Annotated in this window: 50 protein-coding genes and 1 pseudogene (1 of these 51 running past the window's edge); 23 read left to right on the top strand and 28 right to left on the bottom strand. The window is 62.8% G+C overall.

What is annotated here, in order from left to right; genetic code table 11:
* From GNZ12_RS07515 to GNZ12_RS07475, 9 genes are all read right to left on the bottom strand, one after another.
* Positions 1-669, bottom strand: partial view of a helix-turn-helix domain-containing protein gene (locus GNZ12_RS07515; RefSeq protein WP_172309748.1) — the 5' portion only. 150 nt of this gene lie to the left of the window's left edge; 669 of the gene's 819 nt are visible here — the first part of the coding sequence; it begins with the start codon at positions 667-669; its stop codon lies beyond the left edge, outside the window.
* Positions 656-1,618, bottom strand: a complete 963-nt coding sequence (locus GNZ12_RS07510) for an AraC family transcriptional regulator (protein WP_172309747.1) — start codon at positions 1,616-1,618, stop codon at positions 656-658. The genes GNZ12_RS07515 and GNZ12_RS07510 overlap by 14 nt, the downstream gene beginning before the upstream one ends.
* Positions 1,619-1,685: 67 nt before the next feature.
* Positions 1,686-2,759 (bottom strand): porin, encoded by a 1,074-nt coding sequence (locus tag GNZ12_RS07505; RefSeq protein WP_172309746.1) that lies wholly within the window; start codon positions 2,757-2,759, stop codon positions 1,686-1,688.
* A gap of 155 nt (positions 2,760-2,914) precedes the next feature.
* Positions 2,915-3,241: a c-type cytochrome gene (locus GNZ12_RS07500; RefSeq protein WP_172309745.1), complete on the bottom strand. Its 327-nt coding sequence runs from the start codon at positions 3,239-3,241 to the stop codon at positions 2,915-2,917.
* Between the two features lie 59 nt (positions 3,242-3,300).
* A complete protein-coding gene (locus GNZ12_RS07495) occupies positions 3,301-5,550 on the bottom strand; it encodes a xanthine dehydrogenase family protein molybdopterin-binding subunit (protein ID WP_172309744.1) in 2,250 nt (749 codons plus the stop codon).
* The gene (locus GNZ12_RS07490) at positions 5,531-5,974 is read right to left on the bottom strand and encodes a (2Fe-2S)-binding protein (RefSeq protein WP_172309743.1); all 444 of its coding nucleotides are present in this window, start codon (positions 5,972-5,974) and stop codon (positions 5,531-5,533) included. Before GNZ12_RS07490 ends, GNZ12_RS07495 begins: the two co-directional genes overlap by 20 nt.
* Positions 5,975-6,301: 327 nt before the next feature.
* Positions 6,302-7,009 carry a glutathione S-transferase N-terminal domain-containing protein gene (locus tag GNZ12_RS07485; protein ID WP_172309785.1) on the bottom strand — a complete coding sequence of 236 codons (708 nt, stop codon included), beginning with the start codon at positions 7,007-7,009 and terminating at the stop codon, positions 6,302-6,304.
* A gap of 207 nt (positions 7,010-7,216) precedes the next feature.
* Entirely contained in the window at positions 7,217-7,438 is a 222-nt protein-coding gene (locus GNZ12_RS07480) for a hypothetical protein (protein WP_172309742.1), read from the bottom strand.
* A gap of 229 nt (positions 7,439-7,667) precedes the next feature.
* Positions 7,668-7,859 (bottom strand): CsbD family protein, encoded by a 192-nt coding sequence (locus tag GNZ12_RS07475; protein WP_172309741.1) that lies wholly within the window; start codon positions 7,857-7,859, stop codon positions 7,668-7,670.
* Between the two features lie 177 nt (positions 7,860-8,036).
* Here GNZ12_RS07475 and GNZ12_RS07470 point away from each other — a divergent pair, with 177 nt between their 5' ends.
* The 5 genes from GNZ12_RS07470 to GNZ12_RS07455 all read left to right on the top strand — a co-directional run bounded on the left by GNZ12_RS07470 (position 8,037) and on the right by GNZ12_RS07455 (position 12,676).
* Positions 8,037-8,363 carry a hypothetical protein gene (locus GNZ12_RS07470; protein ID WP_172309740.1) on the top strand — a complete coding sequence of 109 codons (327 nt, stop codon included), beginning with the start codon at positions 8,037-8,039 and terminating at the stop codon, positions 8,361-8,363.
* Positions 8,364-8,634: 271 nt separating this feature from the next.
* Positions 8,635-9,918: a DNA (cytosine-5-)-methyltransferase gene (dcm, locus tag GNZ12_RS43890; protein ID WP_328805963.1), complete on the top strand. Its 1,284-nt coding sequence runs from the start codon at positions 8,635-8,637 to the stop codon at positions 9,916-9,918.
* Positions 9,919-9,948: 30 nt separating this feature from the next.
* Positions 9,949-10,395, top strand: coding sequence for a very short patch repair endonuclease (locus tag GNZ12_RS43885; RefSeq protein WP_074285034.1), 447 nt, complete (start codon positions 9,949-9,951; stop codon positions 10,393-10,395).
* Between the two features lie 196 nt (positions 10,396-10,591).
* Complete coding sequence (locus GNZ12_RS07460; RefSeq protein ID WP_172309739.1) at positions 10,592-11,095, top strand: YbhB/YbcL family Raf kinase inhibitor-like protein; 504 nt, start codon at positions 10,592-10,594, stop codon at positions 11,093-11,095.
* A 171-nt stretch (positions 11,096-11,266) separates the two neighbouring features.
* Entirely contained in the window at positions 11,267-12,676 is a 1,410-nt protein-coding gene (locus GNZ12_RS07455; protein ID WP_407947685.1) for an MFS transporter, read from the top strand.
* A gap of 219 nt (positions 12,677-12,895) precedes the next feature.
* Here GNZ12_RS07455 and otsA read toward each other — a convergent pair whose 3' ends face one another.
* The 6 genes and pseudogenes from otsA to GNZ12_RS07430 all read right to left on the bottom strand — a co-directional run.
* On the bottom strand, positions 12,896-14,326 hold the full coding sequence (otsA, locus tag GNZ12_RS07450; RefSeq protein WP_172309737.1) for an alpha,alpha-trehalose-phosphate synthase (UDP-forming): 1,431 nt from the start codon (positions 14,324-14,326) through the stop codon (positions 12,896-12,898).
* Between the two features lie 211 nt (positions 14,327-14,537).
* On the bottom strand, positions 14,538-14,750 hold the full coding sequence (locus GNZ12_RS07445) for a hypothetical protein (RefSeq protein WP_172309736.1): 213 nt from the start codon (positions 14,748-14,750) through the stop codon (positions 14,538-14,540).
* A gap of 153 nt (positions 14,751-14,903) precedes the next feature.
* Complete coding sequence (locus GNZ12_RS44195) at positions 14,904-15,140, bottom strand: hypothetical protein (protein WP_235993636.1); 237 nt, start codon at positions 15,138-15,140, stop codon at positions 14,904-14,906.
* Positions 15,141-16,152: 1,012 nt separating this feature from the next.
* The gene (locus tag GNZ12_RS07440) at positions 16,153-17,550 is read right to left on the bottom strand and encodes a sigma-54-dependent transcriptional regulator (RefSeq protein ID WP_172309735.1); all 1,398 of its coding nucleotides are present in this window, start codon (positions 17,548-17,550) and stop codon (positions 16,153-16,155) included.
* A 316-nt stretch (positions 17,551-17,866) separates the two neighbouring features.
* Positions 17,867-18,136, bottom strand: a complete 270-nt coding sequence (locus GNZ12_RS07435; protein WP_172309734.1) for a hypothetical protein — start codon at positions 18,134-18,136, stop codon at positions 17,867-17,869.
* Positions 18,137-18,184: 48 nt separating this feature from the next.
* Positions 18,185-18,310 (bottom strand): annotated as a pseudogene (locus GNZ12_RS07430) (glycine zipper domain-containing protein); the annotation flags it as partial.
* A 275-nt stretch (positions 18,311-18,585) separates the two neighbouring features.
* Here GNZ12_RS07430 and GNZ12_RS07425 point away from each other — a divergent pair.
* The 3 genes from GNZ12_RS07425 (at position 18,586) to GNZ12_RS07415 (ending at position 21,148) form a co-directional block, all read left to right on the top strand.
* A complete protein-coding gene (locus GNZ12_RS07425) occupies positions 18,586-19,647 on the top strand; it encodes a sigma-54 interaction domain-containing protein (protein WP_172309732.1) in 1,062 nt (353 codons plus the stop codon).
* A gap of 380 nt (positions 19,648-20,027) precedes the next feature.
* Positions 20,028-20,624, top strand: a complete 597-nt coding sequence (locus tag GNZ12_RS07420; protein WP_235993635.1) for a hypothetical protein — start codon at positions 20,028-20,030, stop codon at positions 20,622-20,624.
* Positions 20,621-21,148, top strand: coding sequence for a hypothetical protein (locus GNZ12_RS07415; protein ID WP_172309731.1), 528 nt, complete (start codon positions 20,621-20,623; stop codon positions 21,146-21,148). The genes GNZ12_RS07420 and GNZ12_RS07415 overlap by 4 nt, the downstream gene beginning before the upstream one ends.
* Positions 21,149-21,212: 64 nt before the next feature.
* Here the strand turns inward: GNZ12_RS07415 and GNZ12_RS07410 are convergent, their stop codons facing one another.
* Positions 21,213-22,559 (bottom strand): ABC transporter ATP-binding protein, encoded by a 1,347-nt coding sequence (locus GNZ12_RS07410; RefSeq protein WP_172309730.1) that lies wholly within the window; start codon positions 22,557-22,559, stop codon positions 21,213-21,215.
* 23 nt (positions 22,560-22,582) lie between these two features.
* The gene (locus GNZ12_RS07405; protein ID WP_172309729.1) at positions 22,583-24,334 is read right to left on the bottom strand and encodes an ABC transporter permease; all 1,752 of its coding nucleotides are present in this window, start codon (positions 24,332-24,334) and stop codon (positions 22,583-22,585) included.
* Between the two features lie 725 nt (positions 24,335-25,059).
* Between GNZ12_RS07405 and GNZ12_RS07400 the strand changes: the two genes are divergently transcribed.
* Both GNZ12_RS07400 and GNZ12_RS07395 read left to right on the top strand, forming a co-directional pair.
* Positions 25,060-26,751: a sensor domain-containing diguanylate cyclase gene (locus GNZ12_RS07400; RefSeq protein WP_172309728.1), complete on the top strand. Its 1,692-nt coding sequence runs from the start codon at positions 25,060-25,062 to the stop codon at positions 26,749-26,751.
* A gap of 176 nt (positions 26,752-26,927) precedes the next feature.
* Complete coding sequence (locus GNZ12_RS07395; RefSeq protein WP_172309727.1) at positions 26,928-27,194, top strand: double-stranded DNA-specific endonuclease; 267 nt, start codon at positions 26,928-26,930, stop codon at positions 27,192-27,194.
* 141 nt (positions 27,195-27,335) lie between these two features.
* Here GNZ12_RS07395 and GNZ12_RS07390 read toward each other — a convergent pair whose 3' ends face one another.
* The gene (locus tag GNZ12_RS07390) at positions 27,336-28,652 is read right to left on the bottom strand and encodes an ATP-binding protein (protein ID WP_172309726.1); all 1,317 of its coding nucleotides are present in this window, start codon (positions 28,650-28,652) and stop codon (positions 27,336-27,338) included.
* The gene (locus tag GNZ12_RS07385) at positions 28,636-29,361 is read right to left on the bottom strand and encodes a response regulator (RefSeq protein WP_054035058.1); all 726 of its coding nucleotides are present in this window, start codon (positions 29,359-29,361) and stop codon (positions 28,636-28,638) included. The genes GNZ12_RS07390 and GNZ12_RS07385 overlap by 17 nt, the downstream gene beginning before the upstream one ends.
* Positions 29,362-29,581: 220 nt before the next feature.
* Here GNZ12_RS07385 and GNZ12_RS07380 point away from each other — a divergent pair, with 220 nt between their 5' ends.
* The gene (locus GNZ12_RS07380) at positions 29,582-30,109 is read left to right on the top strand and encodes a periplasmic heavy metal sensor (RefSeq protein ID WP_172309725.1); all 528 of its coding nucleotides are present in this window, start codon (positions 29,582-29,584) and stop codon (positions 30,107-30,109) included.
* 206 nt (positions 30,110-30,315) lie between these two features.
* Here the strand turns inward: GNZ12_RS07380 and GNZ12_RS07375 are convergent, their stop codons facing one another.
* Positions 30,316-31,026: a pirin family protein gene (locus GNZ12_RS07375; protein WP_172309724.1), complete on the bottom strand. Its 711-nt coding sequence runs from the start codon at positions 31,024-31,026 to the stop codon at positions 30,316-30,318.
* A gap of 590 nt (positions 31,027-31,616) precedes the next feature.
* On the opposite strand from GNZ12_RS07375, the gene GNZ12_RS07370 reads away from it, so the two are divergent.
* From GNZ12_RS07370 to GNZ12_RS07350, 5 genes are all read left to right on the top strand, one after another.
* On the top strand, positions 31,617-32,393 hold the full coding sequence (locus GNZ12_RS07370; RefSeq protein ID WP_172309723.1) for an ABC transporter substrate-binding protein: 777 nt from the start codon (positions 31,617-31,619) through the stop codon (positions 32,391-32,393).
* A 357-nt stretch (positions 32,394-32,750) separates the two neighbouring features.
* On the top strand, positions 32,751-33,440 hold the full coding sequence (locus GNZ12_RS07365; protein WP_172309722.1) for an ABC transporter permease: 690 nt from the start codon (positions 32,751-32,753) through the stop codon (positions 33,438-33,440).
* Positions 33,437-34,150, top strand: coding sequence for an ABC transporter permease (locus GNZ12_RS07360; RefSeq protein ID WP_172309721.1), 714 nt, complete (start codon positions 33,437-33,439; stop codon positions 34,148-34,150). Before GNZ12_RS07365 ends, GNZ12_RS07360 begins: the two co-directional genes overlap by 4 nt.
* A 45-nt stretch (positions 34,151-34,195) precedes the next feature.
* Positions 34,196-34,975, top strand: coding sequence for an ABC transporter ATP-binding protein (locus GNZ12_RS07355; RefSeq protein ID WP_172309720.1), 780 nt, complete (start codon positions 34,196-34,198; stop codon positions 34,973-34,975).
* A gap of 591 nt (positions 34,976-35,566) precedes the next feature.
* Positions 35,567-36,721, top strand: a complete 1,155-nt coding sequence (locus GNZ12_RS07350) for a porin (protein ID WP_172309719.1) — start codon at positions 35,567-35,569, stop codon at positions 36,719-36,721.
* Positions 36,722-36,971: 250 nt separating this feature from the next.
* Here the strand turns inward: GNZ12_RS07350 and glnK are convergent, their stop codons facing one another.
* Together glnK and GNZ12_RS07340 are read right to left on the bottom strand one after the other, a co-directional pair.
* Positions 36,972-37,310 carry a P-II family nitrogen regulator gene (gene glnK, locus GNZ12_RS07345; RefSeq protein WP_006048444.1) on the bottom strand — a complete coding sequence of 113 codons (339 nt, stop codon included), beginning with the start codon at positions 37,308-37,310 and terminating at the stop codon, positions 36,972-36,974.
* A gap of 137 nt (positions 37,311-37,447) precedes the next feature.
* On the bottom strand, positions 37,448-39,163 hold the full coding sequence (locus GNZ12_RS07340) for an NAD+ synthase (RefSeq protein WP_172309718.1): 1,716 nt from the start codon (positions 39,161-39,163) through the stop codon (positions 37,448-37,450).
* A gap of 133 nt (positions 39,164-39,296) precedes the next feature.
* Here GNZ12_RS07340 and GNZ12_RS07335 point away from each other — a divergent pair, with 133 nt between their 5' ends.
* Both GNZ12_RS07335 and GNZ12_RS07330 read left to right on the top strand, forming a co-directional pair.
* A complete protein-coding gene (locus GNZ12_RS07335; protein ID WP_172309783.1) occupies positions 39,297-40,466 on the top strand; it encodes a GNAT family N-acetyltransferase in 1,170 nt (389 codons plus the stop codon).
* A gap of 9 nt (positions 40,467-40,475) precedes the next feature.
* On the top strand, positions 40,476-40,793 hold the full coding sequence (locus GNZ12_RS07330; RefSeq protein WP_172309717.1) for a GIY-YIG nuclease family protein: 318 nt from the start codon (positions 40,476-40,478) through the stop codon (positions 40,791-40,793).
* Positions 40,794-40,804: 11 nt separating this feature from the next.
* Here the strand turns inward: GNZ12_RS07330 and GNZ12_RS07325 are convergent, their stop codons facing one another.
* Together GNZ12_RS07325 and ppa are read right to left on the bottom strand one after the other, a co-directional pair.
* Positions 40,805-42,910: an FUSC family protein gene (locus tag GNZ12_RS07325; RefSeq protein WP_172309716.1), complete on the bottom strand. Its 2,106-nt coding sequence runs from the start codon at positions 42,908-42,910 to the stop codon at positions 40,805-40,807.
* A gap of 311 nt (positions 42,911-43,221) precedes the next feature.
* The gene (gene ppa, locus GNZ12_RS07320) at positions 43,222-43,749 is read right to left on the bottom strand and encodes an inorganic diphosphatase (protein WP_172309715.1); all 528 of its coding nucleotides are present in this window, start codon (positions 43,747-43,749) and stop codon (positions 43,222-43,224) included.
* A 287-nt stretch (positions 43,750-44,036) separates the two neighbouring features.
* Between ppa and GNZ12_RS07315 the strand changes: the two genes are divergently transcribed.
* The 3 genes from GNZ12_RS07315 to GNZ12_RS07305 all read left to right on the top strand — a co-directional run bounded on the left by GNZ12_RS07315 (position 44,037) and on the right by GNZ12_RS07305 (position 47,717).
* Positions 44,037-45,476, top strand: a complete 1,440-nt coding sequence (locus GNZ12_RS07315) for an aldehyde dehydrogenase family protein (protein ID WP_172309714.1) — start codon at positions 44,037-44,039, stop codon at positions 45,474-45,476.
* A gap of 78 nt (positions 45,477-45,554) precedes the next feature.
* On the top strand, positions 45,555-46,313 hold the full coding sequence (locus tag GNZ12_RS07310) for an SDR family oxidoreductase (protein ID WP_172309713.1): 759 nt from the start codon (positions 45,555-45,557) through the stop codon (positions 46,311-46,313).
* A gap of 84 nt (positions 46,314-46,397) precedes the next feature.
* Entirely contained in the window at positions 46,398-47,717 is a 1,320-nt protein-coding gene (locus GNZ12_RS07305) for an MFS transporter (RefSeq protein WP_172309712.1), read from the top strand.
* A gap of 69 nt (positions 47,718-47,786) precedes the next feature.
* Here the strand turns inward: GNZ12_RS07305 and GNZ12_RS07300 are convergent, their stop codons facing one another.
* The 3 genes from GNZ12_RS07300 to hemC are packed head-to-tail and all read right to left on the bottom strand — an operon-like array spanning position 47,787 to position 52,002.
* Entirely contained in the window at positions 47,787-48,977 is a 1,191-nt protein-coding gene (locus GNZ12_RS07300; protein ID WP_074285063.1) for a heme biosynthesis protein HemY, read from the bottom strand.
* Positions 48,978-48,979: 2 nt separating this feature from the next.
* The gene (gene hemDX, locus GNZ12_RS07295) at positions 48,980-50,998 is read right to left on the bottom strand and encodes a fused uroporphyrinogen-III synthase HemD/membrane protein HemX (RefSeq protein ID WP_172309711.1); all 2,019 of its coding nucleotides are present in this window, start codon (positions 50,996-50,998) and stop codon (positions 48,980-48,982) included.
* Positions 50,998-52,002: a hydroxymethylbilane synthase gene (gene hemC / locus GNZ12_RS07290; RefSeq protein ID WP_172309710.1), complete on the bottom strand. Its 1,005-nt coding sequence runs from the start codon at positions 52,000-52,002 to the stop codon at positions 50,998-51,000. The genes hemDX and hemC overlap by 1 nt, the downstream gene beginning before the upstream one ends.
* A gap of 417 nt (positions 52,003-52,419) precedes the next feature.
* On the opposite strand from hemC, the gene ppc reads away from it, so the two are divergent.
* Entirely contained in the window at positions 52,420-55,629 is a 3,210-nt protein-coding gene (ppc, locus tag GNZ12_RS07285; RefSeq protein ID WP_172309709.1) for a phosphoenolpyruvate carboxylase, read from the top strand.
* Positions 55,630-55,865: 236 nt separating this feature from the next.
* Here ppc and GNZ12_RS07280 read toward each other — a convergent pair whose 3' ends face one another.
* Positions 55,866-56,618, bottom strand: a complete 753-nt coding sequence (locus GNZ12_RS07280) for a class I SAM-dependent methyltransferase (RefSeq protein ID WP_172309708.1) — start codon at positions 56,616-56,618, stop codon at positions 55,866-55,868.
* Between the two features lie 174 nt (positions 56,619-56,792).
* On the opposite strand from GNZ12_RS07280, the gene GNZ12_RS07275 reads away from it, so the two are divergent.
* The coding region (locus tag GNZ12_RS07275) for a helix-turn-helix domain-containing protein (RefSeq protein WP_172309707.1) at positions 56,793-57,131 on the top strand (339 nt) is incomplete at its 3' end.

The raw sequence follows: 57,131 nt of genomic DNA, 5'->3' as shown, positions 1-57,131 counted from the left end.
AATCCGTCCGCTACGTAGAATCGGCGTGGCCATCAGCGGAAGCGCTGCGGCATCATCCGAACGTCGGCCACCGGCAACCGTGCCGCCGGGTGTCCATTCATCATCGTCCGCAACAGCAGCGCATTGCCCACCCGCGGAGCCGCCATCCGCCAAGCCTGATAACCAAACGCGAAACCCCGTTCCGTCAATTGCAACTCGCGCTCCTACGCGTGTCACCGCCCACGTGCCGCGCACTGAGGCGGGCAACGCTTGAGCCAGCACGACAACCTCAGCGCCATCGATAGCAAGCAATTGCGCTGCGGCCAGCGTTTGATTCGCCAGTTCCTGAATAATCGCAGAAGCAATCTGCACCGCCTCCGCACCCGCCAGATAGCTCGCGCCGATACCCAGAACAGCAGGCCCCGGACCAAATCGCCCTGCGTCGTCCGCCACCAAAAAACCCAGCGCAACCAGACTCCGCACCAATCTCGCAACCGTACTGCGCGGCGCATCCACATACGCCACCAACTCGCTCATCTGCAGCTTCGGCCGGGCGGTTGAAAACGCCTGCATTAGCCGAAGCCCCCGCACCAGTGCCGGCACGAGGTTCGGAGAACCCGCTGGCCTCAACGCGTCGTCATCCCCTGAAAGACCGGAAGAAATGCCCACCCTCACGTCATCGAGCACCACGACGCTCCAGATCAAGTGGATCGGGCGCGGATTTCACATACGCTTTCGGCGGCATCCCGGCCCAGCGGCGAAAGGCGCGCGCGAATGCCTTCTCCGACGCATAACCCACGCTCTCAGCCACCTCGATCAAGCGGCTTCCGCGCATCAACTCGCCTGCCGCGAGATACATCCGGTATGCGGTCAAATGCGCGATCGGCGTTTCGCCGACCAGCTCCACAAACCGCACACTGAAGCCCGAGCGCGACATGCCCGCCGCAGCAGCCAGGGTCGCGACGGTCCACTCTTTCGCGGGCGTGCGATGAATCAGCGCCATCGCCTGGCCGATCTGTGGATCGGCCATCCCGCGCAGCCAGCCGGTGTGCCCACCCGTGCTGGCCGATAGGTGCGCCCGCAACAAATGGACGAACAGCACGTCGGCGAGGCGCGCAGCGGCCATTGCCCAGCCGGGCTGTGCCGCCATCGACTCCTGAATGAAGCTGGTCAGCGTCGTGGCAAGCCACGGCGCAATCGCGGCGTCGCCGGCGCGAATGTGAATCAGCGGCGGCAGCACGCCGAGAAACGGATTGCGCATCGGTTCGCGGAACACCACGATGCCGGTGTAGAGCTCGCTCACCGCGCCCTGCCCGCCCGCCGAAAACGCCAGCGGCGTGTCGAAGCGCGGCTGGATGCCGTGGCTCGCCATCAACTCGTCGAACGGGACTGGCACTTCGTCGAGCGCGGAGCACATCACATGCTCATGACCGTGCGGCAACAGTACGAAGTCGCCGGGTTCGACCCGCACCGGCTGCATGCCCTTGACGACGATATAGAACGGATTGCCCGAGCAGGTCCGAAACGGCGCGCCGGCGACCGCGGGCTTGTTGAAGGCCCATGGTGCGGCCAGCGAAAACCGCCCCGTGACGACCGTGTCGGCCCGCAAGTCGGATAGCACATCGCTCAGCAGATCCATGGTTCGCCCCTCCCTCGCGTGCGCAGCGTCATCCTCTTGCGAAACGCAACCGGCCATTCGCATCATGCTAGAAGCGCTGCTGGATACCGACCATCACGCCGAGCTGATCGGCGCCGGTTTGCACGGTCCCCGCCGCGGCCACCGGCGCGGCAGCCTTCTGGCTATTCAACATATATCCAACCGACGAGTACACCGAGGTGCGCTTCGACAGGAAGTAGGTGGCGCGCGCGATCAGCAGCGTCGAGTCGGATACGCTTCTGACGTTATATCGCACCATTTGTGTGTCGAGTGAAAGCGATGTCAGCGCGAAGTAGTTCACGCCCACAAAAAACAGATCGGTCTGAGAATGAACTGCCGCCGCGGTATTGCGCCGCTCCCATCCGCCGCCGAGTTTCGCGTCGCCGTATTTGACGTAAGCATCGACGATCGTCCGCGTGTCGGTGTACGCGCTGTTCGTCAATGGCGCGGACGCTCCGGTGCCGCCACGCATCACGTCATACGATGTCGCCGCGCCGAAGTGCGCCGAATCGTAGGCGACGAGCGCCGTATATTGCCGGCACGCGAGGATGTTGCCGGCGACCTGCCCCGCGCAATCAGTGGCCGACGGGCCGGCCGGTCCAGCCGCATCGCGGCCGAAGCTGTACGTGCCGCCCACCGTCAGGCCACCGAACTTGCCAAGGTAGCCGATTGCATTGTCGCTACGCGCATTCGGCAGATAAGTATCGAAGCTCGCCATCGAATGAATCGACGGGCCAATGACGTCGGCCTGCAACAGCGCGTAGTACGACATGTTGATCTGGCGGCCGAGCGTGAGCGTTCCGTACTGGCTGCTGATCCCAACATTCGCCGCGCGGCCGAACAGGCGGCCGCCGTAATTCAACGCGCCCGTATCGGTCGCAAAGCCGCTTTCCAACTGGAAGAATGCCTGCGTGCCGCCGCCGAGGTCTTCGGCGCCGCGCAAGCCAAAGCGCGACGGCACTTCGCCGGTCAGGGCGGGCATGCCTACGACCGAGCCTCCGGCCGCCGCGTGGTTGTAGTACTGCACTCCCGTATCGACGATCCCGTACAGCGTCACGCTGCTTTGTGCGTGGACTATGCCGGCGACGCCGGCGAGACACGCTGCCGCAAGATATTTTTTCATTTCCAAACCATTTTTAAATTAGTTATCCGAATCATTTAGGCTGCTTATGCAGCTCTATTGAACCCGACGGTCCGGCGATCCGGCGGCCGGCGTTCCGGTGAGCGAAAAAGCGAAGCTGGAAACGCCCGACTGCTCGCGGACGTTTCGTGGATACGTCAGTGATCCGGTGCGCCTGCGAGCACCCAATTGACAACGAGACGCGCATCGACAGCATCGATCCGGTTCGGCGGCATGGGTACGTTGCCCCACACGCCGGCGCTGCCCTGCTGCACATGTTTGACGAGCAGAGCCGCGGCGTTGCTCTGGCCGCTGTAGCGAGCGGCCACGTCGCGATAGGCGGGCCCGACGAGCTTCTTGTCCACGGCATGACAGCCCAGGCACGCATGTTCGCCGGCAATCGCCCGCGCGCGGGTGAAGTCGGTATCCGCATGTGCCTGTGCAGCAATGCACGCTAGCGCCACGATCAAAGCGGTTCGTTTCATAAGGTCTTCTTCAACAAGTGGGGAAAAGGGTTGGCGGCAGCGCACGCCGCCTCTACGCATCAAACGTCGAAGCTTTGCGGTAGCGGCATTGAACGCAGTCGTTGTCCGGTCGCACGGAAGAGCGCCGCGGCAACCGCCGGCGCAACGGGCGGCAATGCCACCTCGCCGCAGCCTTGCGGCACGCGGTCGCTCGGCACGATCACAGTTTCCACTCGGGGCATCTCGGAGAGATTGAGCAGCGGATAGTCGGCGAAATTGCTCTGCACCACAGCGCCCTTTGCAAAGGTGATTTCGCTTTTGAAGGTGTTCGTCAGCGCAAAGCCGATACCGCCTTCGATCACCTCCTGAATCAGCATCGGATTGATCGGCCGGCCGCAATCGACGGCGCACACCACCCGCTCGACCTTCACGCGCCTGCTCACGATACGCAGTTCGACGATCGTCGCGACGTATGTCGAAAACGCGCCGCCGCGGCCGGTATAAAGGCAGAAGGCGACACCACGATGCAGCCCGGGCGCGAGCTTGCCGAACCAGTTTGCTTTGGCGGCGGCGGCGTCAAGCACAGCCAGGCTCAACGGATCGTGACGCAGCAGGGTGCGTCGATAGCGCAACGGATCGATCCCCGCGGTGTCGGCCAATTCGTTGATGAAGCTTTCGAGAAAGAACACGCTCGAGGTGCTGCCGACGCTGCGCATGAAGCTAACCGGAATCGGCTGCGGCACGCTCACCGAATCGACCAGCAGATTGGGCACGCCGTAGCAAAGGTCGTAGATGCCGTCGAGCATCGTTTCGTCCCAGCCGCCCGCTTTCTCGAAGTAATCGGGTTTGATCGACTTATAGAGCGACTGCCCCACCACGCGGGCGTGCAGCGCAGTGGGCATGCCGTCCTTGCCGAGCACCGCGCGCATGCGCGCCGACGCGCACGGCCGGTAGAAACCGTGCTGAATGTCATCTTCGCGCGAACGGATCACCTTGACGGGACGATTGACCGATTTCGAGGCCACCGCCGCATGCACAACAAAGTCGGGCACATATTTGCGGCCGAAACTGCCGCCGAGAAACGTGGTATTCACGATGACCTTGTCGGCCGGCAGCTTGAACATCGCGGCCATCGTCCAGCGGACTTTGTCCTGGCCCTGAATCGGGCCCCACACTTCGATCTCGTCGTGGCGCACATGGACAGTCGCGTTGACTGGCTCCATGGTCGCGTGGACGATGTACGGCGTGTGATAGTCGGCCTGGACGATGGTTCGTGCGTTTGCTTGCGCGTCTGATTGCGCGGCGCCGAACCGCGCGTCCGGATCGCCAATGCGTGTGGCGACCACCGCGTGATCGGATTGCAGTGCGCCCTTGCGTTCGTTCAGGATCGTCGCACTATCCAACGCGCCACCGGCCGGCATGTCCCATTCGACCTCTGCTGCGTCACACGCTTTCTTCGCTTGCCAATACGTCTCGGCGACGACGATCAGTGCATCTCTTGCCAGCACCGTGTCGACCACGCCCGGCATCTTTCGGACTGCGTCTGAATTGGTTATGCGTAGAGGCTTGCCGCCGAGCGTCGGCGCCATTTTGACAGCGCCCGCCAGCATGCCGGGCACCTGCACGTCGAGCCCGTACTGCGCCGAACCGTTGACTTTGGCGGGCGCATCGAGCTTGTGCAGCGGCTGACCAATCAGCTTATGCGTCGACTCGGGCTTGAGCCGGGGATGCGCGGGCAATGGAATCTTCGCGACATCGGCCACCAGTTCGCCGTAGCCCAACGAGCGGCCACTCGGGATATGCACGACCTGCCCATTGGCCGCCGTGCATTGCGTGCTGCGCACCTTGAAACGGCGCGCACCCGCTTCGATGAAGGCGGCCCGCGCCTGCGCACCGGCAATCCGCAAGCGTTCATAGAACATCGTCACCGACATCGACGCGCCGACGAATTGCTGCGGCATCTCATTGGCTGCGTCGATGCGATAAGCGTCGCGGCCGGTCACGAAGGCGACGGAAACTTTTTTCCAGTCGGCGTCCATTTCATCGGCGAGTACTTGTGGCAAGCCGGTGTACACGCCCTGTCCCACTTCAGCTTGAGACAGACCGATCACGGTATGCCCGCTCGCGTCGATCCGAACCCAGTCGTTGATTTCGTAGCTGTGCGCGCCACCGTCGCCGGCCCGTGCGAGTTCGCTGAAGCTGAGCGGCAAGACAAAGCTGCCTGCAATCGCGAGGCCACGCTTCAAAAACCCACGGCGGCTCGACGAAGCTGCAACTGCACCGCGTTGCGCCCGATGCGCGCGCGTTGTGTCAGTGTTCCGCTGCGACATGGATAGCCTCGCGGATACGTTGATAGGTCGCACAGCGGCACAGGTTGGTGATCGACTGATCGATCTGCGCGTCGGTCGGTTTGGGATGTTGCACGAGCAACGCGGCAGCGGCCATCACCATGCCGGACTGACAGTAGCCGCATTGCGGCACGTCTTTCGCAAGCCATGCGCGTTGCACCGGATGCGCACCATCGGGCGACAAAGCCTCGATCGTGCGGATCGATTTGCCCGCCACGGCCGAGACCGGCATCACGCACGAGCGCACCGCTTCGCCTTCCAGATGCACGGTGCACGCGCCGCATGCACCGATCCCGCAGCCGTACTTCGTGCCGGTCAGCTTGGCATGCTCGCGGATCACCCATAGCAGCGGCGTGTCCGACTCTCCATCGAAGGAGAAAGATCGGCCGTTGAGTTCAAATTGCATCGCGTGTCTCCCGGAATACTGTCGTCTTGATGTGAGCGCCGCAGATGAAGCGACGTCGACGGGCAGATTCTCGATGCCGCAAAAATCAGCATCAATGACCGGGAAGCTATAAAAAGGCACTGATCGTCCAGCGCTCGAAAATAGCGCTTGCGCGAAGGGACGATATTTGCGGACGCAACCACTGATGAAACGTCAGCGGAATCAACGTGAAGTTGCTTTAAGTCCGAGGACGATGATCGGGAGAGGGAGCAGGCAGTCCACGCAGAACGCGCGAACCAAAGCAAATGACGGCCGGAGACGATCGACGCCCCCAGCCGCATCAATCAGTTACGAAGGCCGCTTCGGAATCTCCAATCCCCTCACCACCGCCGGCCGCGCAACGAACGCAGCCAGCACCCGCTTCACATTCGAAAACTCTTCAATTCCGACCAGATCCCCTGCTTCGTAGAAGCCGATCAGATTACGCACCCACGGGAAAGTCGCGATATCGGCGATCGAGTAGGCATCGCCAAGGATCCAGTCGCGCCCTTCGAGCTGCTGATCCAGCACCGCAAGCAGCCGTTTCGACTCGGCGATATAACGATCGCGCGGGCGTTTGTCTTCGTATTCCCTGCCCGCGAACTTGTGGAAGAACCCAACCTGGCCGAACATCGGGCCGATGCCGCCCATCTGGAACATCACCCACTGGATCGCTTCATAACGGCCAGCGGCATCCTGCGGCATCAATTTGCCGCTCTTGTCCGCCAGGTAAATCAGAATCGCGCCGGATTCGAACAACGGCAGCGGTTTGCCGTCAGGGCCGTTCGGATCGATGATCGCCGGAATCTTGTTGTTCGGATTCAGCGACAAAAACTCAGCGGACATCTGATCGCTGGTATCGAAGCGCACGAGATGCGGCTCATACGGCAGACCGGTCTCTTCGAGCATGATCGACACCTTCACGCCGTTGGGCGTCGGCAGCGAATACAGCTGAATCCGGTCCGGATGCTCGACAGGCCATTTCTTCGTGATCGGGAAGGCGGAGAGATCGGTCATGGTGACGGTGTAACCCTTGTGCGAGAGCTGCGGCTGGAAATCGGAACCGGGCATCAGCGATCGGCCAGAAGACCGAAAGGAAAGACCCGAACGCGCGACCGCCAAATATAAACCGACTCCGCACAACGCGTGCGAGCCCGCCTCAGTTCACCCCAACGCGAACATGGCCACTCGACGCGCTTGCCTACCGCACGAAGGCACCAAAGTTCACCACAAATCCTTGGTCGCCGAACCGGCGCGCAGGTTATACCCTTCGCGCCACAGCGCCGCGCCGACCGTCAGCAGCAACGTCTTCTGCTCGCCATCGAGTTGCTCCCACGTCGCGGCCAGCCAGGTGGCGAAACTCGCACAGGTGGTTTCAGGGTCGACGGGCACTTTGTCCTCCAGGTACTGCCGCTCGAACATCGAAAGCACTTTTTCGGGTGTCATGGGCGCCTCCTCCGGGTTGGATGAGCCAAGTCTAAAGGCGGCGCACAGCGCGCGGAGCATCCGCGGCGCGGAACCCGGGTTACTCCCAGGCGAAAACGGCGCGGCGTCCGACAGCTGATCCCTGGCGCCTGATAACTAAAGCTCAACTGAAGCCCGGCACTCAAATCCCTGTAACAACAAAAAAAGGCGCCGAAGCGCCTTTTCCCATCAAGCGACACCACAAGCCGCATTACGGCGCCTTGTGCTTTGCATTGTCTTTGGCCGCTTCCTTGGCGTCGCCGTAAGCCTTTTGCACCTTGCCAGCGGCTTGCTGAAGGTCGCCCTTGAGCTCCTTACCCGGGTTGTTGGTGGCCTTACCGACGGTTTCGTTGACCTTACCCTTGATCTGCTCGCCCACACCCTTTACCTGGTCCTTGTTCATGTTCGGCTCCGATATCTGGAATGCCAGCGCAAAATTACGCCAGTATCCCTGATCAGCAACGGGTATGCCCGCGCCCGCCGCCCCCCCGTTTCGCCCTACGAAGCCACCCGCAATAAATATTTTAAAAAAACCCTAAAGTCCCGCCACCGCTTGCCGTAAAGGTGCCATGGAGGGGCTATGGAACGCACACTCATTGCACTGAAGGGGTCATCCCAGGCGGCGCTGATCGATCAGGACATCGCGCACATCCGGCGCGTCATGCGGCCGTCTTTACTCGGCGACCTGGGTGGACCGATTCTGCCGACCACCTATTGGCGCAAGCGTCTGCATCAGTTGCTCGACACCGGCAGCCTGTCCCACGCGCAACTGTGCGCGGTGGACAGCCTCCTGCTGCAACTCGACCAGTTCGAAGCCGAACCCTCGCCGGTATGGGATGAGCTGGCCCCGGCAGCCGCCGCCCCGTTCCAGCCGCTACGCCCTCTGCGCGTCGGCCGTCATATCTGACACGCTGCAAGCCCTGATGGCCGGCCTTCCGCGCCGGCCAGCCCGACTATTCCCCGCTAAAAAGAGGCCGCGAACGATGTCGCGGCCTGAACACGTCGCAACGCGGGGAATTCGCGTCACACCACAAGCCTACACGTCCAACTGTGACACTCGCATTTAGGCCGAAACGGTCTTTGAGCAACCGGAAATTTTCTGCTCGCGGCGAGTGAAAATAGGAAAAAGGGACGACCTTAGGTCATAATGTCCGCAAAAATTCCCAGCAAGGACATCCGTGACCCTCGCCGCACCGCTCGACCTGCTCAAACAGGCGCGCGCCCGCTTCACTCAACGCGAAATCGCCGCGCACGTCGGTAAGGACATCAAGACGGTGCGCCGCTGGGAAAAAGGCGAAACACCGTGTCCGTCGATGCTCGAACCGGCACTGCGCGACCTGCTGCACAGCAGCGGCCGGGCGAAAGCCGGCGCGGCGACAGGCGACGCCCAGTTCCGCTTCGTCGATCTGTTTGCCGGCATCGGCGGCATTCGCATGGGTTTCGAGGCGCACGGCGGCGACTGCGTATTCACGAGTGAGTGGAACGATTTCTCCACCAAGACCTATCGCGAGAACTACCCTGCCGGCGGCGAGCACGCGCTGATCGGCGATATCGTCTCGTTTCCCGCCGAAGAGGTGCCGAGCCACGACGTGCTGCTCGGCGGCTTTCCGTGTCAGCCGTTCTCGATTGCCGGCGTCAGCAAGAAAAACGCGCTGGGCCGGCCTCACGGTTTCGAATGCACGACGCAGGGCACACTGTTTTTCGACGTCGCACGAATCATCGCGGCAAAGCGCCCCGCCGCGTTCCTGCTGGAGAACGTGAAGAATCTGCTCTCGCACGATAAAGGCCGCACCTTCGACGTGATCCTGCAGACCTTACGCGACGAGCTCGGCTACGAAGTGCACTACCGCGTGGTCGACGGCCAGCATTTCACGCCGCAGCACCGGGAGCGCATCATCATCGTCGGCTTTCGCGGCAAGACGTCGTTCTCCTGGGACGATCTGCGTCTGCCGGACAGCGGCCCGCGCCTGGGCTCGATCCTGCATCGCACGGATGGCAGCGAACCGGTGCTGCCGTGGGACCACGATCGCTTCTTCGACCACGCCGGCAAACGCGTGCAACCGAAGTACACGCTCACGCCCAATCTCTGGACCTATCTGCAGAACTACGCGGCGAAGCATCGCGCGGCGGGGAACGGCTTTGGCTTCGGCATGGCTTATCCCGACAGCGTCACGCGCACACTCTCCGCGCGTTATCACAAGGACGGCTCGGAGATTCTGGTCTATCAGGGCGAGCAGTTGCGGCCGCGGCGCCTCACGCCGCGCGAATGCGCCCGGCTGATGGGCTTTCCCGATACCTTCAGGATTCCGGTTAGCGACACACAGGCTTACCGGCAATTCGGCAACAGCGTCGTCATGCCGGTGATGCGGGAAGTGGCGCGCATCATGCTGCCGCATGTGCAAACCCTGCTCGCCGAGGACACGCGCCATGGTTCAAAGCAAACCCTTTCGCTCTATTCCTGAGCGGCCTGATCCGTTGCCCAGGCGCTGACGATGGTCGATATCGTCGACAGCGCAACGCGCAGCCGGATGATGTCCGGCATTCGCGGCCGCAACACGAAACCGGAAATCCTGATCCGCAGCCTGCTGCATGGCCAGGGCTTTCGTTTCCGTCTGGACGCGCGCGATCTGCCGGGCCGCCCGGACATCGTGCTGCCGCGTTACCGCGCCGTCGTGCTGGTGCACGGCTGCTTCTGGCACGGCCACGACTGCCATCTTTTCAAATGGCCGCAAACACGGCCTGAGTTCTGGCGCGACAAGATCGGCCGCAATCGCAGCAACGACGACAAGGTTCAGGCGGCATTGCTCGCCGGCGGCTGGCGCGTCGGGGTGGTGTGGGAATGTGCTTTGCGTGGCGCGAATCGCGATATCGACGGCGTGTTGCAGCGGCTCGTCGAGTGGTTGAAGAGTGATGCGCCGCGCTTCGAGGAGCGCGGCTGAAAGCTGCTTGTAGCCTGCCCGGTTCGAGCGAATGTTGACGCTGCTGGTGATACACTCGATTGGCTAACTCGGGGTATTTTTTGCGTGCCGGCGCAGCCATCATCCGCCAGCAATCCTGCAACCGTCCAATTGCAGGCCTGCAGCAAAAAGACACGCCCCCGACTATCCCAGAACCACTCAAGAAGGGAGGCACACAATGGCTGATTTCCGTCTCTGGTCCGACGATTTCCCCACCAACGGCTTTATGCCGAAAGCCCACGAATACCACGACAAGGCTTTCGGTGTGGACGGCGAGAACATCTCGCCCACGTTGCAGTGGGACGCGCCGCCGGCCAACACCCAAAGCTTCGCGCTCACCGTTCACGATCCCGACGCGCCCACCGGCAGCGGCTTCTGGCATTGGGTCGTCGTCAACATTCCGGCTGACGTCCGCTCCTTGCCGCGCAACGCCGGCAAGGCCGATGGCTCGCTGCTGCCGCAAGGCGCGCTGCAGGTGCGCAACGACTACGGCACGGTCGGCTTCGGCGGCGCCGCGCCGCCGCGTGGCGACCGGACGCATCGCTATATCTTCCGCCTGCATGCGCTGAAGGTGCCGCATCTGCCGATCAACGCGGACACCACCAATGCGGTCGCGCGCTTCATGACGCATCTGAACGAACTCGACTCGACCACGCACACCGGTCTGTACGAACTCAAATAACGCGTGAGACGCGATACCGGTGCGCTGTCGCAGCGCCGGCATCGTCGCTGCTTGCCATCCTGTCTTTTCAGGACGGTAAGCAGCGTGCGTGCCTCATCGCAAGATCGATGAGCCGCTCCGCGCCAAATCAAAAGAACGATGCACGCACAACCATCGCGCAAGGACAGTCCGATGCCGGCCGATGCCGCCCCCGTTGCCCCACTCGCCGCCGGCACACCGCTCGCGGATAGCACCGAACAAGGCTTGCCGATTCCGCAACGCTACTGGGCGATGTTGGTTATCGCCCTCGCCCTCACGCTGGCGGTGCTCGACAGTGCGATCGCCAACGTGGCGCTGCCGACCATCGCGCGGAATCTGAATGCGAGCGCAGCCGGCTCGATCTGGGTCGTCAACGCTTACCAGCTCGCCATCACCATTTCATTGCTGCCACTCGCGTCGCTCGGCGATCGCATCGGCTACCGGCGCATCTACCTGGCCGGGCTGATCCTGTTCACCGTGGCGTCGTTCGGTTGCGCGTTATCCACCTCGCTGCCGACGCTCGCGCTCGCCCGCGTGGTCCAGGGCTTCGGCGCGGCGGGCATCATGAGCGTCAACACCGCGCTCGTGCGCATGATCTATCCACCCTCGCAACTTGGGCGCGGCGTTGCCATCAACGCGATGGTGGTCGCGGTGTCGTCCGCAGTCGGGCCGACCGTCGCTTCCGGCGTGCTCGCCGTCGCCACGTGGCCGTGGCTGTTCGCGATCAATGTGCCGATCGGGATCGCAGCGATTGTCGGCGGCTTCAAGGCGCTGCCGATGAATCCCGGCCACGATTCGCCCTATGACTATCTGAGCGCGGTGATGAACGCGTTCGTGTTCGGTCTGCTGATTTTCGCCGTCGATGGTCTCGGTCACGGCGAGCGCTTCGGCTGGGTCGTTGCAGAAGCACTTGGCGCGGTTGTGATCGGCTACTTCTTCGTGCGCCGTCAGTTGACCCAAGCCGCGCCCTTACTGCCGATTGATTTGCTGCGGATTCCAGTGTTCGCCCTATCGATCGGCACCTCAGTCTGTTCGTTCTGCGCGCAGATGCTGGCCTTCGTATCGCTGCCGTTTCTGTTGCAGGATGCGCTCGGTTTCTCGCAAGTAGAGACCGGTTTGCTGATAACGCCGTGGCCGGCGGTCATCATCATCGCCGCGCCGATTGCCGGCGTACTGTCGGACAAGGTGTCGTCCGGATGGCTGGGCGGCGTCGGACTCGTTGCGATGACGGTGGGCCTGCTGTTGCTCGCCACCCTCGGCGCGCATCCTGAGCCCCTGCAGATCGCGTGGCGCATGGCGCTGTGCGGCGCGGGCTTCGGGATCTTCCAGTCGCCCAACAACCGGACCATGTTGTCCGCCGCGCCGCGTGAGCGCAGCGGCGGCGCGAGCGGCATGCTCGGCACCGCGCGCCTGACCGGACAGACGCTCGGCGCGGCGCTGGTCGCGCTGATCTTCGGCATCGCGCCGCAGCATGGTCCGACCATCGCGCTGTATGTGGCCGCGTGCTTTTCAGCGGTCGCCGCCGTGGTCAGCACGCTGCGCGTCACCGTGCAAGCAGCGTGAGCGCATTGCAGGCTTCAGCGCTCGCCGATCTGAATGCGATGCAGGCTTAGGCACATGACCGGCCTGAGCAGCTTATCCGCCTGAACCCGGATACAACAAGGGCACGAATCGCATACTGCGGTCCGCGCCCTTTTTTAATGCTTCAGTCTTGTCCAAACAGTTCGACGTGATCAGCGCGCGCGGTCCTTAAAGGAATCCACGCCGCCGTCGATGATCCGGCTACGACGACGATGCCGTCACGTCAGCGAGCTTTACCGCTTTGGCCGTCACCGAAGCGGCGGTCGTGACGTTGCGCAGATCGCCAAGGAACGTATCGCGCCAGACCGACAGATTGTTCTCGCGCATCGGCGCCATCATGTCCGCGTGACGCGCCTGACGCTCGGCGAGCGACATCGACAGCGCGCGCTCCAGCGCCTCGGCCATCTGCGACAGATCGAACGGATTGACGACCAGCGCCCCCGGCAGTTGCTCGGCCGCACCGGCGAATTGCGACAACACGAGTACACCCGGATCGGCCGGATCCTGCGATGCAACGTACTCCTTCGCGACCAAGTTCATCCCGTCGCGCAGCGGCGTCACATAGCCGACCTGTGATTGACGGAACAGCGCCATCAGCAGATTGCGCTCGTACTTGCGGTTCAGATACTGGATCGGTGTCCAGTCGAGTTGCGCGAACCGGCCGTTGATGCGACCAGCTTCGCCCTCTAGCGTCTGACGAATGCGCTGGTAGGTTGCCACGTCCGCGCGCGTCGGCGGCGCGATCTGCACCAGCGAAACGCGTCCGTGCCACCCTGGTGCATTCAGCAGCAGCCGTTCGAACGCCTGAAAGCGCTCCACCAGACCCTTCGAATAATCGAGCCGGTCGACGCTCATGATCAGCTTGCGCCCGCGCATGCCGTCACGCAGACTGCGCACCGGCTTGCGGTCGGTGAATTGCTCGGCGGCCTTGGCGATCACGTCCGGATAGATACCGATCGGGTACGCCGCCACTTTCAGGAAGCGGTTGTAGGCGTGCACCATGCCGTCTTCGCTCGAGGTGCCGTGCTGGCCGCGCTCGATAAAGTCGACGAACGACTGGCGGTCCGCTTCGGTCTGGAAACCGACCACGTCGTAGCTGCACATCGCCTTGACCAGTTCCTCGTGCGGCGGAATCGTGCGGAGTACTTCCGGAACCGGAAACGGAATATGCAGGAAGAAGCCGATCGGATTCTTCACGCCTAGCTCACGCAGGCAGCGCGCGAACGGCAGCAGATGATAGTCGTGCACCCAGATGATGTCATCGGGTTTGAGCAGTTCCTTTAGCTGCTTGGCGAGCGTCGCGTTGACGCGCTGATAGCCCGCGTATTCTTGCCTGTCGTAGCGCGACAGGTCGTTGCGATAGTGGAACGTCGGCCACAGTGTCGCGTTGGAAAAGCCGCGATAGTACTGGTCATAGTCGCGCTTGGTGAGGCCCACCGTCGCGTACGTCACATTGCCCTGCTTTTCGATCATCGGGGCCGACGGCTCGCTCACCGTCTCGCCGCTCCAGCCGAACCAGACTCCGCCGGTTTCCTTCAACGCGTCCAACACGCCGATCGCGAGGCCACCTGCCGCGGGACGGCCTTCCTGAATTGGCGCCACACGATTCGATACCACGATCAGTCTGCTCATTGGTTCTCCACCTGGTCAGTTGTTTCGTTGCATACGGATATGTGCCAAAAAGGTGCATGCAAGTCGCGTGCCGTTTTTTGAGATGCCGGAAATAAGAATGTGTGCAAATGTGACGGGCGAGCAGAAACGCGCGACATCGAAGCACCGCGAAGAATTTTTTTCTGCTTTGTATGACGAAACCGGGACCTTTCTTACCGGCCGTCGGACGGGTTCAGGCGTCCTGCTCCGAGCCGAGATCGCGCTGGTACTCCAGCCCTTCCTGACGCACGCCGCCCTGGTTGTGCTCGCCGTCTGGCGGCGCATTGGGCGCGACGCGGTTCTGCGCTGCCGGGTCTGGCGATTCCGGCGGACCGCTCGTGCTGGTGCCTGGCCGGGCATCGCGCTTCGCGTGGCGCGCGGAACGTCGCAGTGCTGGATGTCTCATGATCGGTGCCTCTAGGGGAAGCCCGCCGCCATCGAGAGCGGCATCAATACAGTCTAGGGGTCACGACGGTAAATTGCCGGTAAAAGATGCGCCGGTTTTGTAACAAGTACATAAATTCGCTGTGCCGGACTGCGGTTCAGCGCACAGAACATGTCAGAGTTGCATGCGTGGGGTTTGTGGCGGCGGGCGCCGACTGGCTTGTGGCGTTTGCGTGGGTTGTTGCGGCGGATCGCCGATTGGCGGAGCGACCGGTTCCATCGGGTCAGGAGTTGGACCTGGGTCTGGAGTCGTGTCGGGTTCGTCGGGATCCGGCGTCGGCGGCTCGATTGGCTCGGGACGGTGAGCGTGTTTTGGGAGGGAAAGCGCAGGAGCGGTGGCGTATTCCGGCATGTCGGTTGTCCTCGTTTTTGCGTTCCATTGAATCGCAGCAAGGCCTATGCCGGAGGGCGGGCCGCCGTGGGCGGTGGTTTCTTGCCTACGGCGTTTGCGCTAGCTTCTGGCTCTCTTTTAGCCTTTCCTTGTTCTCGCTTCTTTGGATTTTGCTTGATTTGTTTGCCTTCGCGGCGCTTGTTTGTCTGTACGCCTACGGCGTTGGCCTTTCCTTGATCTGGTTGCCTGCGCGACGCTTGTTCGTCTGTGTGCCGACGGCGTTGGCCTTTCCTTGTTTTCTTATTGGTCTATTAGCGTCGCCCCTGTGCGGGGCGGGCACACCTACTTTTCTTTGCCTGCCGCAAAGAAAAGTAGGCAAAAGAAAGCGGCTCACACCGCTAATTCTTAAGCGGGTCCCCTGGCTTGGAGGGGATCGTGGTGCATCTGGAATCCGTGCCCTCGCACCTTCAGCCCCGGTGACAAAGGGCTCATCAGCTCCCACTCCGCACTGCGTGCGTCGCGGACGGGTCTGCATGGGAAACCAGGGGCTTCGTTTGGGCGCGGTGGGGGCCATCGGCTTCGCCTCGGCGAGGCACTCAAGCATCTAGAAGGCGAGTTCCGCAAGCGGCTGCGGTGCCGATCAAAAATGCGGGAGCGAAACCGCAGCGATCGGTTGGTGAATTACGCGTCGGCGCGCGCAGCGCCGCCGGAAGTATGACTGCTTTGTCACTCGCGCGGAATGTGCGAGAACACAGATTCCAGATGCACCACTACCCCCTCCAAGCCAGGAGACCCGCTTATGAGCTAGCGGTTTGAGCCGCTTTCTTTTGCCTACTTTTCTTTGCAGCAGGCAAAGAAAAGTAGGTGCCTGCCCCGCACAGGGGCGACGCTAATAGACCAATAAGAAAACAAGGAAAGGCCAACGCCGCAGGCATACAGAAACATGCGCCGCAAAGGCAACCAGATCAAGCAAAGCCCACTGCCGCAGGCACACAGAAACAAAGCGCCGCGCAGGCAGAAAAACCTCTCAATCTTAAACCGCCCCCCCCAGCGCACGCGACTCATCGACTGCATCACCGTCCTCACGCGCATCATTCCCATACTCAACGAGCCGGTTATAAAGCGTCTTCAAACTAATCCCAAGAATCTCAGCAGCACGCGTCTTCACGCCACCACACTGCTCAAGCGTAGCCAGAATCAGTTGCCGATCCGCTTCGGCAAGCGAAGTACCAAACGGAATCGTGATGGCCGTGCCAGCCGCAGGCTTCGACAACGTAATCTGCAACGGCACCGTCGCCGTGCTATCCGAATCCGACCCGGACATGATATGCGCGCGCTGCACATAGTTCTTCAGCTCGCGCACATTGCCGGGCCACGGATACGACATCAACATGTCCTTCACCGAAGCCGGGAAATGCTTCTTCGTGCTATGACGCTCGTTAAGTTCATCAAGGAACGCCTGCGCGAGCAACTCAACATCCTTACCCCGCTCGCGCAACGGCGGCAGGCTGATCGGAAACACGTTCAGGCGATGGTACAAGTCGAGCCGCAACTTGCCTTCCAGCACCGCCTGCTCAGGATCCCGGTTAGTCGCCGCGATCACGCGCACGTCCGTTTCAGTTTCCTTGGTCGTGCCAACCCGCATGAACATGCCGGTCTCCAGCACGCGCAGCAGTTTCACCTGCAACTCGATCGGCATTTCAGTGATTTCGTCGAGGAACAGCGTGCCGCCGCTCGCACGTTCGAAATACCCTTTGTGCTGACGGTCCGCGCCGGTGAACGAGCCGCGCTCGTGGCCGAACATTTCCGATTCGATCAGGTTCGGCGAGATCGCGCCGCAATTCACCGCGAGGAACGCATGCTTGCGGCGCAAGCTGAGTTCGTGCAGCGTCTGGGCAGCGACTTCCTTGCCGGTGCCCGATTCGCCCATCAACATGACCGAGGCCGCCGTCGGCGCAACACGGGCGATCTGGTCGTAGACCTCCTGTATGGCCGGTGAATTGCCGAGCATCAAACCGAAGCGGCCCATGCGGCGCAACTCGCCGCGCAAGGTGCCGATTTCCGCCTTCAGGTCGCCGGCGCGCGGCAAGCGCGACAGGATCGCCTTCACGCGCTGCATGTTGATCGGCTTCACCAGATAGTCGGTGGCGCCCATCTTCAACGCGTTGACCGCCGACTCCACCGTGGCGTGGCCCGTAATCACGATCACCTCCACGCCGGAGCGCGGATCGAGATCTTCAAACAGATCGACTCCACTGCCATCGGGCAGCTTCAGGTCGGTAAAAACCACGTCTGGCATCTGCCGGACCAGTTGAATGCGCGCTTCGCGCAAATCGCCCGCAGTGGCGGTAGTCAGACCGTCTTCACCGATGATGGCGGAAAGCGCCTCGCGGGTACCGGCATCGTCATCGACAATCAGTACGTGTGGCATCGCGTCTCGAAAACCTGAAAGCGTGAATGGGGGAACATGCAAAACCGCATGCTGAAAAAGCAGGCCGGCGGCTTGCGGCTACGCCGCTTGTGCGCCCAGACGTGAGCACACGCCAACATCCTCACTACAGCGCCGAGCCCCTGATTTGATTCAATATCGCAACAATCTACAGGAAAATTACGCGATATGGTGCGGCATTGTTGTCCATTTACCTATTATACGGTTTTATCGGGACAAGTTTGTAGTGCGCACCCGGTGCCGCTTGTCGAAGCGGCACGTCGGCGCAGCGGCGTACGCAAGGTCCTTATTGCGGCCCTCAGCTGCGCGGAAACGGCCATGCGCCGTCTTTGCCGTTCGGACGTGCCGAGCCATTTGCGCCGTGTGCCGTGTCTGGCGTAGATGGGCCTGTACTGGCCGTCGTCACGCTGCCGGACGGCGTCGCCACCGTTCCGCCTTCGCCTTCCCACCGGCTCAGTTCACGCGCCGCCGGAACCTGCGTGGCACGATTTCGCTGCACGTAGCGTACAGCCAGAAACCCGCCGAGGGCTATCAGCGCGCCGAAGATGCCAATTTTGGGTCGTCCCATCGTGTCCTCCTTGTTGTCGTCAAGCAGATCGACATCGCGCATTGCGCGTTAGCGCGTGCTCAGAACACTACGCAAAAGGCCTACGCCCGCGGCAATGCCGATCGAGCGCCACGGGTTGCGCCGCACGTAGCGTTCGGTATTGACGGTCGCGGCCCGGTAGCGCCGCTGCGTGCTTTGAACTGGGTCGCGCAAAAGCACACGCATGTCGGATGGACTGCGCAAACGCCGTGCCCGGTAAATTTGCCGCTCTCATTCATTGCTCGCACGGGTTCAGGCACTTTCTGACCGAGCGTGCGCCGGGTTATTTCACCGACCGTCACACGGATTGCCGGAAGCGGCGTCAAAGTGGTTAAATCAAATTTTTATGAGATAGTTGGCCGCATGGGTCCGTCTCGCTCCAAGGCCGCGCGCCGCAACACCGAACCCCATTTGCCCAGGACTCCCCGTTTATGGCGTCAATCGACCTCGACTCGCCCACCGTCTCCGCCGGCGGCAATGCTTCGGCACAGGCGAAGCAGCGCGTCGCGGACGGCATCGCGGGACTGAAATCGTACGGGCTGCTGTACGGCTCGTCGCCGGTGATGCTCGAACTGTACGAGCAGATCGAGCGCGTCGCCAGCACTGACGCGACCGCGTTGATCATCGGCGAATCCGGCACCGGCAAGGAACTGATCGCCCGCACGATTCACGATCAAAGCAGCCGCAAGGACGCACCGTTTGTCGCGGTGAACTGCGGCGCGATTCCCGACGAACTCATCGAAGCCGAATTGTTCGGCCACGAAAAAGGTAGCTTCACCAGCGCGGCCCAAGGCCGTATCGGCTACTTCGAACATGCGAACGGCGGCACGCTGTTTCTCGACGAAATCACGGAAATGGCGCCGGTGCGCCAGGTGAAGCTCTTGCGCGCGCTCGAGACCGGCACGTTTTTTCGGGTCGGCGGCAATGAACTGATTCGCGGCGACGTGCGCGTGATCGCGGCGACCAATCGCGACCCCGCGGTCGCGGTGAAGGAAAACGGTCTGCGTGAAGACCTGATGTACCGGCTCGCGGTTTTTCCCTTGCGCGCGCCGCCGTTGCGCGAGCGTGAGAGTGATCGCGAACTGCTCGCGCAACACTTCCTCGCCTTGCTGAATCAGCAGGAAGGCACAAGCAAGAGCTTCAGCAAACGGTCGATCGAAACCGTGCGGACCTGGTCGTGGCCGGGCAACGTGCGCGAGTTGAAAAACGCGGTGTATCGCGCGTTCATTCTCGCGGAGAAGACGGTCGAGCTGCCGCATCCGCATCTCGCGTCGCGCGTGAAAAGGCCCGTGACGCAAGGCGACGCGATGAGCGTGTGGATCGGCACCCCACTCGCGGATGCGCAAAAACAGATCATTCTCGGCACGCTCAAGTATTGCGGCGGCGACAAGCGGCGCGCGGCCAAAGCGCTCGGCGTGAGTCTGAAGACGCTGTACAACCGCTTGAGCGTGTACGGCGGCGACGCAGGCACAGACGAAGAAACCGAGAAATAAGCGGTGTCAGGTGCCCACACGGTTCGTTCGCGTGCGCGGGTGTTTTCTGTGTGCTCGCCGTCTACTTTTTGCGCCCGCCTTGTGCGCGTGTTGTGCATCGCCCTCTCTGCTGAAACGGCCCTTTCTGCCCACCTGTCATCTCATAATTAATCCCTTCGCATCACCAATCAAATCGGCCTCTTCTCACCAGAAACCGATTTGACTCGCATCATCTTTTGCAATTGCTTGCACTTTCCCACTGCCATTTACAAATGGCATCCTGCAAAATGCGGCAGCGCATAGTGCAACGATAAGAAAGACGTGTCTTTCGCTCACGCACCATTCACACACGTGTTTCGCGTATGTGAACGAAAGACACTTGCAGGAGCAAAGACAGGGAAATGCAAAAAAGTATGGTGTGGGCCGAATGGGAAAAACAAACCGCCAAAACGTCTAAAGCGGCCAAACGCGGACGTCCGAATACAACGGCGCTCGCCGCGTTGGCCGTGGCGATCTCGTCGGCATTGAGCGGGTGTGGCTCGCTCTATACCGAAGGCGCCACCGCCGGCGCCGGTATCGCAGGCGCCGCGCTCGCGGCCAAAGTCACCCGTAATGCGGCCGTCGCTACCGGCATCGGTCTCGGCGCAGTGGCCGCAGCCCGCGCCGGCGTGCAGTACTCGGAGCGGGTGGTCCATAAGAATACGCAGGACGGTATCGCCAAAATCGCCGGACCGCTTGACGTCGGCGCGATCGCACCGTGGAGCGTGACACACTCAGTGCCGATCGAAGACGACGAACACGGCCGCGTCACCGTTAGCCGCACGATCAGCGCAGGCGCACTCGACTGCAAGGAAATCGTCTTCTCCGTCGATCAGACCGCCACCCAGAATGTGCCGGCAAGCAGTGCATTCTATGTCGCGTCGATCTGCCGTGACGGCGACAACTGGAAATGGGCGTCGGCCGAACCCGCTACCGAACGCTGGGGCGCATTGCAATGAGGGCGGCGGCGCTTTCCGGCAATCGCCTGCGGCTCGTGCTGGCGGGTGCGCTATGCATCGGCGCCAGTCTGCTGACGAGCGGCTGCTCGTCAGTCGGCGCGGCGAGCGGTGCCGCGGCCGGTGTCGCGTCAGGCCTCGTGACCACCAATCCGGCAGTCGGCATCGGTGTCGGTATCGCCGTGCAGGCCGCGACCGACGAAGCCGTCGGCCGCTACATGCGCAACATGCACGCCGATCAGCAGAACCTGATCGCCGCGTTGGCGGGCGCGATGCCGGTCGGCGAGACACGGCCCTGGGCGGTCAAGCACACGCTGCCGATCGAGAACGGCCACGGCCAGGTGCGCGTGACGCGGGCGTTCAGCTCGGCGCTCGCGCTGTGCAAGGATTTCGTGTTCTCGGTTCAGGACGGCGACGGCCCGAACGCGCACGAAGACTGGTACACGGCGAGCGCGTGCCGGCAGGACAAGGGCTGGAAGTGGGCGTCGGCGGAACCGGCGGTCGAGCGCTGGGGCAATCTGCAATAAAAAAAAGCGGCTGGGTCTCCCCTGCCGCTTTTTGCCTGAAGCGTCTTAATCAACTCGACCGGATTTAAGACTCCACGTCTTCCAGACTGAAAATCTCCGTCTGGTCGTTGTACGAGAAGATCTCGCCATAACGGCCCCAGTTGATCACTGCGTCGAGCGTCTCTTCCGCGGCGCTGTCCGACAGAAAATCCTCCAGCTCCTGCTCGAAGCGCACACGCGGTGCACGATGCCCCGGCCGTTCGTTCAACACCTTCTTGATCCGCGCGGCGAGCGGCACGTGGCGCAGCAGATGCTCGGCGAACATCATCTTGCGCTCCTGGGTGCCGAATTCCGAGAACACACGCGCCGGCGGCGTCAGGAAAATATCGCCTTCGCGCACGTCGGCAAAGCCCAGGTGCTGCAGCACTTCGGCGACCGGGAACAGATCGTCCACCTCTAGATGCAGCGAGCGGGCGATTTCCGGCATGTCCGCGCGGCCGTGATACGGCGCGGCGGCCAGCGTTTCGATCAGACCGGCCATCAGGTTGGTCGACACATGCGGTAGCCAGCTGTGCAGCTCGAGGCCCTTCTTGGTCGCTTCGTCGGTCTGACGCGCGGTCATCTTGGCGTAGATCTCGTCGACCAGACGGCGGAACGCCGGATCCAGCCGGTTGCGCGGATGCTTGAACGGCACCTTGATCTCGGCGATCACGCGGCCCGGGTTCGACGACAGCACCAGAATGCGGTCGCACATGAACACCGCTTCCTCGATGTTGTGCGTGACGATCAGCACCGATTTGATCGGCATGCGGCCTTGCGTCCACAGGTCGAGCAAGTCGGTACGCAACGTTTCGGCGGTCAGCACGTCGAGGGCCGAAAACGGCTCGTCCATCAGCAGCAGCGTCGGATCGACCACCAGCGCGCGCGCAAAGCCGACGCGCTGACGCATGCCGCCCGACAACTCGCGCGGATACGCGTTTTCAAAACCGTCGAGACCGATCAGGTCGATCGCGGCCAGCGCGCGTTCGCGACGCTCGCGCGCCCCCACGCCTTGCGCTTCAAGGCCCGCTTCCACGTTCTGCAGCACGGTCAGCCACGGGAACAGCGCGAAGGTCTGGAACACCATCGCGACGCCCTTGGCCGGACCGTCGAGCGGCTTGCCGAGGTACGCAACCTGGCCGCCGGTCGGTTCGATCAGGCCGGCGATGATACGCAGGAGCGTCGACTTGCCCGAACCCGAGCGGCCCAGCATGCCGACGATCTCGCCTTCACGCAGCGACAGGTTCACATCGTCGAGCACCAGCAGCTCGCCTTGATTCTTGTTGAAGCCTCTGGAGACATCCTTGACGGCCAGAATCTCTTCACCCAGGCGCGGCGGCATTGTCGGCGTCTGGACCGGCGCAGCGGTTACGGCAGCTTTAGGATTTTGCATCGCGGTTTGCCTTTAAATTCCTGTCAATCGAGCCGAAGCTTGGATTCGGCGTAGGCGTACATCGGACGCCACAGCAGGCGGTTAAACAAAGTCACAAATAGGGACATCACGGCAATGCCGAGAATGATCTTCGGGAAGTCGCCCGCGGCGGTGGTCTTGGCGATATAGGCGCCCAGGCCGTGAGCCTCCAGCTTGGTATCGCCCCACTGCACGAACTCGGCGACGATGCTCGCATTCCACGCGCCGCCCGAGGCGGTAATCGCACCCGTCACGTAATACGGGAAAATGCCCGGCAGCATCACCTTGCGCCACCACTGCCAGCCGCGAATGCGAAAGTTGGTGGCCGCTTCGCGGTAGTCGTTCGGATAGGAACTGGCACCCGCGATCACATTGAAGAGGATATACCACTGGGTGCCGAGCACGATCAACGGCGACAGCCAGATATCCGGGTTCAGATGAAAGCGCACGATGACGATCACGAACACCGGGAACAGCAGGTTGGCCGGGAACGCGGCCAGGAACTGCGCAAGCGGCTGGATCTTCTCGGCGAGCGCCGGGCGCAGCCCGATCAGCACGCCAAGCGGCACCCAGATCACCGACGAGATGGCGATCAGCAACGCCACTCGCAGCAGCGTGATCAGGCCGAGTACTAATACGTGGCCGACTTCGTCGAGCGTCACGCCGGTACGCACATAGGCGATCACGCTATAGACCACGTACACCGTCAGGAGGATCACGAGGATGCCCCAGACGATGTCGCCGATACGTGACGATTTCTGGCGTTGCGGCATCGGGAAGCTGACACGGGCGAACGACGGCAGGCGCATCGGCACCCGCGCGGCGTTGGCGAAGATCCAGCCCATCGGCACCAGCAGGCGGTGAATCAGCCGGGTGCGGCGCACCAGGTCGAGGAGCCACGATTCCGGCGCGTTGCCCGAGCTGGTGGTCTCCATGCGGAACTTGTCGGCCCACGCCACCAGCGGACGGAACAGCAACTGGTCATAGGCCAGAATCACGACCGTCATCGCAAGGATGACCCAGCCGATCGCGTGCATGTTCTTGTCGGAGATCGCCTGCGCCAGATACGCGCCGATCCCCGGCAGCGTGATCGTGTTGTTGCCCACCGTGATCGCTTCGGAAGCCACCACAAAGAACCAGCCACCCGACATCGACATCATCATGTTCCAGATGAGGCCCGGCATCGAGAACGGCACTTCGAGCTTCCAGAAACGCTGCCAGCCGGTCAGGTGAAAGCCGCGCGAGACTTCGTCCAGGTCGCGCGGCACCGTGCGCAGCGACTGGTAGAAGCTGAACGTCATGTTCCACGCCTGGCTCGTGAAGATCGCGAAGATCGCTGCCAGTTCCGCGCCCAGCACCCGGCCCGGAAACAGCGCGATGAAGAACGTAACCGTAAACGAAATGTAGCCCAGCACCGGCACCGACTGCAGGATGTCGAGAATCGGCACCAGCACGAGGCCCGCACGGCGGCTCTTCGCGGCGAGCGTGCCGTAAACCAGCGTGAAGAACAGCGACGCCACCATCGCCGCCAGCATGCGTAACGTGGTGCGCATCGCGTACTCAGGCAAGTTCGACGGGTCGAGCGAGATGACCTGGGTCTTCAACGTCGACATCGGCGCTAGCGTCTGATGAAAGCCGATGGCGGTCATCGCGATGATGCAGATGATCAACGGGAAGGCGACGAAATCCCACCCATTAGGCAGCAATCGCCACGCCGAAGCATTGGCGGTGCGTTTCAGGTCGAAACTGAAGTCCATCAGGCGTCCTCCCCATTATTACAGGTGTTCAATTGCACAAAGGAGGCCGCGGCTTCGGCGCGGCAGTCTGAAGATCGGTCCGGAAAGCGGAAATCAGGCATGGCAAAACGCGTGTGCGCGGTAAATCGTTAGCGTTGGCGACTCGTGGAACGGTGACGGACGTGTCCTCGGGCAAGCCGCCTTGGACCACTACCGCGAAGCCGGACTCCCCTGTCGCCGCGGGCGCCGGCCGAAGGCTGGCGAGCTTTCCTTGTTTTGGACGGCACGACACTACACCATCCTATGTTTCAGGCACAACCTTTCACGCCAAATAGCAGTAAATAGCGTCGTACGCCCCACCAGCGGCCTTCGGCCAGCATCGACCGGCGTGGTGCGGCGAGTCATCTACCGCAGTATGTCAGCGACTTTTCCAGCAATTTCAATTGCGGCCGGGATCGCATTTCACGCCCCCGGAAAACCCGCGCAGCCATTCAGAAAGCTGACGCACTGCCGTTAAGAACCTGATGGGCAAGGCGGACCCACTTCGCATTCCCGCAATAACGGTGGCGTCAGGCCCCATGACGGTTAAAATCAAGAGACGACACGCCTCTTTACGGTCATGACGGGCCGCAGCGCGGCCCACACCGAGGGCGTATCGCCAGCCGCTTCCACAGGGGCGAAACAGCGCCAGCGCGCTGCCACGAATGAGCTAGTTGCATGTCACAGCCAGACGGATCAGAGGGTCGATGAACAGGACAACCTTGCGCCAGGCAACCGGACCGATCAGCTTCGTGCTGATCGTGCTCGTTTGCTGGTTCGTGGCCGGCATGGTCGCGGACCGGATGGTACAGCAAGAGCTGGACGCGGCCTTGCGCACGCAGCGCCAGATGTCCACGTCGGTCGTCGACAACATGGGGGAGGTGATCGCCAGCGACCTCGCAATGTCTCGGGCTATCCCCGCAACCATGGCCGAAATGGACGTGGTCCAGCACGCGCTGGTGCAATCGCAGAATTATGCCGCGAACGGTGAGGCGACGGAACCCGCGCTGCGCGCCGCGTTGTTAAAAGACCCGCAGATGAGCGCCGTGAGCAACTTCCTGCACGACGCGCAAGGCTTCTCCGGGCTCGACCAGATCTGGATCGTCAACGCCAACGGCACCTGCGTCGCGTCGAGCAGCTCCGTCGATAACCCGCTCGCCGCGGAACGCTCCTTCGTCGGTGTCGACATGCGCACGCGCAGCTACCTGACGAACGCCCTACTCGGCGCGTTTTCGGAGGCCTATGGCGTCGGCCGCTCGAGCGGCGAGCCGGGCATCTTCATCGCTGCGCCGGTGTACGCCGACGGCCTGCTGGTCGGGGCCGTGGTGGCCAAGGTGGGGATCGCGCGGCTGCGCCACTGGGTCGCGCACGCCGGCACCTTTGTCGCCGATGAACACGGCGTCATCATCATGGCGCACGACAGCGCGCTCGAAGGCCACGCGCTGCCGAACTCGCGCGTCACCCAAATGAGCGCCGACGAGCGCATGACCATCTATCGCCGCGAAATCCTCCCCGACATACAGATTCAGGTGGACGCGCAGGTGCGCGAGCAGGCACCCTGGGTGCCTGCAGCCGTGGCCGGACAGTTGTTCGGCATGAGCGAGCAGCGGGCGCCATCGCTATATCAGTCACGCAGCGGCTTGAACTCGGGGCTGTCGGCGCATCTGGTCGATCCGCTCGCAGCCTGGCCCGAACTGCTGCGCAATCACAAGCGCGATCATCTGCTGGTGTTTCTGACGCTGGCCGGCACCGTGGCGCTCGCGTGGGTGATCACGGTGTCGTACGTGCGCGAGCGGCGCCACCATCGCGCCACGCGCGATCTTGCCGAGCAATTGCAATCGGCCAACACCCTGCTCTCGGCCGAGGCGCGCCACGATGCGTTGACGGGCGCGCTGTCGCGACGCTACTTCCTCGACTTGCTGCGCCACGAGATCGAACGTGCGCACGCGAGCAACGAGCCGCTGTGCATGGCGATCGCCGACCTCGACCACTTCAAGCAGATCAACGACCGCTTCGGCCACGCCGCCGGCGACCGCGCGCTCGAACATTTCGTCGACACGTGCCGGGCTGAGTTGCGCGGCACCGATGCGATCGGGCGGCTGGGCGGCGAAGAGTTCGGCTTGCTGCTGCCTGCCACGGATCTGGCCGGCGGCCGCGAAGTCGTCGAACGCTTGCGCCTGCGCCTGAAGGCGATTCCTTCGCCGAAGTTGCCGGCCTCGGTGGGCTTGAGCGTGAGCATCGGCATCACCGAACTCTCGTCCGACGATCTGCCCGAGCGCATCATGAGCCGCGCCGACACGGCGCTTTACGCAGCGAAGACGGGCGGCCGCGACCGCACCGAAGCGCTTCCGCCCGACGACACCGCGCCGCCCGCGCGGACGGTGGCCAACGCCTGGTGATGCCTGGCAGCGCGCCGCTCGCCGCTTAAACTCAATGCCCGCCGCGGTGCCGTCAGCGCCCCGATGAGTGCGGTAGCTGATACAAAGCAAGTCCCCGCCTCGAGCGTCCCGTAACGAAGCAGGTATCATCAACCCTGACATTGAGGTTGCCGCTACCGCTATACCGGGAGATTCGCATGAAGGGAAATTTGGTCATCGTTTGTCGCGATCAGGATGCTGGCGCATTCGACCATCTACTGGCCGAATACGGCGCGTTCCAGACGCGCCTGTCGTCGACCGCGTGGTATCTGAAACTGGATGTCGCGCCGGAACTGATTCAGGAAGAGATACTCGCGCGTCTCGGCAAGTACACCACGCACTACATCTTCGAAGCCGAAACGGTGACGTGGAATACAGTGGATAGTGATGCGGCGAATGCGTTGAACACGCTGTTTACAGACTAGCGCAACGGTTGCCGGGCACGCAGTCCAGACGGCGCATTCAATATCGGCCTCCGGACGCCGCATTCCGAACATTGCGTTCGGACATCGCAGTGCGGCATAGATACAGCGGGGGAGGCGCCTGCCGCCGCTGCCCCGCTCAAGCTACCAGGCGCTTTCGGAGATCGCCGTGACGCGCGGCACCACTTCGAACGGAAAGCTCATCAAGACCCGCAAGCCACGTCCGCCGTGATTGCCGATCTGACACTCCCCGCCCGCACGCCGCACCAGACGCTCGACGATCGCGAGCCCCAGCCCGCTGTGACCGTTACCGCCGCGTGCCGGGTCGAGTCGGACGAACGGCCGGCTGGCCTTGATCAGGTCCTGCGCGGCGATACCGCTGCCGTTGTCGCTCACCGACAGCGTGAAACCTTGCGCCGTGCGCGCCGTGGCGACAACGATCGGCGGCGCGCCGTAGGCATGGGCGTTGTCCAACAGGTTCGACAGGATCCGGTCGAGCGTAGCCGCGGGCAGCAGGAAACCCGGCCCCGCGTTGAGTTCAGTCTGCACAGTGGGCGCACCCGCGGCCACCGCGCGATAGCTGCGCACCACACGCTCGCACTGCGCGTCCACTTCGACCGCTTCGCTGCGATCGGCGCCGTCGTGCGCGAACATCAAAAACTGTTCGACGATATGCGTCATCGAATCGACGTCGCGCACGACGCCGTCACGCATCTTCACTTCTTCCATCATTTCGGCGCGCAGCCGCAAGCGTGCCAGCGGCGTTTTCAGGTCATGCGCGACACCGGCCAGCATCACGGCCCGGTCGTTTTCAGTACGCGCTACTTCCTGAACCATCTGGTTGAAACCGTGCGTCAACTGCCGCAACTCGCGCGGGCCGCGCTCGGGCACCGGCGGCACCGGCAAGCCGCGGCCGAAGCGCGCCACCGCCTGGGCGAGCGAGCGCAACGGCTGCTGCAGCGCCCATGCGGCAAAGAGCGCCGCCATCACCGCGAACGAGAAAATGATCGCGAGCCACAGCACCGTGCGATCGAGCGAACGCGGCGGCCGCAATGTCTGCACCGGCACCACGATCCAGTTGCGATCCGTCGTGGCACGCACCCAAAGCGTGGGCGGACGGCCTGGCTGGCCAATCCTCACCAGGGTACCCGAGGGCATGCGATCCCGCACGTCCTCGATGAAACGCTCGAGCGGCGCCGGCAGATTGGCGCTTTCCGGCGGCACGTCAGGGCTCGCCGGATCGACCAGCCTGACGCGCGACGGCAAGGGCTGGTCCGGCGTGCGGGCGACGTGCTGGCGCACCGCGTCGACGAGGAAAGTGGCTTCCTCGACTGCGTAACGCGTTTGCAGCTGGCTGCGCTCGAGCCGCATGAGCGAGTACCACGCGAAATGCGACAGCAGCAGCACCGCAATCACTAGCAGCGCGAGGCGCCCGAACAGCGAATCAATGGGCCGGCGCATGCTGTTCGCCATCCGGCACGAACACGTAGCCGCGCCCGCGCACCGTTTGAATGAAGCGCGGCGTGGACGGGTCGGTTTCGAGAATGCGACGCAGACGCCACACCTGCACGTCGATGCCGCGGTCGGTGCCGTCGTATTCCGGGCCATGCAGCAGTTCGAGCAGGCGCTCACGAGTGAGCGTGCGCATGGGGTGATTGACGAAAATCTTCAGAAGCGCGAATTCGCTCCCCGACAGCGTGAGCGGCTTGTCTTCGAGATGCAGCGTGCGCGACTGGAAATCCAGCGTGAATCTGCCGAAGTTGAACGGCTCGCGCTGCTCCGGCGCCGCCGCTGACGGCAGCGTGCGGCGCCGCCGCAGCACCGCCTGCACGCGCGCCAATAGCTCGCGTGGATTGAACGGCTTGCCGAGATAGTCGTCCGCGCCGAGCTCCAGCCCGACGATGCGGTCGACGTCATCAGCACGTGCGGTGAGCATGATCACAGGGATGTCGTCGCCCGACGCGCGCAGCTTGCGCAGCGCGGTCAGCCCGTCTACGCCCGGCATCATCAGATCGAGCACGATCAGATCCGGACGCTCCCGTTCGAGCCTGCGCTCGAGCGTGCCGGCGTCGTGCAGCACCGAGACTTCGATGCCCTGACGGGCCAGATAGTCGCGCAGCAGATCGCGTAATTCGACGTCGTCGTCGACAACAAGTATTTGAGTAGCCATGGCATGAAGTTTAACGCGCAGCAGGAAGGGTTTTCGATTTCAGACGGCCGTCAAGGGTTACCGGGTGTTACCGTGAAAGGCGTACGTAATGACCCGTAATAGCCGCATCAAGCCACGTAACACAGCGCCGGGCGCAGTTCTCTACGCTGTGACTTACCGAATGCAGGCCGTCCTCTATCACCGGTTGCATCGTCGGCTATTCCATTACAGGGAGTCTTACATGTCCACCAATAAAATGTCGCGCGTTCTCGCCGTTGCCGCCACTGCCCTCGCCATCGGCGCGGGCGCTGCCTATGCCGCACAACCCGCCGGTCAAGGCGGTCCCGGCGGCTGGCATGGCCACTTCATGAAGGAACTGTCGCAACTGCATGACCAGTTGAAGCTGAACGCGGATCAGGAAAAGCAATGGCAGGCCGCGCTCGACACGATGAAGCAGAACCACGAAGCCATGCGCGCCAACCATGAACAGATGAAGAACCAGTTCAAGGCCGCGCAGCAGCAGCCGATTCTGGATCTGAACGCCATGGCAGCCGCGCACCAGCAAGTCGAGCAGAAAGACGCACAACTGCGTCAGCAAACCTCGGACGCGTGGCTCAAGTTCTATAACGGCTTGAACGACCAGCAGAAGACTACCGTCAGCACGGCGCTGAAGCAGCGTTTTGCGAAGATGGAAGCGCGTCACGAGAAAATGCGCGAGCACTGGGAACATAAAAAGGGCGCAGCGTCGGCGCCGGCTGCCAATCAGTAAGCGGTATAGCGAAGACGGGGGCGGGAGGCGGCTTGCACAGCTGTCGCCCGGATGCAAAAACGCCACGGAAGGTTTTCCGTGGCGTTTTTGTTTGCGTTCAGCCCGCTGATTCGAGCCAGGGTCCTCGTTGCGCTCGCGACTAGCGACTAACGACTGTCAACCATCGGCCAATGAATGCCCATCCGGCGATCGGCGCTCATCCGCGCTTATCCGTCGAGCGGACCGAGATCGAACAGCAGCACTTCGGCTTTGTCGCCCTTTTCGAGCGTCACCGTATCGGTTTCGCTGAGCTTGGCGGCGTCGCCGACCTGAAGCGCCTCGCCGTTCACAGTCAGAGCGCCCCGCGCCACGTGCACATACGCCAGCCGCCCTTTCGGCAACGCTAAGGTAGCCTGTTCCGCGCCGTCGATCAGCGCCGCGTAGATCGAGGCATCCGCATGAATCGTCACGGAACCGTCCCGGCCGTCGGGCGAGGCGATCACGCGAAGACGCCCGCGCTTGTCAGCATCGTCGAAGCGTTTTTCCTCGTAGCCGGGCTGGTCGCCCGCGCGCTGCGGGATCACCCAGATCTGCAACAGGTGCGCCGGCTCGTCCTGCGATGCATTGAATTCGCTGTGCTGCACACCCGTGCCTGCGCTCATGCGCTGCACGTCGCCGGGGCGGATGGTCGAGCCGTTGCCCATGCTGTCGCGGTGCGCGAGCGCGCCTTCGAGCACGTAGGTGACGATTTCCATATCCCGATGGCCGTGCGTGCCGAAGCCCTGGCCGCCGGCGATGCGGTCTTCGTTGATCACCCGCAGCGGTCCGAAATGCACGTGTTGCGGGTCGCGATAGTCGGCAAACGAGAAGCTGTGATACGAGTCGAGCCAGCCGTGATTGGCGTGGCCGCGCTCGTCGGAACGGCGAATCTCCATCATGGGGATCTCCCGGTGAGTAATTAGCGATGCCCAGAATGTATGGGCGCGAAGCGCGCTAAACAATCGGCAACGGCACACCAGATCGTTTCATAAATCCGCGCAATCGTGCGCCGGTAGGACCGCGGCACTGCCAGGCCGGCTACCGGTGGCCCTCCTCGCCATACTGGTCGCCAGTCTGTCGATCATTACCGCGAATGAGCGCACGCAAGAACAACCCGATCGCGACCCGGCACCGTCGCGCATGCACAACGCATGCGCTCGCCCACCGGCAACCGGCTGCGTCCCGCACTGGCGCCCCGCCCCTGTTCGGGTAAAATACCGCCCTTTTCGAGACGCGTGGGCGCTCAAGGCGCGCGGGCGGGCCCGGCAGCCGGGGCCGCGACGGGACAGCCGCGGGTTTCACCCCTCGCCAATCTCGCTTGATACGTCGAAAAGACATCGGCGAGACCCAAGCAGGGCCGCAGCGGAACCGAGGCAATACCCCATACGCGGCGCGACAATTTTGACCGCCTAGAATAGCGACGGCCGGCCACGAGCCGGCGGTCGTCGAGATCGGCACACCACGACGATCAGTTTGATCCAGGAGAAACATGAAGAAGGCCGCACTGTGCGTGGCGCTTGCCGTCATGGCCACCGGCGCCATGGCGAAAGAATGGAAAACCGTGCGCATCGGGGTGGACGCCAGCTACCCGCCGTTCGAATCGACGGCGGCCAGCGGCCAGGTCGTCGGCTTCGACGTCGATTTGACGAAAGCGCTGTGCGCGAAAATGAACGTCAAGTGCGTGTGGGTCGAGCAGGACCTGGACGGGATCATCCCGGCGCTGAAGGGCAAGAAGTTCGACGCGATCGTGTCGTCGCTGACCGTCACGGACCAGCGCCGCGAGCAGATCGATTTCTCCGACAAGCTGTTCGACGCACCGGCCCGCATGATCGCCAAAGCCGGCTCGCCCCTGCTGCCCACGGCTGAATCGCTGAAGGGCAAACGCGTCGGCGTCGAGCAAGGCTCGACTCAGGAGGCTTACGCCAAAGCGTACTGGCAGCCCAAAGGCGTGACCGTGGTGTCCTACCAGAATCAGGATCAGGTGTACGCCGACGTCGCTTCGGGGCGTCTCGACGCCGCCTTGCAGGACGAATTGCAAGCCGACGCGGGGTTCCTGAAGACGCCGCGCGGCAAAGGCTTCGCCTGGGCCGGCCCGGAAGTAAAAGACCCAAAGACAATTGGTGAAGGCACGGCCATCGGCCTGCGCAAGGATGACGTCGAGCTGAAAGCGATGTTCAACCAGGCGTTGGCGCAAGTGCACCAGGACGGTACGTTCAAGAAGCTCGAAAAGCAGTACTTCGACTTCGACATCTATCCTGGTCACTGAGCGGGGGCAATGCACCGGCCACTGAGCTAGTCACTGAGCCGCTCGCCGAGCGGGTCTCCAGCCCGGCAGCCGGTCAGGCAACACGCAGCACTCGGGGCTCGCCCGCATGGGCTTTCCCAGGGCTTCGTAATACAGTCGGTCATTGTTTCAAAGGCAGCATCAAAACCAGCTTCAAGCCCGATTCAAAACAAGAGTCGGAAAGCGCGCTGCAAGGCCGGCAACGGTCATGCAGTCATGATTTGCACAGCGGTGCGCTGTGCGCCGCAGGAAACGGCGAGCTCAGGCTCGCGGCAAACGCGGTGCAGAGCTGGCCGCGTCTTTCGCGGTGCGTCGCAAACGCATCGTCAAGGACCCCATATGTTCCTTCAAGGCTACGGCCCGCTGCTTCTCAACGGCACCTGGCAAACCGTCAAACTGGCGGTGTTGTCGCTGGCGTTCGCTTTCGTGCTGGGCCTGCTTGGCGCGGCGGCGAAACTGTCGAAGAATCGCGTCTCCTATAGTGTCGGCACCATCTACACGACGCTCGTGCGCGGCGTGCCCGACCTGGTGCTGATGCTGCTGCTGTTCTACAGCATCCAGATCTGGCTGAATAACCTGACCGACCTGCTCGGCTGGGATCAGATCGACATCGACCCGTTCGTGGCCGGTGTCGCCGTGCTCGGTTTCATCTACGGCGCGTACTTCACCGAGACCTTCCGCGGCGCGTTTCTCGCGGTGCCGCGCGGCCAGCTCGAAGCGGGCGCGGCCTACGGCATGACCGGCTGGCAAGTGTTCTCGCGGGTGATGTTCCCGCAAATGATGCGCTTCGCGCTGCCCGGCATCGGCAACAACTGGCAGGTGATGGTGAAAGCCACGGCGCTGGTGTCGATCATCGGTCTCGCGGACGTCGTCAAGGCCTCGCAGGATGCGGGCAAGGGCACGTTGCGGTTCTTCTTCTTCACCCTGCTCGCAGGGGCGATCTATCTCGTCATCACCACAGTGTCCAACTTCGTGCTGATGTACCTCGAAAAGCGTTACTCGACTGGCGTGCGAAAGGCGGATCTATGATCGAGATCATTCAGGAATACTGGCGCAACTATCTTTATAGCGACGGCTACCGCCTCACCGGCGTCGTCATCACGCTGTGGCTGCTGGTGGTGTCGATCGGGCTCGGCTTCTGCCTGTCGATTCCGCTCGCGGTCGCACGCGTGTCGAAGAAGAAGTGGCTTGCCAGTCTGGTGTGGCTGTATACGTATGTCTTTCGCGGCACGCCGCTCTATGTTCAACTGCTGCTGTGCTACACCGGCTTGTACAGCCTCGAAGTCATCCGCAATCACGAACTGACCAACGCGTTCTTCCGCGACGGCATGCATTGCACACTGCTCGCGTTCACGCTGAACACCTGCGCGTACACCACCGAGATTTTCGCGGGCGCGATCAAGGCCACGCCGTATGGCGAGATCGAAGCGGCGCGCGCCTATGGCATGTCGTCGTTCACGCTGTACCGCCGGGTGATTCTGCCGTCGGCACTGCGCCGCGCGTTGCCGTACTACAGCAATGAAGTGATCCTGATGCTGCACGCCACCACCGTCGCCTTCACCGCGACCGTGCCGGACATCCTCAAGATCGCGCGCGATGTGAACTCGGCCACGTATCAGTCGTTCAATGCGTTCGGCCTCGCCGCCCTGCTCTATCTGTTTATTTCTTTTGCGCTCGTGTGGCTGTTCCGCCGCGCCGAGCGTCGCTGGCTCGCTTACCTGCGGCCGCAAGGCAAGTAACCACGGGCACTGAGCCCCACGCAAGCAAGCCCGCCAAGGACCCTGATGAACACCAAGAAGCAAAAGCTCTTCGTCGATGAGCTTCACAAACAGTACGGCGACAACGAAGTCCTCAAGGGCGTATCGCTGAAGGCCAACGCCGGCGACGTGATCAGCGTGATCGGTTCGTCCGGCTCAGGCAAGAGCACGATGCTTCGCTGCATCAACTTCCTCGAACAGCCGAACGCCGGACGCATCTTCGTCGACGGCGAAGAAGTGCGTACGCAGACCGGCAAGAACGGCGCGCTGCGCGTATCCGATCCCAAGCAGTTGCAGCGCGTGCGCACCAAGCTGTCGATGGTGTTCCAGCACTTCAACCTGTGGTCGCACATGAACGTGCTCGAGAACATCATCGAAGCACCGGTCAACGTACTGGGTCTGAAGCGCAAGGAAGCCGAAGAGCGCGCACGTCAGTATCTGGAGAAAGTGGGCCTCGCGCCGCGTCTTGAGAAGCAGTACCCGTCGCATCTGTCGGGCGGTCAGCAGCAACGCGTGGCAATCGCGCGCGCACTGGCCATGCATCCGGACGTGATGCTGTTCGACGAACCGACTTCCGCGCTCGACCCCGAACTGGTCGGCGAAGTACTCAAGGTGATGCAGACGCTCGCCGAAGAAGGCCGCACGATGATCGTCGTCACCCATGAAATGGCGTTCGCGCGCAACGTATCGAATCACGTGATGTTCCTGCATCAAGGCCGCGTCGAAGAAGAAGGTCATCCGGACGAAGTCTTCAAGAACACGAAGAGCGAGCGGCTCAAGCAGTTCCTCTCCGGCAGCCTCAAATAAGACTGTTGGTCAGCCCGCTATTTGGGCTGTAGTCAAAGCAACATTACGAGGCGCTTACGAGCGCCTTTTTTACTTCGCTCACCTGCACATTCCGGCCGTTCTGGCCTCGAAAATGGGCCCGAACCTGGCCCGACCCCCCTCTTTTCGCCATACTCTGCCGCATTTGAAGCGTCAATAGTGGCAATCCTTGACGTTGCTTGTCCCAATCCGTGATTCCCTTACGGCATAAGGGTTTCCCGCCTTTTTGGGGATATCGCAACGATTCCTTGCACACATTCGTATTGCAATTTGGAGACACCGGCCGAGACCGGTACTAATTTCTTCTCCCACTCAAGGGTATTTTTGATAAATTAGTAACCAAAGTAGCAAAACAAAGTTCATTAAAAGTAGTTTCACTTCAAAGCAACAGAGGAGAACCGGTCGGCGAGGGATCGGCATGGCGCGAAGAATAGCCCGCTGAGGCTATCCGTCACGACAGGAGACCCAATCCACCCGCTAATCTCCCTGGTACCGATTTCTGTTCGGCGCGCTTGCGTCCGAACACCATTCGCAGTACTGGGTTTCACTTTTTGACAGGGTATGGAGGAGAAGATGAAGAAAGCTTTGCTCGCCGCTGCGCTGATGACAGCCGGTGTAGTTGCGCACGCCCAAAGCAGCGTGACGCTGTACGGCCGCCTGGACGCTGGCTTGGAATATATGTCGGGCGTTCCGCAAGGCGTCGGTGCAAACGGCCAGGCAACTGGCAGCACGAACCGTTTCAAGGCAGAAAGCGGCGACTGGGGTACCAGCCTGTGGGGCATGAAGGGCGTTGAGGACATCGGTGGCGGCAACAAGGTCCTGTTCCAGTTGGAAGGCTCCTTCAACACCATGACGGGCGCAGGCCCTGGCGGTGGCGGTCTCTTCAATCGCTGGGCGACGGTCGGTATGTCGAATGACGCATTCGGTACGCTGCTGTTGGGTCGCGAACTCTTCATCTCGAACGGCGTATGGGACTTCGATCCGTTCGGTCAATCGAACTGGTCGTCGGCGTCGCTGGTGCGTGGCCGCAACTGGCCGCAATCGAGCAACAACATTTCGTACCAGTCGCCGAAGGTCGCAGGCTTTGACTTCTACGGTCAATACGCCCTGTCGAACGCAACGAGCTGGAACGGCAACGGCACGACCCCGCAAGGTCGCGAAGCTGGCGCACAGGTCACCTACACGAGCTCGCTGTTCCAGATTCGCGGCCTGTACGACGAAATCCGCAACCCGGCCAACGGTTCTCTGTATGGTCCGACTGCAGCCACGCCGGCCAATGCGGCTAACATCGCCACCGGCGTGTTCGCGGCATCGCGCGAATACTCGGCTCTCGTGAACGTGTTCCTCGGCCAGTTCAAGATTCAGGGTGCTTACCAGGCTGTCCGTTCGGCAGGTGCAACGGGCGTTCTGCCGGGCCAGCCGACCACGCTCAATCACGAATGGGGCGGTGTGACGTGGCAAGCAACGCCGGCTGCAGCGCTGATTGCAGCGGTGTACCACGTCAACGGCAACAATGGCGCGGGCAATGCGACGATCTACACGATCGGCGGTTCGTACAACCTGTCCAAGCGCACGCTGCTGGATATCCAGCTCGCGACGAACCGCAACAGCAAGACGGCTAACTTCGGCCTGAATGCTGACAACGCCGGCACGTCGACCGCAACGGACAACCCGCTGCAAGGTCACCAGCAGTCGGGCGTGTATGCAGGTATTCAACACTCGTTCTAATCGAACGGTGTTCCCCGAGGGAACTTCCTTCGGGGTGTAGTCAGAAGTTCTTCAAGAGAATCTTTTTCACGCTGCTGCGAGAGGCGCGTATCGGTGCGATGTCCGAAAGGGTATCGCACCGTTTTTTATTTGAGCGCGCGGTTTTGCCACTGCCCCCGGCGCACCGTCGCGGTGCGTGCAAGACACCAGGAACGCAATAAGCAGTACCGGCGCTTGAACCCTGTGCTTTAAGTTTGCGAAGTCAGGCCGCTCAAACCGCCGCTTCGTTTTCCTCGCCGGTGCGAATCCGGATCACACGCTCCACGTCCGCGACGAAAATCTTGCCGTCGCCAATCTTGCCGGTACGCGCCGCGCCGATGATCGCATCGATCACCTGATCGCACTGGTTGTCTGCGACCACCACTTCGATCTTCACTTTCGGCAGAAAGTCGACCACATACTCTGCACCACGATAGAGCTCGGTGTGGCCTTTTTGCCGCCCGAAGCCTTTGACTTCGGTCACGGTTAGCCCTGTGAGGCCGACTTCAGCGAGCGCCTCGCGCACTTCGTCGAGTTTGAACGGTTTGATGACTGCAGTGATGCGCTTCATGGCGGACCTCGTCTCGTGATTGGAAGTTCGAAAGGAAAATGGATGATTTTTATTCTACGCTGCGCCGGATGCGTTGCGGCGATCCGGCGGGCGCTTCTGGTCTGCCATGGGGTAAGTCCGCAGCAGCCGTTCGCTTCTCACTGAACCGGCTCGGTGTAGCGCGACGTAATCGGATAACGCCAGTCGCGGCCGAACGCGCGATGCGTGACGCGAATGCCGATCGGCGCCTGACGGCGTTTGTACTCGTTGATCTTGATGAGGCGCGTGACGCGTTTCACGTCTTCTGCCGCATAGCCCGCCGAGATGATTTCCGCGAGCGAGCGGTCCTCTTCCATGTACATGCGCATGATCGCATCGAGCACTTCGTACGGCGGCAAGCTGTCCTGATCGGTCTGATTCTCGCGCAGTTCAGCGGACGGCGCGCGCGTCAGAATCCGCTCGGGGATCACGTCCTGCTTGCCGAACGTGGTGGCCTGGTTGCGGTAGTGGCACAGCTTGTAGACCAGCGTTTTGGCGATGTCCTTGATCACCGCAAAGCCACCGGCCATGTCGCCGTACAGCGTGCAATAGCCTACCGCCATCTCGCTCTTGTTGCCGGTGGTCAGCACGATCGAGCCGAACTTGTTCGACAGCGCCATTAGCAAGGTGCCGCGGATGCGGGCCTGAATGTTCTCTTCGGTGGCGTCTTCGGCGCGGCCGGCGAACTCTTCGGCGAGCGAGCTACGGAACGCGTCGAACATCGGCGCGATCGCGATTTCGTCGTAACGTACGCCGACGCGGCGCGCCATCTCGGCGGCGTCGGTGGTTGAAATGTCCGCGGTATAGCGCGAGGGCATCATCACCGCGCGCACGCGGTCCGCGCCCAGCGCATCGCACGCGACAGCCAGCACCAGCGCCGAATCCACGCCACCCGACAGGCCGATCAGCGCGCCCGGGAAACCGTTCTTGTTGATGTAGTCGCGCACGCCCATCACGAGCGCGGCGTACACCTGCGCTTCGAGCGAAAGCGCCGGCGCGATCGCCGTGGGCACCGGTTTGCCGCCGTCGAACTCGACAATCGCGTTGCCTTCCTCGAACTGCGCCATCTTCGCGACCAGCTCGCCGTTCTCATCGAGTACGAACGAGCCACCGTCGAAGACCAGTTCGTCCTGTGCGCCGACCATGTTCACGTAGACCATCGGCAGGTCGGTCTCGCGAATCCGCGCGCGCAGAATGTCGAAGCGCACCGCTTCCTTGTTCAGGTGATACGGCGAGCCGTTCGGAATCAGCAGCACTTGCGCGCCCGCGGCCTTCGCCATTTGCGCGGCCGATGCGTGCCACGCGTCCTCGCAGATCACCACGCCGTACTTCACGCCGTCCAGTTCGAACACGAACGGCTGCGGGTCGGAGGCGAAGTAGCGCTTCTCGTCGAACACCTCGGTATTGGGCAAATCCTGCTTGCGATAGGTGCCGACCACCTCCCCATCCACGATCAGCGAGGCCGCGTTGAAGGTATCGACCGGCGGGACGCCACGCTCGATCGGCGCGTTTGCATTACCATGGCCGTTTGCCGCGCTGTGCGTCAACGCGCTTTGCGTCAAATCACGCAGCGGATGGCCAACGATCACATGCAAGCCGGCGAAGGGCTTCAGTTGCGCGGCCAGATCGGCGAGCGCCGCTGCACTCGCGGTGTAAAACGCGGGACGCAGCAACAGATCTTCGGGCGGATAGCCGGAGAGCGCGAGTTCAGGCGCGATCAGCAGCTTCGCACCATCGTTGTGCGCGGCGCGCGCGGCAGCGACGATCTTCGCGACATTGCCGGCGAAATCGCCGACGGTGACATTGATTTGAGCAAGAGCGATTCGGGTCTTCATGGCAGGATCGACAGGCAAGCCAGGCGGCTTGCGAGTACCGCGGCGGGTTAAGCTCGACGGAACGGACAAATCGGATAAACGAACGACGCATCGCACCACGCTACGCGTCGCTCATTGGGAACAGTCACACAGATTGAACCAGGAACGCTTTGATTATCGCACGGGCATTCTGACGTCGCCCTCCGAGGTGGACGCCGCGGAATGGAATGCCCTCCTCGCGCAGCAAACGCAGCCCACGCCGTTTCTACGGCATGAGTTTTTGAGCGCGCTCTCCGCGACCCAATGTGCGGTCGCCGATACCGGCTGGGCGCCGCAATTCGTCACGCTGACCGACCCGCGCACCGACAAGCTCGTGGCGGCCGCGCCCGTGTATCTGAAGGGACACTCGTACGGCGAGTATGTCTTCGATTGGGCGTGGGCCGATGCGTACAAACGCAACGGTCTGCCGTACTACCCGAAGCTGCTGTGCGCGGTGCCCTTCACACCGGTGCAAGGCAACCGGCTGCTGTCGGCGGATACGCATGCACTCAGGCATCTGGCGGCCACGCTGATGGCGTTCGCCGAGCAAGCCGACGTGTCGTCGCTGCACGTGCTGTTTCCGACCGAAACGGAGGCGCACGCGCTGACCGACATGGGCATGATGCTGCGCGAAGGCGTGCAGTTCCACTGGTTGAACGACGGCTATCGCGACTTCGACGATTTCCTCTCCACGCTCGAACAGAAGAAGCGCAAAAACATCCGCGCCGAGCGCCGCAAGGTGCAGGAAGCCGGCGTGACGATGCGCCGGATTCGCGGCGAAGATATCCAGGACGCCGACTGGCGTTTCTTCAACAAGTGCTATCGGCAAACCTACCGCGAGCACTTTTCGAGCCCGTATCTGAACCTCGATTTCTTCCGGATGATCGGCGCATCGATGCCGGAAAATCTGCTGCTGGTGATCGCCGAATACGAAGGCAAGCCGATCGCCAGCTCGCTCGTGGTGTATCAACGCGATGAGAAAACCGGCGGCACCTTGTACGGCCGCTACTGGGGCGCGCTCGAACATGTGCCCTGCCTGCACTTCGAAACGGCGTACTACCAGCCGCTCGAATTCTGCATCGAGGAGAAGCTCAGTGCGTTCGAAGGCGGCGCGCAGGGCGAGCACAAGATGGCGCGCGGGTTTCTGCCGACTGTCACGCGCTCGGCACATTGGCTCGCGCATCCGGCCTTCGCCGATGCGGTCGGCCACTTCCTCGATAACGAAAAGAACAGCATCCACGCGTATGTGGACGAGCTGCGCGAACACAATCCGTTCAAAGGCTGAAGCGCACCCATGGCGTGGTTTCTATATCTGCTCGAATGCTCGGACGGCAGCGTCTATACCGGCATTGCCATCGATGTGCAGGCGCGTTTCGACAAACATGTGAGCGGTGAAGGCGCGCGCTATACGCGTTCGCGCAAGCCGGTGCAGGTGCTCGCGTCGTTTGAGTTGGCGGACCGTTCGAGTGCGTCGCGTGCGGAGTATTGGGTCAAGCGGCTGCCGCCTGCCGAGAAACGAGTGCTGGCTGCGGGGTTGCGCACGCTTGAATCGGTGTTGCCGCCGCCCGAGCCCGAATCGGAATCCATTGCCGCAGACGAGATGGATACATAGATCCGCTCCACCTACCCTCTCGCCTCGCGCATGCGCTCAGTCAACAGCCGATGCATCAGCGCGATTTCCCCCACAGCGTCAGCCTCCAGTGACGAGAGCCTGTCTCGCGCAGGCAGATCGCGCCGTACCGGCCGCAAGGTTCGATTCAATGCAGCCTCTATATCGGCACTCGTGGTGGCAATCCACGCGCCGAGTTCATCGTGCGTACTGTGCCGGTTCGTACTCAAGCGCAGTTGGGTCGCGGTGCCCGCCATTTTTCGCAACACGCTCAGGACCGTCAGGGTCACCGTGTCAACCATCGAGTCCTCGAGCTTTTCGAGTCGAATCCGGCCGATTGCCTCCTCGGCGTTATTGCTGCCCAATCCAGCGGCCCGGCGCAAGCGTTCCATGTCCTTCTCGCTTCGGTCCGGCGACTCCAGTGCCGCCCTCAGATACCCGAGATTGGCCCGCACCGCCTCGTTCAGATAGGCGCGATAGTCGACTTTCTCCCGCGTCGGCCACAGATAGAACGTTGCCAGCAGCGCCAATACACAGCCGAGCACATTGTTGCCGAGCCGCGTCAGCGCGTAGGCGAATTCGCTGGCGCCTGGCGTCGCGAAGTCAGCCACGAGTACAAAGGTTGGTGTCAGGAACAGAACGAACAGGCTGTAGCTGACGGGACGCAGCGCCATGGTTGCCACCACCAGCGGAAACACCGCCAATGAAATACCGAGCGGCGAATGGATCGCATAGCCGATCGCGGCCGCCAGCACGCCCCCGACGATGCTCCCGGCCGCACGCTCGATACTCCGTGGCCACGTCGCGGCGATGGACGGCTGCAGGATCAGCAACGTCGCCATGGTTGCCCAGTAGCCAAAGGGAAGCCCGAGTGCCCGTATGACCAGAAAGCCCGCCGTCGTCGTGACGCCCACACGGGCGGCGTGGCGCAAGCCGACCGACTGACCCGAAAGGTTCGCCTTGAGGGTCGACCACGTCCGCGTCAGCAGCCTGGTAGCACTGTCCGACCACCCCAGCGGCTGTGCAGACGTCGGCGCGAAGTCGACCAGTTCGAAGTCGGACTTGAGCGTCACGGGTTCCATCAGCGCGGATTCGAGTCGTCTCGCGAGGCGCCGCAAACGGAGCTGCAGGCCAGCGAGACGGTTCCATTGCGCGTCGTTGGTGGCCGCGCCGATTCTTCGCAGAACCTCGCCCATCCCGGTCAGGAGCCGCACCGCGCGTCTGGCGCGGCGTGCGTCTTCCGGGTTTTTTTCACACGCGCCGGTGACCGCTATCAGATACGCAAAGAGCGCTTCACTTTCGGTCAACAGGGCGAGGAGATTGTCGTAGGTTTCCCGGCCTGCCGTTCTCGAGTCAGGCACGTTCGCCAGCGCCTTGCGCGAGCGCTCAAGCGTTGCCCGCGCATCGGCGCGAAATTTCGCGGCATGCGTGGCCCACTGGCGAGGGGCCGAGCGCTGCTCGAGCAGGCGCGCGCTGTCGAATGCGATGTCAGCCAGACGCAGATACACCGCACGCAGCGAAGCGCGGCTCGTGCCGAACGGATGAATGCGCCAGACGGTCAGGCTCAGCACAACGGCAAACAGGCACCCAGCCAGGTAGATGCCAAGAAACGCCATGCCTTCCCGCAGGTCGCGCATTGGCCGGTCGACCATCACGACGCAAGCGGTCGCCGCGAGGATCGTCACCTGCGAGGTCGCGGCACCCCAGATCCTGCCGAACGCGCCGAGCGTCGTGAATGCCAGCATGGCGAGCGCCGCGAACACCGTCCCCTCGCCTGACGCGAAGGCGGTCACGCCCCCGCACACAGTCGACAGAAGCGCAAAGCCCATCATCGAGGCGAAGCGCGCGCGATTCGAGCCGGCCGCGTCGGCCAGACAGGTCCAGAAAGCGCCGATCGCGGCCCATGCGAAGGCCGGCTCGTGCAGCAGATTGCCCAGCACCAGCATGGCGGTGGACGCACAGGCGGCTCTCAACCCTTCCGACAGGTTGGCTTCGCTCGTCGAAAACGACACCATCCATACCGGCCGTCCGCGGTAGATCGCGGTGACGAGCGCATACAGGCTCGCGTACAGGCGGCTCGACCAGCGCGGCGATGAAGGGTTGGACTTGCGATTCAGCATCCGGACGGTGGGTTCCCAAAAACGCGCATTGGCGCTGTATCAGCGCATTAATACGCCGGCGGCAGGAAACCTGCTGCGGCCGTCGAATGATAAGGGTTAACACTTATATATAAAAATGCATTCGGTTCATCCGGTCGATGCGCTGTGGCTATGCGCTGGAACGGCCGGCGGGCAAGCCAAGCGGGCGGGCGGCCGGGTGGCAAATGTGTATTGAACACAGAGTGGGATCCCTGAAAACGCCGCCTATGAAAAAACCGCGTGGCCCTTGCAGGCTCACGCGGTTTTTTCATCAACCACCGGTGTAACGCAGCTTACTTCTTGTAGTTCGCGACGCCTTCGGTGATTTCCTTGTGAGCGGCTTCGATGCCGGCCCAGCCTTCGACCTTCACCCACTTGCCCTTTTCCAGCGCCTTGTATTGCTCGAAGAAGTGCTTGATCTGGTCTTTCAGGTATGCCGGAACGTCGTCGATCGACTTGAGATCAGCGGTCATCGGGCAGACCTTGTCGTGCGCGACGGCGACCAGCTTGGCGTCGACGCCCGATTCGTCGGTCATTTGCAGCATGCCGAGTGCGCGGGCGCGAACCACCGAGCCAGCCAGCAGCGGGAACGGCGTGATGACCAGCACGTCGACCGGGTCGCCGTCGCCCGACAGCGTTTGCGGAATGTAGCCGTAATTCGCCGGATAGCGCATGCCGGTGCTGATAAAACGGTCAACGTGGAGCAGGCCCGTTTCCTTGTCAGCTTCGTACTTCACCGGATCGCTCTGCGCCGGGATTTCGATGATGACGTTGAAATCTTGCGGAAGGTCTTTGCCTGCGGGGACGTGATTGAAGCTCATGAGCGCTCTCTGATCAGATGGAATTCGGAACACGGCGTGCGGCGCGCGGGCTCGAGCGGCGTGAAGCATGAAACTCGCCAGGACAAGCGGCGCTACGGCCGGACAGTGCGGAATACGCCATTATAGCCAATCGGCCGATGGCACCTCTGGTTGGATCGGCGCGATAATCGTCAGGCGTCTCTCGATTGTGCCTCTCGTTTGTGAATACCGCGCGTCTGAATCTCGGCTCGAATCTCGGGCTGGACGTCGGCCTAAACCCCGGCCGCGCGACACCTCAAGGAGCATGCATGGAAGAAGCCAGGCATTTCATCGGCGGTGAATGGTCCGCCGCATCAGGCGGCGAGACGATCACCGTGCTCGATCCCTCGGATGGCCAGCCGTTCACCCGGCTTGCCCGCGGCACCGCGGCGGATATCGACACCGCCGTCAACGCTGCCCGCCGCGCCTTCGAAGGCGCCTGGGGCGAGGCGAGCGCCGCCGAACGCGGCCGCGTGCTGTACCGGCTGTCGATGCTGGTCGCCGACCACCAGGAAGAACTCGCCCAACTCGAAGCCCGTGACACCGGCAAGCCGCTCAAACAGGCGCGCGCCGATTCGGCCGCGCTGGCCCGCTATTTCGAGTTTTACGCCGGTGCGGCGGACAAACTGCACGGCGAAACGCTCCCCTATCAGGCCGGCTACACGGTGCTGACGATCCGCGAGCCGCACGGCGTGACCGGCCATATCGTGCCGTGGAACTACCCGATGCAAATCTTCGGCCGCAGCGTCGGCGCGGCGCTCGCCACCGGCAATGCGTGCGTCGTCAAGCCGGCGGAAGACGCGTGCCTGTCGGTGTTGCGCGTTGCCGAACTGGCAGCCGAGGCCGGTTTGCCGGCGGGCGCGCTGAATATCGTCACGGGCTTTGGGCATGAAGCAGGCGCGGCCCTCGCGCGTCATCCCGGCATTGATCACATCTCCTTCACCGGCTCGCCCGAAACTGGCAAGCTCGTGACGCAGATGGCCGCGGAGAACCACGTGCCGGTCACGCTGGAACTGGGCGGCAAATCGCCGCAAATCGTGTTCGCCGATGCGGATCTCGACGCAGCGCTGCCGGTGCTGGTATCGGCGATCGTGCAGAACGCCGGGCAAACCTGCTCGGCGGGTAGCCGCGTATTGATCGAACGGGCAATTTACGAGCCGCTGCTCGACCGGCTGAGCGGCGCGTTCCACGCGCTGCGGGTCGGCCCGTCGCATGCCGATCTCGACTGCGGCCCGCTGATCAACGCGAAGCAGCAACAACGCGTGTGGGACTTTCTCTCCGACGCCCAACACGACGGCATCCCGATGGCAGCCCACGGTGAAGTGATCCCCGAGGCGCCGGAAAGCGGCTTCTATCAAGCACCCACGCTGCTGCGCGACGTGCCCGCGAGCCACCGTCTCGCGCGCGACGAAGTGTTCGGCCCGGTCCTCGCCGCCATGTCGTTCACCGACGAAGACGAAGCGCTCTCGCTCGCCAACGGCACACAGTATGGTCTCGTCGCGGGTATCTGGACGCGCGACGGTGCCCGCCAGATGCGCCTCGCACGGCGCCTGCGCTCCGGCCAGGTGTTCATCAACAACTATGGCGCGGGCGGCGGCGTCGAATTGCCGTTCGGCGGCGTGAAGCATTCAGGCCATGGACGTGAAAAGGGTTTCGAAGCGCTGTATGGCTTCACCGTGTTGAAGACCATCGCCATTCGTCACGGTTAGTCAGGCACTCGCATTCGCAGAGAGCAGAAGCAAACAGAAGCAAACGCATCACCATCCACAACAAACAACGGAGACATCATGCGGTTGACAGGTAAAACGGCCATCGTCACGGGTGGCGGCTCGGGTTTCGGCGAAGGCATCGCAAAGATCTACGCGCGCGAAGGCGCGAACGTGGTGGTCAACGATCTGAACGGTCCAGCGGCCGAACGTGTGGCGAGCGAAATCGCTCTTGCCGGCGGCAAGGCGATCGCGGTGGCCGGTAACGTCGCGCAACGCGAGGACTGGCGGAAACTGCGCGAGGCCGCGCTCGAAGACTTCGGCAGCGTGCAGATCGTCGTCAACAATGCCGGCACGACGCATCGCAACAAGCCGGTGCTCGAAGTGACGGAAGCCGAGTTCGACCGCGTCTATGCAGTGAACGTCAAAAGCCTCTACTGGAGCGTGCAGGAATTCGTGCCGTACTTTCGCGAGCAAGGCGGCGGGAGCTTCATCAATATCGCGTCGACGGCCGGTGTGCGGCCGCGGCCGGGCCTCGTCTGGTACAACGGCAGCAAAGCTGCGGTGATCATCGCGAGCAAATCGCTCGCCGTTGAACTGGGTCCGAACCGTATTCGCGTGAACTGTGTGAACCCGGTCATGGGCGAGACGGCGCTGCTGTCGGAGTTCATGGGTGTCGAAGATACGCCGGAGAATCGCAAGCGCTTTCTGGCCGGCATTCCGCTCGGGCGCTTCTCGACGCCACAGGATATCGCCAACGCGGCGCTGTATCTCGCCTCGGACGAGGCCGAGTTCATCACGGGCATATGCCTCGAAGTGGACGGCGGCCGCTGCGTGTAAACGCCATGCAAACCAAACCATCCAGCACGGCTAGAATCGCGATCGACGGCGGCACCTCATTTCCACAAGAAAAAAGGAGACACCATGGCTAGTCCCGCAGATCCGCTCCACCATCCCGGCGCGGGGGCGCCACCTTCCACGTTCGAAGAGGCGACCTACCGCAAGGTCACCTGGCGGCTCGCGCCGTTCCTGATGCTCTGTTACGTGGTCGCGTATCTCGACCGCGTCAACGTCGGCTTCGCCAAGCTGCAAATGACCACCGATCTCGGCCTGAGCGACGCGGTCTACGGCTTCGGTGCGGGGATTTTCTTCCTCGGTTATTTCATCTTCGAAGTGCCGAGCAACGTGATCCTGCATAAAGTGGGTGCACGGGTGTGGATCGCACGGATCATGGTGTCGTGGGGCGTGATCTCGATGCTGACCATGTTCGTCACCACGCCGACCATGTTCTATGTGATGCGCTTCCTGCTCGGTCTCGCCGAAGCGGGTTTCTTCCCCGGCATCATTCTGTACCTCACGTACTGGTATCCGTCGCACCGTCGCGGCCGCATGACCACCTTGTTCATGACGGCAATCGCGTTGTCTGGCGTGATCGGCGGCCCGGTCTCGGGCTATATCCTGAAGAGTTTCAACGGCATGAACGGCTGGCATGGCTGGCAGTGGCTGTTTCTGCTCGAAGGGATTCCTTCGGTGATCGTCGGGATCATGGTGTTTCTGATGCTCGACGACCGCATTTCGAAGGCCAAGTGGCTCACCAACGAAGAGAAGGAATTGCTCGAGCGCCAGGTGTCAGCTGAAGAAGCCACGAAGCACGACATGCCGATTCGCCAGGTGCTCAGGAGCGGACGCGTGCTGATGTTTAGCCTCACGTACTTCTCGTTCGTGATGGGCCTGTATGGCGTGAGCTTCTGGTTGCCGACCATCATCAAGGCGACTGGCGTGACAGACTCGTTCATGATCGGCTTGCTGTCCGCGATTCCGTTTGCGGCAGCGGTAGTCGCGATGGTGTTCGTATCGCGCAGCGCGGACCGCAAGCGCGAGCGGCGCTGGCATATCGCGTTGCCGGCATTCGCAGGGGCGATTGGCCTCGTGCTCTCCGTGGTGTGGGCCCACAACACCGTGCTGGCCATGGCCTCGCTCACGCTCGCGACCATGGGCATCCTGACCACGCTGCCGCTGTTCTGGAGTTTGCCGACGGCGATCCTCGCCGGCACGGGCGCGGCTGCCGGTATCGCGATGATCAATTCGATCGGCAACCTCGCGGGCTTTCTCAGCCCGTACGTGGTCGGCTGGCTGAAGCAGGCGACGGCCGCGAACGACTCCGGCATGTATATGCTGGCGGCGTTTATGATCCTCGGCGGTTTGCTGGCGGTCAGTGTGCCGGCGAAGATGGTCAATAAGTGACGAAAAAGCCCCCGGCGTCTTACGACCCCGGGGGCTTTTTCCCATCTACTGCAGTACTCGATCAAAGCATCAAACGATATTCATCGCCAACGCACTCTCGCGATAATGCTCGCTCGCCTTAGCGGAATCGCCGATCTGTTCATGCAAACGCGCCAACGCGCGATGCGAACGAATCTTCAGCGTCTCGTTGTCGGCGAGTTTCAGCGCGCGCTCGAGGAACGATTGCGCCTTGCCCCACAACTGCTGATGCAGGCACAAGCGGCCCAACGCAAACATCAGATCGGCATCTTCCGGGCGATCCTTCTGCCATCCTTCGGCTTTCTGGATCAACGGCAATGCATCGCCTCCGGTCGTGTCCGGATAACGGCGTAGCAGACGCGCGTCCCAGTTCTGCGCCAGCGCCTCTTCGACGATCTTGCGCGCTTCCTGCGGACGATTCAGCGCGACCAGCAGTTCGGCCGCAAGATCAGCGAGACGCGGTGAATGACGTTCAGTGGCCGACAGCGAATTCCACAACTCCAGCAGCGCATCGGCGTTATGACGCCGGTCGCGCAACAGGTTTTCCGCCGCGAGCTGACGCAAACGCACCGCCACGGCCGGATGAATCGCTTCGCGTTTTTCCAGCGTCTTGACGAGCTTGAGCACTTCGCCCCAGTTCTTCAATTGCTGTTGCGCGCGCAACGTGATCTGCTGCGCGTGAATCCGCCGTGCGCCCTGCGACTGCATTTCAGTCAGCGCGGCGAGTGCGCCATCCGCGTCGCGGCCATCGGCACGCATGTCGGCGGTGGCCATCAGGCGTGCGTCCTGCCAGTCGGCTTCGTCGATCTGGGCGAGCCATTCGTCGCGCCGCGCATATTCATGCATGCGGTGCGCCGCGGTGGCCGCGATCAGACCGGCCGCGCCCTTGTTGTCGCCATTCGTGAGCGAATCTTTCGCGGCTTTTTCAGCGCGCGAGAAACGCCCGGCGTACAGATTGCCGATCGCGTCACGCAATGCAGCATGCGCTTTCGCGACACGCGAGCGGGCGCGATAGGCAGCCACACGCTGCGGCATGCGCCAGATATTACGCACGATGCGCAGCAACGCGTAGATCAGGATGAACAGCACCACCAGCCCGACCACGAACAGATTCAGCGAAATGTCGACGCGGTACGGCGGATAGATCAGCAGCACCTGCCCCATGTCGAAGCGTCCGACCACCGCCAGCACCACCGCGATGGCGAACAACAGCGCGAGCCATAGAAGTCCCCGGATTGCCATGATTAACCTCGGCTCCGGTATTGATTGACGGCCTGCAGGCTGGTGTTCAGATTCGGCAGTTCAACTGCGGCCGAGCCCGCATCCACCTGCTTGACCAGATCGATCACGGTCTGTGTCTTCTTCGACGTGTCGTCGAAGTAGCGCGTGAGCGCCGCCTGCGCCGCCTGCAGATCGGACTTCAGCGTGGTCTGGTTGCGCGACAGCAGCGCGAGCCGCGCCGACAGCAAACGCAGCTTCAGATTCTCGCGCACGAAGTAGCCTTGATCGGGCGTGACGAGCATCGCGTCGGCGTTGTCGATGCGGCGCACCTGCACGAGGCTGGTGAGCTGCTGGCCAATGCCGGTTGTGACTTCGCGCCACCACACTTTCCAGCGCGGCTCGCCGGTGGCCGCGGCCACCTTCGCCGTGTCGGCCCAGGTGGCGGCCTTTGGCGTGGCGTGCGCAATCGGCGCCTCGCCGGAGAGCGGCAGGCCGTCGACCTGGTCGATCGCGTTGTCGAGCTTGATCGCCATCCCCGTCAGATCCGTGGACGGCGCGGCCTTCAGCTTGTCGATGTCTTGCGCGATCGCCTTGCGCACGGTCACGGCCTGCGGGTTATCGGATGCGGCGAGACGCGTGTCCGCGCTTTGCAGCGCGAACAGCGCCAGTTGCGTGTTGCCGGTGAGCTGCAACTGCTGGCTCGCGGCCGAGAGCATCTGGCCGACTTCAGCCATCGTCCAGTCGTCGCGATTGCGCGCGAGATCGGTGTATTGCTGCTGCAGCGCCTGCTGCGCGGTTTGCGCGTCAGCGAGTTTGCCTTCGAGTTGCGCGACCTGCGCGTCCGATTGATGAACCGTGGCCAGCGCCTGATCGGTCTTGACGCGCAACTCGTTGGTCTGCGCGTCGTTGGCTTGCTGGCGTTGCGCGAGTTGCTGCTCGGCGCGTTCCACCTTGCGATTGAGCGCATAGCCGCCCACGCCCGCCGCACAAGCGATGATCACCACGACAAACCACAGCAGCGGTCCGCTCGCGCTGCGGCGCTTTTGCGCTTCGTAGGGCGTGAAGGGTGGATTCGGCGGTAACGCAGTGGTTGCGGCCGGCTGGGGTGAGGCGTTCGTGGATGCGTTCGTTTCAGTCATGCGTGATTTAGCCGGTGAATGAGCCGGGTTAGTCGGTACCGGTTGAACTACGGTCGGCACGGCGGCAAGCAAGGCGCGGGCAATGCGATCATCGCCCGCGCCGGACACCGTAATGCTATCAAAACCCAATGCCCGCGCGGTCTGCGCGATACGGGGATGCGGCGTGACCAGGTTGGCGTGCTTCAGTTGCGCGATTTCGCCGGCGGTCAGATGCTCTTGCGCGAGCTCGTGCAGATTGCGCACGCCTTCCGAACTGGTGAGCAACCAGGCGTGCGGCTCGCCGGCAAGCAGCGTGTGCACGCGCGCCCAGCCCCCGATTGACGGTTCCGGCACGAGGCGGCGATAAGCCGCGACCGTTTCGACTTCGGCACCCGCCTCGCGCAAGCGATCGGCGAGCCATTCGCGGCCGCCGTCGCCGCGCACGATCAGTACGCGCTTGCCTTCGAGCGTGTTCGCGCCGAGCGCGGTATCGATCGCCGCGAACAAACCTTCGGAATCGAAGCGTGCCGTATCGTCGTCGGCTACGGACGGCGGGCTGATGACGTTGTACGCCGGCGCCGTGACACCGTGGCGGGCCAGCGCCTGCACACTGCCCGGCCCGACTACGCCGATCGGCAGCGCGTGCGGCCAGATCGCATCGCTCCTGGCAAACGCGTGATCGATCGCATTGGGCGAGACGAACACCACCAGTGCATAGCGTTCCAGCGCAGCCAGCGCCGCGCGCAACGGTGAATCGTCGGTAACAGGCGCGATGTCGATCAGCGGAAAATCGAGCACGGCAATGCCCGCCGCGGCGAGTTGCGCGATCAATTCGTTCGGCTGACCGGCCGGTCGCGTAATCACGACCGTGAACGCCGCCTTGCCGACGGATGCGGATGTGTTGCCCGGGATATCGGCCGCCATCACTCGCCGGTCACCGCGCTGTCACCCGAACCTGCGGCGGGACCGCTGGCCGTGCTCAGCGCGCGGACGATTTCCATCGCGCCTTGCTGTTCGAGCGCGCTCGCCACTTCCTGGCCAAGCGCAATAGCACGTTCGACGGTGGGCGCCGGCGCCGATGCCTGCGCACTCAAGACACGTTGGCCGTCGGGCGTGGCGACGATGCCGCGCAGGTGCAGCGCACCGTCGTGCCAGTGTGCATAGGCCGCGAGCGGCACTTCGCAACTGCCGCCGAGGGCGCGCGAAACCATCCGCTCCGCTTCCACGGCTGCTGCTGTATGTTCGTGATGCAGCGGCGCGAGCCATGCCGCGAGGTCCGCTCGATCGGCGCGAATCTCGATGCCGAGCGCGCCCTGACCGGCTGCGGGCAAACTGTCTTCGGGATCGAGCAGCGCGCGGATGCGCTCGCCGAGACCCAAACGCTTCAAACCGGCAGCCGCCAGAATGATCGCCGCGTAGTCGCCGCGATCGAGTTTCGACAGGCGCGTGTCCAGATTGCCGCGCAGCGGCCGCACCACGAGGTGCGGGTAACGCATGCGCAGCATGGCCTCGCGGCGCAGGCTGGAGGTGCCGACCACGGCGCCGGCCGGCAGCGCGGCAAGCGAATCGTAATCGTTGGATACCAGCGCGTCGCGCGGATCTTCGCGCTCCATGATGGTGGAGAGCGCAAAGCCTGCGGGCAATTCCATCGGCACGTCTTTGAGCGAGTGCACGGCCAGATCGGCGCGGCCGTCGGCCAGCGCGGCTTCCAGTTCCTTGACGAAGAGCCCCTTACCACCAACCTTCGACAAAGTGCGATCGAGAATCTGATCGCCACGTGTTGTCATTCCGAGGATTTTTACGTCACAAGATGGATATAATTTGTGCAGCGCACATTGCACATGCTCCGCCTGCCACATGGCTAGGCGGCTTTCTCGCGACGCAATCACAAGCGTGTGGGGTGGCGCAAAAAACGTCTCGGTGTTCATTAGCTTGCTGATCGAATGACGGGATGTAATAACAATCAATGTTAGCACGCGACCCCGTGTCTCAAGGCACAGCGGAGCGCCGTGCTGACGCGGTATCGATGGAGGAGACGGGCCTCGCGCAGCGCGCGCCTGCCCCATCCCAGCCTGTTCAAGCACGGTCGTTCGCGCACCGGGGCGCGGCATGCGGGATGATGCAATGCGGCGCAACGTGCCTCGCGTGCCTATCGGGCATGCAAGGCATGTCATGCACCTCGTGCGTTTTGTGCAAATGCGCGCGTGGCCACCCTCTCCGGCGTAGTGCCATTGGCTCATACCGCTTTGTGCTGGTTCCGTGCAGTTCACGTTGCAACTCATCGTGCAGTTCCGCAGTAGCAGTTCATCACTCAACAGACCCTGGCTTCCCTGAGGAAACCCATCGTGACGTCTTCCGGATCGGCGCGCCCTGCCCGCCGCAACACTGCATCGCCCAACGCTCAAGCGGCCGACACCGCCGCGCCTACCGCTTCTGCCGCCGCAACGGCTGCCCAGTCCATGCCGGCCAAACGCGCCGGCAAAGCTGCCAAGGCAACCCAGCCCGCTAACGTCGCCAAAGCCGCCAAGTCCACCAAAGCCTCCGCGCCCGCCAAGGCGGTGAAGGCTGCCAAGACGGATAAGGCAGTGCAAGCCGCGAACGCCGCCCAGGCGCTGAAACCGGCCAAAGCCAAGTCCCCGAAGATCAAGGTCATCGCGAGCGAAGCCGCGTCGCAAGCCGCCAAAGCGCCCAAGCTGCAAGCCGTTTCGCAGGATGCGATCGTGCCCGCCTCGAAAGGCAGCGGCCGCACGCGTGAGGACAAGGACCATCCGCTGTTTCAGGACATCCGGTATCTGGGCCGCCTGCTCGGCGACGTACTGCGCGAACAGGAAGGCGACGCGGTGTTCGATGTGGTGGAGACGATCCGCCAGACCGCCGTGCGTTTTCGCCGCGAGGACGACAGTGCTGCGGCACAAACGCTCGACAAGAAACTGCGTTCGCTGAGCCCCGAGCAAACGGTCAGCGTGGTGCGCGCGTTCAGCTATTTCTCGCATCTTGCGAACATCGCCGAAGACCGCCACCGCAATCGCCGTCACCGGATTCACGCGCTGGCCGGCTCGACCTCGCAACCGGGCACCATGGCGCATGCGCTCGAACGGCTCGTCGAAGCGGGCGCCGCCGCGACGCCGGTGCTGCAACAGTTCTTCAACGACGCGCTGATCGTGCCGGTCCTGACCGCTCACCCGACAGAGGTGCAGCGCAAGAGCATTCTCGACGCGCAGCACGACGTCGCGCGCCTCCTCGCCGAACGCGATCAGCAGCTGACCAAGCGCGAACGCGCGCACAACGAAGCGATGCTGCGTGCCAGCGTCACGTCGCTGTGGCAAACGCGCATGCTGCGCGATTCGCGCCTCTCCGTGGCCGACGAAATCGAAAATGCGCTGTCGTACTATCGAGCCACCTTTCTCGAAGAAATTCCGGCGCTCTACGCCGATATCGAAGAAGCGCTCATCGAGCACGGCATCGACGCGCGTCTGCCGCCGTTCTTCCAGATGGGCAGTTGGATCGGCGGCGATCGGGACGGCAATCCGAACGTCACGGCCGAAACGCTCGAACACGCGATCAGCCGCCAGGCCGCTGTGATCTTCGAACACTATATGGAGCAGGTACACAAGTTGGGCGCCGAGTTGTCGGTGTCAAACCTGCTGGCCGGTGCAAGCGACGCGTTGAAAGAACTCGCGGCCGTCTCGCCCGACCAGTCGCCGCACCGTACCGACGAACCGTATCGCCGCGCCTTGATCGGCATGTACACGCGGCTCGCGGCAAGTGCGCGCGTGCGTCTCGGTGAAGGCAGCGTGCCGGTGCGCAGCGCGGGCCGCGGCGTGGCGCCGGTGCGCGCCAAACCGTACGACGACTCCGCCGAATTCGTGCGCGACCTGCACGTGCTGATCGATTCGCTCGCCGAGCATCATGGCGCGCCGCTCGCGGCCCCGCGCCTGTCGCCGCTCGCGCGCGCCGCCGAAGTGTTCGGCTTCCATCTCGCGAGCATCGACTTGCGGCAAAGCTCCGACATCCATGAAGCGGTGATCGCCGAGCTGCTGAAACGCGCGGGCGTCGAAGAAAACTACGCGGCGCTCTCTGAAGAAGACAAGCTCACCGTGCTGCTGGCCGAACTGGCGCAGCCGCGCGCGTTGCGTCTGCCGTACGGCGAGTACTCCGATCTCGTGAAGAGCGAACTCGGCGTGCTCGAAGAGGCCCGCGTCACACGCGAGAAGTTCGGCGCGCGCGCGGTGCGCAACTACATCATTTCGCACACGGAGACCGTCAGCGATCTGGTCGAAGTGATGTTGCTGCAGAAGGAAACCGGCCTGCTGCACGGCCGTCTGGGTGACGCGCACGATCCGGCGCGAGCGGGGCTGATGGTGATCCCGCTATTCGAAACGATCCCCGACTTGCGCAACGCACCGCACATCATGCGTGATCTGATCGCGCTGCCGGGCGTCGATGCACTGATCGAACATCAGGGCAACGAGCAGGAAGTGATGCTCGGCTATTCGGACAGCAACAAGGACGGCGGTTTCCTGACGTCGAACTGGGAGCTGTACCGCGCCGAGCTTGCGCTGGTGTCGCTGTTCAATGAACGCGGCGTGACCCTGCGTCTGTTCCACGGACGCGGAGGCACGGTAGGCCGTGGCGGTGGTCCGACCTATCAGGCGATTCTGTCGCAGCCGCCGGGCACCGTCGACGGGCAGATCCGTTTGACCGAGCAAGGCGAAGTGATCGCGAGCAAGTTCGGCAATCCGGAAATCGGCCGGCGCAACCTGGAAACGGTGGTGGCCGCGACGCTCGAAGCGTCGTTGTTGCCGCACGGCAATGCGCCCGCGGAACTGCCCGTCTTCGAAGAAACGATGCAGCAATTGTCCGACGCGGCGATGGCGTCGTATCGTGCGCTGGTCTACGAAACGCCGGGCTTCAAGGAGTATTTCTTCGAGTCGACGCCGATCTCGGAGATCGCCGAGTTGAACATCGGCAGCCGTCCGGCTTCGCGCAAATTGCAGGACCCGAAGCAACGCAAGATCGAAGATCTGCGCGCGATTCCGTGGGGCTTTTCCTGGGGTCAATGCCGTTTGCTGCTGACCGGCTGGTACGGTTTCGGCAGCGCGGTGGCCGCGCATCTGGACAGTGCACCGAGCGATGCCGAGCGCACCCGCCGTCTTGCGCTACTCAAGAAAATGCACAAGACGTGGCCGTTCTTCTCGAACCTGCTCTCCAACATGGACATGGTGCTGGCGAAGACCGACCTCGCGGTGGCCTCGCGCTACGCACAGCTCGTGTCGGACAAGAAGCTGCGCAAGCATGTGTTCGAGCGGATCGTCGCGGAATGGGAGCGGACGTCGAAGGTGTTGTCGGAGATCACCGGTAAGAGCGAACGGCTCGCGGAAAATCCGCTGCTCGCGCGTTCGATCAAGAACCGCTTCCCGTATCTCGATCCGTTGAATCACTTGCAGGTCGAGTTGCTCAAGCGTCACCGCACCGGCGATACCAACGCGCGCGTGCGGCGCGGGATTCATTTGAGCATCAACGGGATTGCGGCGGGGCTGCGTAATACGGGCTAAGCCAGCACTTGCAGTTGGTTTCGCGTCTCAACCGGACAGGGTGAACTAACCCGCGTCCGGCTGAGATTGACGAAAAAAAGAAGCCGGGCATGGGTCCGTTGACCGTGCCCGGCTTCGGTTTTTCTGGCGCCGAATACCGAACCCGGCACCGTTGCCCCGAAACGCCACTCGGGATCTTGTGCATTGTTCGCCGCTGAGTCGCACTTTGCTCACGCGTTGCAACTCACCGCGTCAACTCATTGCGCCTCGACCATCAGCGCGTCGAGCTTGAACGAGCCGTCTTCCTGCACGTCGAAATACTGGCGCACCTCATCGGGCGCGTTGCCCCACAGCGAGCGAATCGCCACCACGCGCGGTTCCGGCGTGCGCATGCGCGCCACCCACGAACTGAACTCGATCGCGATGCGCCAGCGCTCGCGAATCGATGCCTTGAATCCGGCCGCTTCGAACAACGCAATCCATTCGTCCGCGCGGTAGTCGCGGATGTGCGAGCCGTCACGCAACAATTCGACCGCCTGAATATGCGTGTCGAGCAGCGGATGATCGGCGCCGGCGATATCAATGAACAGCACCGTGCCGCCAGGCTTCAACACGCGCCGCACTTCGGCCAGCGCGAGCGGCACGTCGTGCCAGTGATGCGCGCTCATCCGGCTAATGATCCAGTCGAACGAATGATCGTCGAACGGCAGCGTTTCGGCGGCGCCCTGTTGCGTGCGGATGTTGGCGAGGCCCCGGTCTTTCACTGCGCCAACGACCGTCGCCAGCATTTGTGGCGCGATGTCGTACGCGACCACTTCTTTTGCGTGCGGCGCCACAGCGAAACTCGCGTGACCTGCACCGCAGCCCATGTCGAGCACCTTCGCGTCCGGTGTCGCGGCGATCGACTCGGCCAGCGTCTGCAGATCGGCGCCGGTGGCATGCGTCTGACTCGTCAAATACGCGGCGGCGGTCGAGCCGAAGGCGTCGGCGACTTGATCGTGGTGCTTCATGGAAGGCTCCGGTTATTTATGTGGGGTTCGGCCGGGCATGGGCCGGGCCGGCCAGGACGGCGCTGCGCCGTTCCAGCCGTTACAATAGAACTCGCCGTGTACCAGTACAAGTTAAGCAATTATTCTGGTATCAATAACACCACCCCGCCCCCCTTCAAGCGCCGCCCGACAAGAATGACCACGCCGACCTCCGCCGACAACCCGCCGCCGCTCGACGCCACGCCTGCCCGCGCCCTCGGCGATTTCATCCGCGCTCACCGCGAACGACTCACGCCGCAAGCGCTCGGCCTGCCGCCCGGTCCGCGCCGCCGCACCCCCGGCTTGCGGCGCGAGGAAGTCGCGCAGCTATGCGGCGTGAGCCCGACCTGGTACACGTGGATCGAGCAGGGCCGCCCGATCTCCGCCTCCGCCGAGGCGCTGGCGCGGATCGCCGTCGCGTTGCAACTGTCGCGCGCCGAGCGGGCTTATCTGTTCGAGCTGGCGGCCCAGCGCGACCCCGCCGAACCCGATCCG

This window comes from Paraburkholderia solitsugae (genome assembly GCF_013177695.1).
Classification (GTDB): Bacteria; Pseudomonadota; Gammaproteobacteria; order Burkholderiales; family Burkholderiaceae; genus Paraburkholderia; species Paraburkholderia solitsugae.
The sequence above is the reverse complement of the archived record's forward strand: the minus strand, read 5'-3'. Positions and strand labels throughout refer to the sequence as shown.

Bases quoted from the DNA above. Each gene is read 5' to 3' on its own strand.
- GNZ12_RS07325 (WP_172309716.1), bottom strand. From the start codon at position 42,910: ATGCTGAATCGCAAGTCCAACCCTTCATCGCCGCGCTGGTCGAGCCGC.
- GNZ12_RS07420 (WP_235993635.1), top strand. From the start codon at position 20,028: ATGCAAAAAAGTATGGTGTGGGCCGAATGGGAAAAACAAACCGCCAAA.
- GNZ12_RS44195 (WP_235993636.1), bottom strand. From the start codon at position 15,140: ATGCCGGAATACGCCACCGCTCCTGCGCTTTCCCTCCCAAAACACGCT.
- GNZ12_RS07310 (WP_172309713.1), top strand. From the start codon at position 45,555: ATGCGGTTGACAGGTAAAACGGCCATCGTCACGGGTGGCGGCTCGGGT.
- GNZ12_RS07360 (WP_172309721.1), top strand. From the start codon at position 33,437: ATGATCGAGATCATTCAGGAATACTGGCGCAACTATCTTTATAGCGAC.
- GNZ12_RS07375 (WP_172309724.1), bottom strand. From the start codon at position 31,026: ATGATGGAGATTCGCCGTTCCGACGAGCGCGGCCACGCCAATCACGGC.
- GNZ12_RS07415 (WP_172309731.1), top strand. From the start codon at position 20,621: ATGAGGGCGGCGGCGCTTTCCGGCAATCGCCTGCGGCTCGTGCTGGCG.
- GNZ12_RS07470 (WP_172309740.1), top strand. From the start codon at position 8,037: ATGGAACGCACACTCATTGCACTGAAGGGGTCATCCCAGGCGGCGCTG.
- GNZ12_RS07365 (WP_172309722.1), top strand. From the start codon at position 32,751: ATGTTCCTTCAAGGCTACGGCCCGCTGCTTCTCAACGGCACCTGGCAA.
- GNZ12_RS07510 (WP_172309747.1), bottom strand. From the start codon at position 1,618: ATGGATCTGCTGAGCGATGTGCTATCCGACTTGCGGGCCGACACGGTC.
- GNZ12_RS43885 (WP_074285034.1), top strand. From the start codon at position 9,949: ATGGTCGATATCGTCGACAGCGCAACGCGCAGCCGGATGATGTCCGGC.
- GNZ12_RS07305 (WP_172309712.1), top strand. From the start codon at position 46,398: ATGGCTAGTCCCGCAGATCCGCTCCACCATCCCGGCGCGGGGGCGCCA.
- GNZ12_RS07445 (WP_172309736.1), bottom strand. From the start codon at position 14,750: ATGAGACATCCAGCACTGCGACGTTCCGCGCGCCACGCGAAGCGCGAT.
- GNZ12_RS07300 (WP_074285063.1), bottom strand. From the start codon at position 48,977: ATGGCAATCCGGGGACTTCTATGGCTCGCGCTGTTGTTCGCCATCGCG.
- GNZ12_RS07455 (WP_407947685.1), top strand. From the start codon at position 11,267: ATGCCGGCCGATGCCGCCCCCGTTGCCCCACTCGCCGCCGGCACACCG.
- GNZ12_RS07380 (WP_172309725.1), top strand. From the start codon at position 29,582: ATGTCCACCAATAAAATGTCGCGCGTTCTCGCCGTTGCCGCCACTGCC.
- hemDX (WP_172309711.1), bottom strand. From the start codon at position 50,998: ATGGCGGCCGATATCCCGGGCAACACATCCGCATCCGTCGGCAAGGCG.
- GNZ12_RS07340 (WP_172309718.1), bottom strand. From the start codon at position 39,163: ATGAAGACCCGAATCGCTCTTGCTCAAATCAATGTCACCGTCGGCGAT.
- GNZ12_RS07385 (WP_054035058.1), bottom strand. From the start codon at position 29,361: ATGGCTACTCAAATACTTGTTGTCGACGACGACGTCGAATTACGCGAT.
- GNZ12_RS07435 (WP_172309734.1), bottom strand. From the start codon at position 18,136: ATGGGACGACCCAAAATTGGCATCTTCGGCGCGCTGATAGCCCTCGGC.
- GNZ12_RS07355 (WP_172309720.1), top strand. From the start codon at position 34,196: ATGAACACCAAGAAGCAAAAGCTCTTCGTCGATGAGCTTCACAAACAG.
- GNZ12_RS07315 (WP_172309714.1), top strand. From the start codon at position 44,037: ATGGAAGAAGCCAGGCATTTCATCGGCGGTGAATGGTCCGCCGCATCA.
- GNZ12_RS07490 (WP_172309743.1), bottom strand. From the start codon at position 5,974: ATGCAATTTGAACTCAACGGCCGATCTTTCTCCTTCGATGGAGAGTCG.
- ppa (WP_172309715.1), bottom strand. From the start codon at position 43,749: ATGAGCTTCAATCACGTCCCCGCAGGCAAAGACCTTCCGCAAGATTTC.
- GNZ12_RS07350 (WP_172309719.1), top strand. From the start codon at position 35,567: ATGAAGAAAGCTTTGCTCGCCGCTGCGCTGATGACAGCCGGTGTAGTT.
- GNZ12_RS07440 (WP_172309735.1), bottom strand. From the start codon at position 17,550: ATGCCACACGTACTGATTGTCGATGACGATGCCGGTACCCGCGAGGCG.
- GNZ12_RS07500 (WP_172309745.1), bottom strand. From the start codon at position 3,241: ATGAAACGAACCGCTTTGATCGTGGCGCTAGCGTGCATTGCTGCACAG.
- GNZ12_RS07395 (WP_172309727.1), top strand. From the start codon at position 26,928: ATGAAGGGAAATTTGGTCATCGTTTGTCGCGATCAGGATGCTGGCGCA.
- GNZ12_RS07410 (WP_172309730.1), bottom strand. From the start codon at position 22,559: ATGCAAAATCCTAAAGCTGCCGTAACCGCTGCGCCGGTCCAGACGCCG.
- GNZ12_RS07505 (WP_172309746.1), bottom strand. From the start codon at position 2,759: ATGAAAAAATATCTTGCGGCAGCGTGTCTCGCCGGCGTCGCCGGCATA.
- GNZ12_RS07480 (WP_172309742.1), bottom strand. From the start codon at position 7,438: ATGACACCCGAAAAAGTGCTTTCGATGTTCGAGCGGCAGTACCTGGAG.
- glnK (WP_006048444.1), bottom strand. From the start codon at position 37,310: ATGAAGCGCATCACTGCAGTCATCAAACCGTTCAAACTCGACGAAGTG.
- GNZ12_RS07405 (WP_172309729.1), bottom strand. From the start codon at position 24,334: ATGGACTTCAGTTTCGACCTGAAACGCACCGCCAATGCTTCGGCGTGG.
- otsA (WP_172309737.1), bottom strand. From the start codon at position 14,326: ATGAGCAGACTGATCGTGGTATCGAATCGTGTGGCGCCAATTCAGGAA.
- GNZ12_RS07485 (WP_172309785.1), bottom strand. From the start codon at position 7,009: ATGACCGATCTCTCCGCCTTCCCGATCACGAAGAAATGGCCTGTCGAG.
- GNZ12_RS07460 (WP_172309739.1), top strand. From the start codon at position 10,592: ATGGCTGATTTCCGTCTCTGGTCCGACGATTTCCCCACCAACGGCTTT.
- GNZ12_RS07400 (WP_172309728.1), top strand. From the start codon at position 25,060: ATGAACAGGACAACCTTGCGCCAGGCAACCGGACCGATCAGCTTCGTG.
- GNZ12_RS07330 (WP_172309717.1), top strand. From the start codon at position 40,476: ATGGCGTGGTTTCTATATCTGCTCGAATGCTCGGACGGCAGCGTCTAT.
- GNZ12_RS07390 (WP_172309726.1), bottom strand. From the start codon at position 28,652: ATGCGCCGGCCCATTGATTCGCTGTTCGGGCGCCTCGCGCTGCTAGTG.
- GNZ12_RS07495 (WP_172309744.1), bottom strand. From the start codon at position 5,550: ATGTCGCAGCGGAACACTGACACAACGCGCGCGCATCGGGCGCAACGC.
- hemC (WP_172309710.1), bottom strand. From the start codon at position 52,002: ATGAACACCGAGACGTTTTTTGCGCCACCCCACACGCTTGTGATTGCG.
- GNZ12_RS07370 (WP_172309723.1), top strand. From the start codon at position 31,617: ATGAAGAAGGCCGCACTGTGCGTGGCGCTTGCCGTCATGGCCACCGGC.
- GNZ12_RS07425 (WP_172309732.1), top strand. From the start codon at position 18,586: ATGGCGTCAATCGACCTCGACTCGCCCACCGTCTCCGCCGGCGGCAAT.
- GNZ12_RS07280 (WP_172309708.1), bottom strand. From the start codon at position 56,618: ATGAAGCACCACGATCAAGTCGCCGACGCCTTCGGCTCGACCGCCGCC.
- GNZ12_RS07475 (WP_172309741.1), bottom strand. From the start codon at position 7,859: ATGAACAAGGACCAGGTAAAGGGTGTGGGCGAGCAGATCAAGGGTAAG.